Annotated in this window: 59 protein-coding genes and 3 tRNA genes (1 of these 62 running past the window's edge); 11 read left to right on the forward strand and 51 right to left on the reverse strand. The window is 43.2% G+C overall.

The genetic code is table 11. The features are described from left to right. The first annotated feature begins 441 nt into the window (after positions 1–441). Complete coding sequence (locus HA044_RS02285; protein WP_187538900.1) at positions 442–789, forward strand: PedC/BrcD family bacteriocin maturation disulfide isomerase; 348 nt, start codon at positions 442–444, stop codon at positions 787–789. 186 nt (positions 790–975) lie between these two features. Here HA044_RS02285 and mutY read toward each other — a convergent pair whose 3' ends face one another. From mutY to HA044_RS02310, 5 genes are read right to left on the reverse strand one after another with little or no spacing between them, the layout of a single operon-like run. Continuing rightward, positions 976–2,124, reverse strand: coding sequence for an A/G-specific adenine glycosylase (gene mutY, locus HA044_RS02290; protein ID WP_187538902.1), 1,149 nt, complete (start codon positions 2,122–2,124; stop codon positions 976–978). Positions 2,125–2,180: 56 nt separating this feature from the next. Further along, positions 2,181–3,158, reverse strand: coding sequence for a phosphate acetyltransferase (pta, locus tag HA044_RS02295; RefSeq protein WP_187538904.1), 978 nt, complete (start codon positions 3,156–3,158; stop codon positions 2,181–2,183). Positions 3,159–3,177: 19 nt separating this feature from the next. Next, entirely contained in the window at positions 3,178–4,071 is an 894-nt protein-coding gene (locus tag HA044_RS02300; RefSeq protein WP_187538906.1) for an RluA family pseudouridine synthase, read from the reverse strand. After that, on the reverse strand, positions 4,068–4,886 hold the full coding sequence (locus tag HA044_RS02305) for an NAD kinase (protein ID WP_316250195.1): 819 nt from the start codon (positions 4,884–4,886) through the stop codon (positions 4,068–4,070). Before HA044_RS02305 ends, HA044_RS02300 begins: the two co-directional genes overlap by 4 nt. Further along, positions 4,870–5,541 (reverse strand): GTP pyrophosphokinase family protein, encoded by a 672-nt coding sequence (locus tag HA044_RS02310; protein WP_187538910.1) that lies wholly within the window; start codon positions 5,539–5,541, stop codon positions 4,870–4,872. Before HA044_RS02310 ends, HA044_RS02305 begins: the two co-directional genes overlap by 17 nt. A 95-nt stretch (positions 5,542–5,636) precedes the next feature. On the opposite strand from HA044_RS02310, the gene HA044_RS02315 reads away from it, so the two are divergent. From HA044_RS02315 to HA044_RS02340, 6 genes are all read left to right on the forward strand, one after another. After that, positions 5,637–6,203, forward strand: a complete 567-nt coding sequence (locus HA044_RS02315) for a CYTH domain-containing protein (RefSeq protein WP_187538912.1) — start codon at positions 5,637–5,639, stop codon at positions 6,201–6,203. 62 nt (positions 6,204–6,265) lie between these two features. Further along, a complete protein-coding gene (locus HA044_RS02320; RefSeq protein ID WP_187538914.1) occupies positions 6,266–7,222 on the forward strand; it encodes a ribose-phosphate diphosphokinase in 957 nt (318 codons plus the stop codon). A gap of 9 nt (positions 7,223–7,231) precedes the next feature. Continuing rightward, positions 7,232–8,344, forward strand: coding sequence for a cysteine desulfurase family protein (locus tag HA044_RS02325; RefSeq protein ID WP_187538916.1), 1,113 nt, complete (start codon positions 7,232–7,234; stop codon positions 8,342–8,344). A gap of 9 nt (positions 8,345–8,353) precedes the next feature. After that, positions 8,354–8,701 (forward strand): DUF1831 domain-containing protein, encoded by a 348-nt coding sequence (locus HA044_RS02330; protein ID WP_187538918.1) that lies wholly within the window; start codon positions 8,354–8,356, stop codon positions 8,699–8,701. Between the two features lie 2 nt (positions 8,702–8,703). Further along, positions 8,704–8,922, forward strand: coding sequence for a DUF4649 family protein (locus HA044_RS02335; RefSeq protein ID WP_187538920.1), 219 nt, complete (start codon positions 8,704–8,706; stop codon positions 8,920–8,922). A gap of 134 nt (positions 8,923–9,056) precedes the next feature. After that, a complete protein-coding gene (locus tag HA044_RS02340; RefSeq protein WP_187538922.1) occupies positions 9,057–9,704 on the forward strand; it encodes a redox-sensing transcriptional repressor Rex in 648 nt (215 codons plus the stop codon). A 204-nt stretch (positions 9,705–9,908) separates the two neighbouring features. On the opposite strand, the gene radC is transcribed toward HA044_RS02340, so the two are convergent. From radC to gyrA, 4 genes are all read right to left on the reverse strand, one after another. Continuing rightward, positions 9,909–10,592: a DNA repair protein RadC gene (radC, locus tag HA044_RS02345; protein WP_187538924.1), complete on the reverse strand. Its 684-nt coding sequence runs from the start codon at positions 10,590–10,592 to the stop codon at positions 9,909–9,911. A 53-nt stretch (positions 10,593–10,645) separates the two neighbouring features. After that, a complete protein-coding gene (locus HA044_RS02350) occupies positions 10,646–10,924 on the reverse strand; it encodes a porphobilinogen deaminase (protein WP_187538926.1) in 279 nt (92 codons plus the stop codon). A gap of 159 nt (positions 10,925–11,083) precedes the next feature. Beyond that, on the reverse strand, positions 11,084–11,827 hold the full coding sequence (locus tag HA044_RS02355) for a class A sortase (RefSeq protein ID WP_187538928.1): 744 nt from the start codon (positions 11,825–11,827) through the stop codon (positions 11,084–11,086). 13 nt (positions 11,828–11,840) lie between these two features. Continuing rightward, on the reverse strand, positions 11,841–14,297 hold the full coding sequence (gyrA, locus tag HA044_RS02360; protein ID WP_187538930.1) for a DNA gyrase subunit A: 2,457 nt from the start codon (positions 14,295–14,297) through the stop codon (positions 11,841–11,843). Positions 14,298–14,496: 199 nt separating this feature from the next. Here gyrA and HA044_RS02365 point away from each other — a divergent pair, with 199 nt between their 5' ends. After that, positions 14,497–15,483, forward strand: coding sequence for an L-lactate dehydrogenase (locus HA044_RS02365; RefSeq protein WP_187538932.1), 987 nt, complete (start codon positions 14,497–14,499; stop codon positions 15,481–15,483). Positions 15,484–15,735: 252 nt separating this feature from the next. Here the strand turns inward: HA044_RS02365 and HA044_RS02370 are convergent. From HA044_RS02370 to parE, 12 genes are all read right to left on the reverse strand, one after another. Continuing rightward, positions 15,736–15,807 (reverse strand) — tRNA-Arg (locus tag HA044_RS02370). A gap of 230 nt (positions 15,808–16,037) precedes the next feature. After that, positions 16,038–17,237: a 30S ribosomal protein S1 gene (gene rpsA, locus HA044_RS02375; protein WP_187538934.1), complete on the reverse strand. Its 1,200-nt coding sequence runs from the start codon at positions 17,235–17,237 to the stop codon at positions 16,038–16,040. 168 nt (positions 17,238–17,405) lie between these two features. Beyond that, a tRNA-Gln gene (locus HA044_RS02380) sits at positions 17,406–17,477 on the reverse strand. A gap of 9 nt (positions 17,478–17,486) precedes the next feature. Next, a tRNA-Tyr gene (locus HA044_RS02385) sits at positions 17,487–17,567 on the reverse strand. Between the two features lie 52 nt (positions 17,568–17,619). Beyond that, positions 17,620–17,850, reverse strand: a complete 231-nt coding sequence (locus tag HA044_RS02390) for a DUF2969 domain-containing protein (RefSeq protein WP_187538936.1) — start codon at positions 17,848–17,850, stop codon at positions 17,620–17,622. Between the two features lie 91 nt (positions 17,851–17,941). Further along, the gene (locus HA044_RS02395) at positions 17,942–18,964 is read right to left on the reverse strand and encodes a branched-chain amino acid aminotransferase (protein ID WP_187538938.1); all 1,023 of its coding nucleotides are present in this window, start codon (positions 18,962–18,964) and stop codon (positions 17,942–17,944) included. Positions 18,965–19,133: 169 nt separating this feature from the next. Continuing rightward, entirely contained in the window at positions 19,134–21,587 is a 2,454-nt protein-coding gene (parC, locus tag HA044_RS02400; RefSeq protein ID WP_187538940.1) for a DNA topoisomerase IV subunit A, read from the reverse strand. Positions 21,588–21,840: 253 nt separating this feature from the next. After that, positions 21,841–22,326, reverse strand: coding sequence for a hypothetical protein (locus HA044_RS02405; protein ID WP_187538942.1), 486 nt, complete (start codon positions 22,324–22,326; stop codon positions 21,841–21,843). A gap of 1 nt (position 22,327) precedes the next feature. Further along, positions 22,328–23,140, reverse strand: a complete 813-nt coding sequence (locus tag HA044_RS02410; protein ID WP_187538944.1) for an aminoglycoside 6-adenylyltransferase — start codon at positions 23,138–23,140, stop codon at positions 22,328–22,330. Further along, positions 23,130–23,642 (reverse strand): hypothetical protein, encoded by a 513-nt coding sequence (locus tag HA044_RS02415; protein WP_187538946.1) that lies wholly within the window; start codon positions 23,640–23,642, stop codon positions 23,130–23,132. Before HA044_RS02415 ends, HA044_RS02410 begins: the two co-directional genes overlap by 11 nt. A 1-nt stretch (position 23,643) precedes the next feature. Then, a complete protein-coding gene (locus HA044_RS02420; protein ID WP_187538948.1) occupies positions 23,644–24,144 on the reverse strand; it encodes a hypothetical protein in 501 nt (166 codons plus the stop codon). A 489-nt stretch (positions 24,145–24,633) separates the two neighbouring features. Next, positions 24,634–26,583 carry a DNA topoisomerase IV subunit B gene (gene parE, locus HA044_RS02425; RefSeq protein ID WP_187538950.1) on the reverse strand — a complete coding sequence of 650 codons (1,950 nt, stop codon included), beginning with the start codon at positions 26,581–26,583 and terminating at the stop codon, positions 24,634–24,636. Positions 26,584–26,770: 187 nt separating this feature from the next. On the opposite strand from parE, the gene plsY reads away from it, so the two are divergent. Next, positions 26,771–27,415, forward strand: coding sequence for a glycerol-3-phosphate 1-O-acyltransferase PlsY (plsY, locus tag HA044_RS02430; RefSeq protein ID WP_187538952.1), 645 nt, complete (start codon positions 26,771–26,773; stop codon positions 27,413–27,415). 401 nt (positions 27,416–27,816) lie between these two features. Here the strand turns inward: plsY and HA044_RS02435 are convergent, their stop codons facing one another. The 20 genes from HA044_RS02435 to HA044_RS02530 all read right to left on the reverse strand — a co-directional run bounded on the left by HA044_RS02435 (position 27,817) and on the right by HA044_RS02530 (position 46,788). Continuing rightward, entirely contained in the window at positions 27,817–28,602 is a 786-nt protein-coding gene (locus HA044_RS02435; RefSeq protein ID WP_187538954.1) for an L-threonylcarbamoyladenylate synthase, read from the reverse strand. A gap of 98 nt (positions 28,603–28,700) precedes the next feature. After that, entirely contained in the window at positions 28,701–29,291 is a 591-nt protein-coding gene (leuD, locus tag HA044_RS02440) for a 3-isopropylmalate dehydratase small subunit (protein WP_187538956.1), read from the reverse strand. An 11-nt stretch (positions 29,292–29,302) separates the two neighbouring features. Continuing rightward, positions 29,303–30,685, reverse strand: a complete 1,383-nt coding sequence (leuC, locus tag HA044_RS02445; protein ID WP_187538958.1) for a 3-isopropylmalate dehydratase large subunit — start codon at positions 30,683–30,685, stop codon at positions 29,303–29,305. Positions 30,686–30,709: 24 nt separating this feature from the next. Continuing rightward, positions 30,710–30,988, reverse strand: coding sequence for a DUF1294 domain-containing protein (locus tag HA044_RS02450; RefSeq protein ID WP_187538960.1), 279 nt, complete (start codon positions 30,986–30,988; stop codon positions 30,710–30,712). A 1-nt stretch (position 30,989) separates the two neighbouring features. Then, complete coding sequence (gene leuB, locus HA044_RS02455; protein ID WP_187538962.1) at positions 30,990–32,027, reverse strand: 3-isopropylmalate dehydrogenase; 1,038 nt, start codon at positions 32,025–32,027, stop codon at positions 30,990–30,992. A 12-nt stretch (positions 32,028–32,039) separates the two neighbouring features. Beyond that, on the reverse strand, positions 32,040–33,602 hold the full coding sequence (locus HA044_RS02460) for a 2-isopropylmalate synthase (protein ID WP_187538964.1): 1,563 nt from the start codon (positions 33,600–33,602) through the stop codon (positions 32,040–32,042). Positions 33,603–33,887: 285 nt separating this feature from the next. Beyond that, positions 33,888–34,520 carry a YpmS family protein gene (locus HA044_RS02465; RefSeq protein ID WP_187538966.1) on the reverse strand — a complete coding sequence of 211 codons (633 nt, stop codon included), beginning with the start codon at positions 34,518–34,520 and terminating at the stop codon, positions 33,888–33,890. Next, a complete protein-coding gene (locus HA044_RS02470) occupies positions 34,495–35,331 on the reverse strand; it encodes an SGNH/GDSL hydrolase family protein (RefSeq protein ID WP_187538968.1) in 837 nt (278 codons plus the stop codon). The genes HA044_RS02465 and HA044_RS02470 overlap by 26 nt, the downstream gene beginning before the upstream one ends. 14 nt (positions 35,332–35,345) lie before the next feature. Beyond that, positions 35,346–36,614, reverse strand: a complete 1,269-nt coding sequence (locus HA044_RS02475) for a dihydroorotase (protein WP_187538970.1) — start codon at positions 36,612–36,614, stop codon at positions 35,346–35,348. 11 nt (positions 36,615–36,625) lie between these two features. Continuing rightward, positions 36,626–37,090, reverse strand: a complete 465-nt coding sequence (locus tag HA044_RS02480) for an 8-oxo-dGTP diphosphatase (RefSeq protein ID WP_187538972.1) — start codon at positions 37,088–37,090, stop codon at positions 36,626–36,628. A 9-nt stretch (positions 37,091–37,099) separates the two neighbouring features. Then, entirely contained in the window at positions 37,100–37,753 is a 654-nt protein-coding gene (locus HA044_RS02485; RefSeq protein ID WP_187538974.1) for a uracil-DNA glycosylase, read from the reverse strand. Positions 37,754–37,881: 128 nt separating this feature from the next. Further along, positions 37,882–39,387: a glycosyltransferase family 39 protein gene (locus tag HA044_RS02490; protein WP_187538976.1), complete on the reverse strand. Its 1,506-nt coding sequence runs from the start codon at positions 39,385–39,387 to the stop codon at positions 37,882–37,884. Between the two features lie 274 nt (positions 39,388–39,661). After that, the gene (locus HA044_RS02495) at positions 39,662–40,159 is read right to left on the reverse strand and encodes a hypothetical protein (protein ID WP_187538978.1); all 498 of its coding nucleotides are present in this window, start codon (positions 40,157–40,159) and stop codon (positions 39,662–39,664) included. A gap of 73 nt (positions 40,160–40,232) precedes the next feature. Further along, positions 40,233–40,718 (reverse strand): DUF3592 domain-containing protein, encoded by a 486-nt coding sequence (locus HA044_RS02500; protein ID WP_187538980.1) that lies wholly within the window; start codon positions 40,716–40,718, stop codon positions 40,233–40,235. 142 nt (positions 40,719–40,860) lie between these two features. Next, complete coding sequence (locus HA044_RS02505; RefSeq protein ID WP_187538982.1) at positions 40,861–41,460, reverse strand: hypothetical protein; 600 nt, start codon at positions 41,458–41,460, stop codon at positions 40,861–40,863. Between the two features lie 142 nt (positions 41,461–41,602). Beyond that, a complete protein-coding gene (gene pyrE / locus HA044_RS02510) occupies positions 41,603–42,235 on the reverse strand; it encodes an orotate phosphoribosyltransferase (protein ID WP_003014772.1) in 633 nt (210 codons plus the stop codon). A gap of 265 nt (positions 42,236–42,500) precedes the next feature. Further along, positions 42,501–43,193, reverse strand: a complete 693-nt coding sequence (gene pyrF, locus HA044_RS02515) for an orotidine-5'-phosphate decarboxylase (RefSeq protein ID WP_187538984.1) — start codon at positions 43,191–43,193, stop codon at positions 42,501–42,503. A gap of 179 nt (positions 43,194–43,372) precedes the next feature. Continuing rightward, a complete protein-coding gene (locus tag HA044_RS02520; protein ID WP_187538986.1) occupies positions 43,373–44,311 on the reverse strand; it encodes a dihydroorotate dehydrogenase in 939 nt (312 codons plus the stop codon). A 9-nt stretch (positions 44,312–44,320) separates the two neighbouring features. Continuing rightward, on the reverse strand, positions 44,321–45,127 hold the full coding sequence (locus tag HA044_RS02525) for a dihydroorotate dehydrogenase electron transfer subunit (protein WP_187538988.1): 807 nt from the start codon (positions 45,125–45,127) through the stop codon (positions 44,321–44,323). Positions 45,128–45,312: 185 nt separating this feature from the next. Then, positions 45,313–46,788 (reverse strand): DUF6688 family protein, encoded by a 1,476-nt coding sequence (locus tag HA044_RS02530; RefSeq protein WP_187538990.1) that lies wholly within the window; start codon positions 46,786–46,788, stop codon positions 45,313–45,315. Positions 46,789–47,033: 245 nt separating this feature from the next. Between HA044_RS02530 and HA044_RS02535 the strand changes: the two genes are divergently transcribed. Then, a complete protein-coding gene (locus HA044_RS02535) occupies positions 47,034–47,942 on the forward strand; it encodes a LysR family transcriptional regulator (RefSeq protein WP_187538992.1) in 909 nt (302 codons plus the stop codon). 36 nt (positions 47,943–47,978) lie between these two features. On the opposite strand, the gene HA044_RS02540 is transcribed toward HA044_RS02535, so the two are convergent. The 9 genes from HA044_RS02540 to rpiA form a co-directional block, all read right to left on the reverse strand. Then, positions 47,979–48,710: an NAD-dependent protein deacylase gene (locus HA044_RS02540; RefSeq protein ID WP_187538994.1), complete on the reverse strand. Its 732-nt coding sequence runs from the start codon at positions 48,708–48,710 to the stop codon at positions 47,979–47,981. Continuing rightward, positions 48,711–49,478: a hypothetical protein gene (locus tag HA044_RS02545; protein WP_187538996.1), complete on the reverse strand. Its 768-nt coding sequence runs from the start codon at positions 49,476–49,478 to the stop codon at positions 48,711–48,713. It abuts the gene before it with no gap. Continuing rightward, complete coding sequence (gene deoD, locus HA044_RS02550) at positions 49,478–50,188, reverse strand: purine-nucleoside phosphorylase (RefSeq protein ID WP_187538998.1); 711 nt, start codon at positions 50,186–50,188, stop codon at positions 49,478–49,480. The genes HA044_RS02545 and deoD overlap by 1 nt, the downstream gene beginning before the upstream one ends. 532 nt (positions 50,189–50,720) lie before the next feature. Beyond that, positions 50,721–51,431, reverse strand: a complete 711-nt coding sequence (locus HA044_RS02555) for a glutamine amidotransferase-related protein (RefSeq protein ID WP_187539000.1) — start codon at positions 51,429–51,431, stop codon at positions 50,721–50,723. After that, positions 51,428–52,663 (reverse strand): chloride channel protein, encoded by a 1,236-nt coding sequence (locus HA044_RS02560; RefSeq protein ID WP_187539002.1) that lies wholly within the window; start codon positions 52,661–52,663, stop codon positions 51,428–51,430. The genes HA044_RS02555 and HA044_RS02560 overlap by 4 nt, the downstream gene beginning before the upstream one ends. Positions 52,664–52,667: 4 nt before the next feature. After that, positions 52,668–53,477 carry a purine-nucleoside phosphorylase gene (locus HA044_RS02565; RefSeq protein ID WP_187539004.1) on the reverse strand — a complete coding sequence of 270 codons (810 nt, stop codon included), beginning with the start codon at positions 53,475–53,477 and terminating at the stop codon, positions 52,668–52,670. 12 nt (positions 53,478–53,489) lie between these two features. Further along, entirely contained in the window at positions 53,490–54,035 is a 546-nt protein-coding gene (locus HA044_RS02570; protein ID WP_187539006.1) for a DUF1697 domain-containing protein, read from the reverse strand. Position 54,036: 1 nt separating this feature from the next. Further along, a complete protein-coding gene (locus HA044_RS02575) occupies positions 54,037–55,248 on the reverse strand; it encodes a phosphopentomutase (protein ID WP_187539008.1) in 1,212 nt (403 codons plus the stop codon). An 88-nt stretch (positions 55,249–55,336) separates the two neighbouring features. Then, a complete protein-coding gene (rpiA, locus tag HA044_RS02580) occupies positions 55,337–56,008 on the reverse strand; it encodes a ribose-5-phosphate isomerase RpiA (RefSeq protein ID WP_187539010.1) in 672 nt (223 codons plus the stop codon). A gap of 160 nt (positions 56,009–56,168) precedes the next feature. On the opposite strand from rpiA, the gene mnmE reads away from it, so the two are divergent. Further along, positions 56,169–57,542 carry a tRNA uridine-5-carboxymethylaminomethyl(34) synthesis GTPase MnmE gene (gene mnmE / locus HA044_RS02585; RefSeq protein ID WP_187539012.1) on the forward strand — a complete coding sequence of 458 codons (1,374 nt, stop codon included), beginning with the start codon at positions 56,169–56,171 and terminating at the stop codon, positions 57,540–57,542. A 41-nt stretch (positions 57,543–57,583) separates the two neighbouring features. Here the strand turns inward: mnmE and HA044_RS02590 are convergent, their stop codons facing one another. Continuing rightward, positions 57,584–57,671 carry the final stretch of a PrsW family glutamic-type intramembrane protease gene (locus tag HA044_RS02590; protein WP_187539014.1) on the reverse strand. Its footprint extends 725 nt past the window's final position, so 88 of the gene's 813 nt are visible here — the last part of the coding sequence; its start codon lies off the right edge, out of view — the gene reads right to left on this strand; the stop codon is at positions 57,584–57,586.

The raw sequence follows: 57,671 nt of genomic DNA on the forward strand, positions 1-57,671 counted from the left end.
CAGTTGGAACATCTGAAGCAGATGCCAAAGAAAAAATCGCCCATATCGAAGCAGAAATCAATGCTTTTGTAGGGTAAGCAGCAGAAAGAGGCTGGGACAAAAGTCCTAGCCTCTCATTTGTTTTTGGATTATCGAGCAAGACACAGTGGTTGAGTGCTCAAAGCACTGCTTTGAGGTGGCGGATAGAACTTGCGAAGCAAGTATCCTAAGTCTTTGTTCGCTTTTTAAGCTTCAAAGATGCCCTATGTTGACGGAAACTATGTTTCCTTTATCTGCAACCTTCAACAGTCTCCCAGACTGTTGAAGCTGTGCGGAGGTGGGACGACGAAATCGAATTCTAACGAATGACCGATTTCTGTCCCACTCTCTTTTTCGTATCAAAATTCAGCATTTTTTTCGTCTTTATGGCATACTAGACTTAGAAGAAAGCGAGGTAATCTCATGGAACAATTTTTAGAAGATATTAAAGATCTTGAAGTCACAACAGTCGCGCGTGCGCAAGAAGCGATCGACAAAAAAGAAACAGCAACCTTCTTTATTGGACGTAAGACTTGTCCTTACTGTCGAAAGTTCGCTGCTAAGCTAGCAACGGTCGTAGCTGAAACAAAAGCTCATATCTACTTTATCAATAGTGAAGAGCCAAGCCAACTAGAGGCTTTACAAGCCTTTCGTGCTCGATATGAAATTCCTACTGTCCCAGGCTTCCTTCATACAGAAGACGGTCAAGTCAGCGTACGTTGTGACTCTTCTATGAGTCCAGAAGAAATCAAAGCATTTGCTCATCTATAAAAAAATTGAGGCTGGGACAAAAGTCCTAGCCTCTCATTTGTTTTTGGATTGTCGAGCAAGACGCAGTAGTTGATCAGGCTCTACTACGCCGATTTCATCAGCTTTTACAGCTCTACTCAACTGTGCGGAGGTGGGACGACGAAATCGAATTCTAACGAATTACCGATTTCTGTCCCACTCTCAATTTTAATTTTTAATAAACGCTTCCCAGATCTTTTGCTGGGGTTTAGCAAAAGGATAATCTGAAAATTCTTCTGGTGTTAACCAAACAGTCGATTCACTTGTTGGCTGCTCCCCTTCTTTTACCAAGCCGTAACGAAGTTGAACCTGCCACTTACGATGCGAAAAGACATGCTGGACGATGGGATATGATACGTCATGCCAATCAATAACCATGTCATAGTCTTGTTCAAAGGAAAGAATTTCCGGAATGTCTTCTACTTTCTCCTCCCCATCCAGTAGAGACAATTGACCCAGGTTCTCGGATAGGCTATCCACTTCAATCAACGGAAAATGCCAGAAGCCTGACAAAAGCCCTTCTCGCTCATTTTTCTCCAGCAAGTAGCGTCCTTGATGATCCTTTATAATAAAGGCTGTTAAATAAACTGGTACTGGTTTTTTCTTGGGTGCCTTGATCGGGTATCGATCCATGGTTCCATGCAAATAAGCCGCACTGTAGGCCTTTACAGGACTCTCTTCTGGTCGTGGATTGACTGGGGATTCAATATCTGAACCCAAATCCATTAAAGCTTGGTTAAAGTCCCCTGGACGATCTGGATCAATCAAAATCTCCATCATAGCTTGAAAAATCTTACGATTGGACGGGATCCCGATATCATAATCCACCTCAAACAAGCGAGCCAGTACCCTCATGACATTACCATCCACTGCTGGCTCTGCTAATCCAAAAGCAATACTAGCAATGGCACCGGCTGTATATGGCCCAATTCCCTTCAATTTAGATATTTCCTCATAGCTTGATGGAAACACACCTTCATGTTTTTTCATGATCTGTTGGGCGGCCGTTTGCATATTGCGCACGCGAGAGTAATACCCCAAACCTTCCCAGGCTTTTAAGAGCTTTTCTTCCGGCGCATTGGCCAGATTCTTAATCGTCGGAAACCAGTTCAGAAAACGTTCGTAATAAGGAATCACAGTATCGACACGTGTCTGCTGAAGCATAATTTCAGAAATCCACACCCGATAAGCATCCTGATTTTGTCGCCAAGGGAGATCCCTTTTATTTTCATCGTACCACGCTAGAAGATCTCTACGAAAGTCTTTTATTTTTTGAGGCTCCCACATTTCAATGTTGTAGTCTTTTAGATCGACCATATTCTTCCTTATATCTATAATAGAAAACTCTGGGACAAGACCAGAGCTTTCACATTCTATGCTTCTTGTTTCGCTTGGGATGCAGTAATTAACGTCAACTTGAAGACATCATCCGCATTACATCCACGAGACAAGTCATTGACCGGTTTGTTCAATCCTTGAAGGACTGGACCAACAGCCGCAAATCCACCGAACCGTTCCGCCATCTTGTAGCTAATATTTCCAGCTTCAATGCTTGGGAACACAAAGACAGTGGCCTTACCAGCTACCTTACTTCCAGGAGCTTTTAAGGCTGCAATTTCTGGCACAAAAGCGGCATCAAATTGCAATTCCCCATCGATATCAAGGTCTGGGCGAAGTTCTTGGGCAATTTTAGTTGCTTCAACAACTTTATCCACCCCTTCACCAAAGCCAGATCCCTTAGTTGAATAGCTTAACATTGCGATATGTGGGTCGATGCCAAACATTTTAGCTGTACTTGCTGAATTAATGGCAATCTCAGCCAAACCTTCAGCATCTGGATTGATATTAATAGCACAGTCAGCAAAGAGATAACGTTCATCCCCACGCACCATTAAGAAGGCACCGGAAGTGCGTTTCACACCTGGTTGTGTTTTGATGATTTGAAGTGCAGGACGAACCGTTGATGCAGTTGAATGAATGGCACCTGAAACCATTCCATCCACTAAGCCAAGATAGACCAACATTACACCAAAGTAGTTGACATCTTCCAGCAAGGCTTGACGCGCTTCTTCTTCTGTCATTTTTCCCTTACGGCGCTCCACTAGTGCAGCAACCATTTCCTCAAAGCCATCATAATGATGGGGATCAATGACTTCAAAACCTTCTGTAACCCCTTCAATTTCAAGGTAAATACGGATTTTTTCAGTATTCCCTAGAAGGACGGGTGTAACATCCGATTCTTTAACAATCCGCTTAGCCGCTTGTAAAATCCGTGGCTCTTCGCCTTCAGGGAGAACAATGCGCGCATTGCGACCAACTAAGCTTGATTTGAGTTTTTCAAAAACTTCCATGAGTTTACTCCTTTAATAATTAATGACTCTTTTGGAGCTGTGCTAGGACAGCTTGAAAATCGGGAGGTAACGGACTCTCAAGGACCAACTCCTCCTCTAGAAATGGGTGATAATAGGAGAGACGATGGCAATGAAGGGCCTGGCGCTCAATACCATCTTCTAAACTTCCACCGTAGAGATCGTCTCCCAAGAGCGGAAAACCGATATAAGAAAAATGGACGCGGATCTGATGGGTTCGACCTGTGTGTAACTGAATATCCACTAGGTGAATATCACCAAAAGATTGAACGACCTGGTAGCTCGTATGGGCATACTTGCCACCTTTTGCTACCTTTCGAGTAATGATCGAATCTTCATCACGCGCAATCGGAGCAATAATCTCTCCGACAGGATCAAGCTTTCCTGACCCCTTAACCAAGGCATAATAGCGTTTCTGGATCGTTTTGGCCTGCAATTGCTTATCTAAACGGGCATGAGCATAGCCATGTTTGGCAAAGAGCATAACGCCACTTGTATCCTTGTCCAAGCGCGTGACAATGTGAACCTGCTGGTTCTCATAGCACTGTTTCACATAATAGCCTTTCACAAAATTTGCTAAGGTATTAGAATGAATCGCACTTGGAATCGAGGCAATGCCAAAGGGTTTGTTTAAGACCAAAAAATGATCATCTTCAAACAAAATATCCAAGGGCCGATCCATGGGTTTTAGGGTTTCGAACCCTTCTTCTGCCGGAATATCAATGACCAAGCGATCCCCAATATCCAACAGATAAATCGCATTTTCTGGCCGATCATTCACTAAAATCCGACCACCACGAAACTTGATCTTGGCTAAGAGACCTTTTGAAACCTCGTGCTTTTTCAGGAAAGTTTTGACCTTGACATGCTCATCGGCTATGAATTCAAATCTCATTCCCTTTCATCTCCGATAAAGGCATCCTTGACCCGATTCCAAAAACTAGTATGACTAGAGCTTGCCACAAAATTAATCTTATGATTATCGATCTGGTATTCTACCTTGGCAATATTGCGATAAGAATAAGTCGAATTATCAACAGAGATAATATGGAAGCCAGGTCGTGTCGGTGTAATCTCGATCTTATCCTTTTTAGGGACAATGACAGAAGAACCCAAGGTACGATAAACACGGTTGTTGAGACTAGCGATCTCAGCAATCTGCAACGCCTCAATAGTTGGGTGAAGGACTGCTCCTCCCAAGGATTTGTTGTAAGCCGTACTTCCTGTAGGAGTCGAAACGGTAATCCCATCTCCTCTGAAGCGCTCAAAATCCACACCATTGATCATAAGATCCGCCACCATCGTCCTGTCACTGCGCTTGATCGTAGCTTCGTTCAGCGCTCTCATCGTGCGGGTTTCACCATTGTCAAAGGTAATCTTAACATTTAAAATAGGGTAGGAAACCTTGGCTCCCGTGTCATATTTTAAATTTTCAACTAGCTTGTCGATCTCGCTGTCTAGGTAATCGGTATAAAAGCCTAAGTGCCCAGTATGGACACCGATAAAGCGAACCCGATCTAACTGGTGTTCATACTTATGAAAAGCCGACAGCAACATCCCATCCCCACCAATGGAAATGACAATATCGGGATGTTTCTCCGTTAAAATAAAATTATTTTGACGGAGCTTGTAACTCAATTGTTGAAAAACCTCTTCACTCTGACGCTTTCGATTGCGAATGATGGATACTTTTTTACCTGTAGTCTTCATCTGTGTCATCACTATTTCCAACGCCATCATTTAACTTACGATGAAGTGGATCAAACAGGGCTTGAGCTTCCTGAATCGCATCCCGAATGGCACCCATCTCTTCATCCAAGAGATAAGCAAGGTTTGCGGTCGTCTCTAAGCGTTTTTTGATCTCGTCTGGAAAGTCTCCTTTATATTTATAATTTAGCGAATGTTCGATTGTTGCCCAAAAATTCATGGACAAGGTCCGAATTTGAATCTCTGCTAAGATGGTTTCATTTCCATCGATGGTATCAACGGGGTACTCTACTACCACATGGTAGCTTCTATAACCACTGGATTTTTTGTGGCGAATATAGTCCCGCTCTTGGATCACACGCATATCCTGCCGATGTCGCAAGACCTCCAAAACCTCATCCACATCGTCCACAAACTGGACCATGATCCGAAGCCCCGCTATATCTTGCATATCCTGGGCCAGATTTTCTTCTGAAATACTTCTTCGAACCATCTTTTCGCGGATACTCTCGATGGGTTTTACACGGCCTGTGACAAACTCGATGGGTGAATGCTTTTGTTGCTTCCGGTATTGTTTGCGAATTCCCCGAAGTTTAATTTTTAATTCCCCAACAGCTTGGATATAGGGGTCTAAGAAATTTTCCCAATCAATTGCCATCCTACCACCTTGTATTCTGAAACGTTTTTGTATACAATAAACACATCTCTTATTATATCATGAATCGCTACCAAAAAAAAGCAAAGGATGACAAAATGAACCATTTAGAAATTGAATACAAAACCATGTTAGACAAGGATGAATACCAATCCCTTCTTCCACTCTTTACTGACACTCAAGAGGTCGTCCAAACCAATCACTATATCGACACTCCAAATCAGCTCATCCGCAAAAAAAAGATGGCACTCCGAGTTCGGACCTTTGCAAGCACAGCTGAACTCACCCTAAAGGTACCTGAGACAGTCGGGCACTTCGAATACAATCAAGATCTGAGTCCAGAAGAAACCCAGTCTATCCTACAGCATCAAGCCTTACCAGATGGTGAAATTAAGGAATTGTTATCTTCCAAAAAGATCCCACTTGAGAAACTGGCCGTCTGGGGAAGTCTCACGACCAAACGCTTGGAAAAAGAGACAGAAGCAGGCCTAGTCGCACTAGACTACAGTACTTATCTGGACACAGCAGACTATGAATTGGAAATCGAGGTAGAGACAGCTGAAGAGGAAGCAAATTTTCAACAATTCATAAAGGACCACGGTATCAGCTACAAACCCGCTAAAAGTAAAATCGCAAGATTGGCACAAAGGTTGTTAAATAGCTGAAATTATCACAATTTTTTGCTAAAATAGTGCTAAGATTAAATTCTAAAAGAGGTTGGAATCACATGTCAGATAAAAAAAATATGAAACTCTTCTCTCTCAATTCAAATCCAGGCATTGCGCAGAAAATAGCGAAACACGCTGGCGTTCCACTTGGAAAAATTTCTTCACGCCAATTTTCTGATGGAGAAATCCAAGTCAATATTGAAGAAAGTGTTCGTGGATACGATATCTATATCATTCAATCAACGAGCTATCCCGTTAACAATCACTTAATGGAACTCTTGATCATGGTTGATGCTTGTCAACGGGCTAGTGCCAATACGGTCAATGTGGTCATGCCTTATTTTGGCTACGCCCGTCAAGACCGTACTGCTGCTCCTCGTGAACCAATCACAGCTAAATTGGTTGCGAATATGTTGGTCAAAGCCGGTGTGGATCGTGTCGTAACACTGGACCTTCACGCTGTTCAGGTCCAAGGGTTCTTTGATATCGCAGTAGACAACCTCTATACCATCCCACTCTTTGCGGAACACTATATTAACAAAGGATTAACTGGCTCCGATGTCGTCGTTGTTAGTCCAAAGAATTCCGGTGTTAAACGCGCTCGTAGTTTAGCCGAATACTTGGACTCTCCAATCGCTATTATCGATTACGAACAAGATGATGCCAACCGTGATTATGGCTATATCATTGGAGATGTCAAGGGTAAGAAGGCCATCTTGATTGATGATATTTTAAACACTGGTAAAACCTTCTCAGAATCATCTAAAATCGTTCAACGAGAGGGAGCAACTGAGATTTATGCCGTCTCTAGCCATGGTTTATTTGTCAAGGGAGCTGCAGAGTTATTAGACCAATCTCCAATCAAAGAAATCTTGGTAACAGATTCGGTTGCTACCAAAGAAAAGACTCCTAAAAATGTGAACTATCTGACAGCCAGCGAATTAATTGCTGAAGCAATTGTTCGTATCCAAGAAAGAAAACCGGTTAGTCCACTTTTTGCCTACCATAAGAAATAAGGTCCTCATTTGATATACTTTGATAATGCAGCAACGACGCCTCTCTTGCCTGAAGTCATCACCAAAATGACTGAAACCATGCAATCGACATATGGAAACCCTTCTAGCCTCCATGCCCATGGTCGAATGGCTAAAAAACTCCTCAGAGAAGCGCGTGAGCAAATTGCTCAAGCTCTCCAAACCCTTCCCAATCGCATTCTCTTCACTTCAGGTGGATCAGAAAGTAATAATACAGTTCTAAAAGGCTACTGTCTCAAACACCAAGATCAAGGCAAGCATATCATTACGACTGCTCTTGAGCACCATGCTGTCTTAGAGCCTCTTGAATACCTTGTCGAACGTTTTGGATTCGAGGTAACGATCATTCAACCAAGAGATGGTCGCATACAGGTCGATGATCTCAAGGCAGCCCTGAGACCTGATACCATCCTTGTCTCGACCATGTATGCCAATAATGAGACAGGTGATCTCTTACCCATCAAAGAAATCGGCCAACTTTTAAAAAACCATCCTGCAGCCTTTCACGTCGATGCCGTTCAAGCAATTGGCAAGGTCCCTGTCTATCCTGAAGAGCTGGGAATCGATTTCCTCAGTGCTTCAGCTCATAAGTTTCATGGACCAAAGGGGGTCGGTTTTCTTTATGCAGCGACTCCAGATTTTGATCAACTGTTACACGGTGGCGATCAAGAGAATAAAATGAGAGCCAGCACCGAAAATCTTATTTCCATCGTCGGAATGGCTGAGGCACTTCATCAGGCTAGTCTTCATCAAGAAGAAAACTTCCGCCAGGTTCAAAAACTCGGACAAGAACTAGTCAATGGTTTAGCAACCTACGACTACTACGTAAACGCTTGTGATGACCACCTTCCCTTTGTATGGAACCTTGGCTTTCCAGGTGTGCAAAATGACATCTTACTCATGCGACTGGATCTAGCGGGTATCTCTGTATCCACTGGTTCTGCTTGCACTGCTGGGACCGTACAACCCAGCCATGTTTTAGAAGCCCTCTATGGCGCTGATAGTCCTCGTCTAAAAGAATCCCTGAGGATTAGTTTTTCAGAACTCAATACCACTGAGGAAGTTCAAACCTTCCTCGCAAGTCTTAAAGAAATTTTATCATAGGAGAACAATATGGCATTTGGAACTACTGTTTCATTAAAAGACTGTAAATATACCTATCGTCTTCATCCCAATGTAAAGAAATACACCCTTCGCGACAACACTTTTGCTGTCACAAAAGTCGGTAATTTCGAATTAAATCGTTTACTTGAGGCTGTCCCCAACAGCGGTGATGGATTTTTACTCAAAATCATTTTTAATAAAGACCTCTCAGGCTTCAAAATTAACATCACTGATAAGTCTGGGCTTCGCCTAGTCAACATCTTTAAAGATTCAAAAAATGACATCATCCAACAAAAATTTTATTTCTTAATGGATAGTCTCGTTGAAAGAGAAATTTTCGATAAAATCGAGGTTTAAAAATGGTTACTTTAACTTATATAGATGCTTATCAAGTGGAACGTACCACTACTTACACCGATCTTGCAGCCTGTATTCTTGATTTTTCAGGCTGTGTGACCCTTCCGGACACCTACAACGTTACGTCCATTCACTACAAGGGAAAAAGACTTCCTTATACTGGAAAAATAGACGGCCTCTACAACTTTCTAAAGAAGATTGAACAAGACGAAAGAGCCTAAACAGTTGCTACAAACAGAAAATTCTTTGTTTGTAGTAACTGTTTTCTTTTGGTAAAAAAATAGAGAAAAATCGGTTTAGATAGTTGATTTTTTCACAATCTTCCTATACAATAAAGGGGAAAGGTTGTGATATTGTGAAACATGATAAAAATACACCAATTCCACGCGCAACAGCAAAACGCTTATCCCTTTATTACCGCATTTTCAAGCGCTTCAACTCCGAAAAAATAGAGAAAGCTAATTCCAAGCAAATCGCAGATGCTATCGGAATTGACTCAGCGACAGTTCGTCGAGACTTCTCTTATTTTGGCGAATTGGGAAGACGGGGCTTCGGATATGATGTTAAAAAGCTAATGAACTTTTTTGCAGATCTTTTAAATGATAATGCGATTACCAACGTAGCCATTGTTGGGATCGGCAATATGGGAAGTGCGCTTCTTAACTACCGCTTCCACGAGCGAAACAAAATGAAAATTGTCATGGCTTTTGATGTAGATGACCACGAACTGGTTGATACCAAAAGTAAGGATGGAATTCCCATTTACGGAATTTCTTCAATCAAAGAAAAATTAAAACAAGAAGGAATCCAGACAGCTATTTTGACCGTTCCTAGTGTCAAGGCGCAAGAAGTGGCAAGCCTCCTTGTCGATGCTGGTATCAAGGGTATTTTAAGCTTTTCACCGGTTCATTTATCCCTCCCAAAAAGTGTTGTCGTTCAATATGTGGACCTAACCAGTGAGTTGCAAACCCTTCTTTATTTCATGAGAAAAAACGAAGAATAACAAGAACAGCTTTAGTAAAAAAAGAGTGTGGGACAGAAATCGGTAATTCGTTAGAATTCGATTTCGTCATCCCACCTCCGCACAGTTGAGTAGGGCTGTAAAAGCTGATGAAATCCGCGTAGTAGAGCAGCCCACTCAACCACTGCGTCTTGCTCTACAATCCAAAGAAAATTAAGAGGCTAGGACTTTTGTCCCAGCCTTTTTTTATACTAAGAGATCAGTCTCTTCACGGTAACTGTAATAGTTATCTTCCGAAACAATCAAATGATCCAACAAGGTTAAACCCATCACATCACAGGCTTCTATGACACGATTGGTGACCTCATCATCATTTTTACTCGGAAATACTGCACCAGATGGATGATTGTGAGCTAGAATGATAGAGGTAGCCATATGCTTTAAGGCATAGTGGAGAATTTCGCGCGGTTCTGCGATACTACGATTGACCGTTCCGATAAAGATAGTCTGTTGGTGAATAATCTCATTTTGTGTATTCAAATAGAGTGCTACTAGATGCTCCTGCTTCTTATGGCCAATTTCCTGTTGAATTTTATGGGCCAATTTTTGACTGCTCATGATCTGTTCTGAACTCATCAACTGATCTTTGTGAATCCGTCTTCCTAACTCGATAACCGCTTGCAGTTCAATTGCCTTGACACGACCAATTCCTGAGATTTCCTGCAACTCTTCTAAGGTCAAATTCCCCAGCTCTTTTAAACTATTCACAGACGTCAAGAGGTTTTGGGCAATCTCATAGACACTTTTTTGTTTATTTCCAGTCCTCAGTAGAATAGATACCAGCTCCTGGTGACTTAACTTCTCAACTCCCTCTGAGACCAAACGTTCTCTAGGAAGCAAAGATGGTTCAATAAATGAAATTTCGTACATAATTTCCTCCTCACTTATTAATTCGTAATCAAAAGAGAAAATCATGTATTTCTTTACTGACAAGATATTTCTTGCTTCAAATCATCCAATACTAGCACTTGGTCTTTCTTAAACCAAATTTGGTATCCGCTCTGTACTTGCTCCAGTTCTTTTAAAAATGTTTGAATCTCAGAACGCATCAAATACTCTTGGTGCTGAGGAATCGCCTCTAGTGCCTGATAAAGCTGCTCGACTTCATAAATGCCTTTTGTAATTAAACCATTTCGTGGAAAATCATTGACTAAAAGTTTGTAAAAATGATGTAAGAGATGATAAATCCGATCCTTGGTCACAATTTTTCCTCCTTATCCTGCCTTACCACCTAGTATTATACCTTGAATTTCACACAGAAGTATGACAAGTCTCTTACATTATGTTACCAGTCTCTTACATTTTTACAGTTTTCATTCATAAAAATAGAAGCCTAGGCCTTGCCTTAAGCTTCTATTTCCTTAAAGTTGCATTTGATTGTAGGATTTCCCAAAGGAATCCAAGATATCTTTTGGAGCCTTGTCATAGTCAACGGAGGTTTCCAAACTCCCTTTGACAATCGTACGATAAGTTGCTGCAGCATCCTCACAAGTTACTAGCGTAATTTCATTGACACCTTCACGGTCTTGGATTACATCCACACGATCAGGGGTCACCGTCTCAACAGACGAGATGACATAGGTATAAATCTTTTCCTTATCCGTGATGTAGATCTTCATGCCAGCCTTGGCTTTTTCCAAAGGTGAGAATAACATAGCATTAGCACCAGTCAAACCAAAGACATGGTGACTGGCAAGTGAATAATTGCCTTTCCCCATGACTTGGGTTTCCTTCATGGTCCCTGCGCCATAATATAGGGCAACGTTTTCGAGTCCCTTAAAGATGGGAAGATTCATGTTTAATTCAGGAATCGAAATTCCACCAATAACAGGAAGCTTCTGAGCCTGCCATTGAGCATTGATCACTGCTTCAGTCGACAAAGACTGCACATGCTGAAAATCAAAACTCGTCTTTACTTTCTTATTTTTATCTAGGGTCTTTTTATCAACCTTGCTCACCTGGTATTGATTGGTGTGCCAAACCATGATCATATTTCGGATCGGTGCATTAAAGATCAATAATAGTGAGAGGATAATCAAGAGCGTTGCAACAACATTGATAAGAGTATTGCGTAAACTCTTTTTCTTTTTTCTTTTGCGTGACATTCTGTCCCCTTATCTATTCGTTTTCTTCTACTATTTCTTCGTCTTTTTCATCTGCCTGAACTGTTGTAAAGGTCACAATCTTAGCATCCTGATCCAGTCGCATCACTTTCACACCCTGAGTAGAACGACCAGTTTGAGAAATATTAGCCACACCCGTCCGAATCATCACACCAGTATTGGTTATAATCATAAGGTCTTCATTGCCTTCAACAGTCATGAGACCTGCGAGAGCACCATTTTTCTCTGTAATGTTGGCTGTCTTAATTCCCTTACCACCACGACCTTTGGTTGGGTATTCACTTGCCATTGTCCGCTTACCATACCCTTTTTCAGTGATGATCAACACTTCATCTTGGTCCGTAATCACGCTAGCACCGACAACCTGGTCTCCATCACGAAGATTCACTCCACGAACCCCAGTGGCTGTCCGGCCCATATTCCGAACGACCGATTCATTAAAGCGAACAGAATAGCCATACTTGGTACCGATGATAACGTCTGTATCTCCATCAGTAAGGAAGACATTGATCAATTCATCATCATCTCTTAGATTTAAGGCTTTCAGTCCATTTTGACGGATATTTGAAAACTCTGCTACATTGGTCCGTTTCACCAAACCTTGTCGCGTCGTAAAGAAGAGATAAGCCTCATCACTTCGATCTTGCTCAACATTGATAATGGTTTGAATGGACTCTCCTTCGTCCAGTTTCAAAAGATTGACAATCGGTAAGCCTTTGGCTGTACGTCCATATTCTGGGATTTCATAGCCTTTCAGACGATAGACACGTCCCTTATTGGTAAAGAAGAGCAGATGGTCGTGGGTGCTAGTTGATACCAGTTCACGGACAAAATCATCATCTTTTACACCCGTTCCTTGAACACCACGTCCCCCACGTTTTTGAGCTGTAAATTCAGCTTGGTCCAAACGTTTGATATATCCTTTGTTAGAAAGAGTAATCAAGACATCGGTTTCTTCAATCAAGTCCTCATCTTCAAGAGACAGAACTTCACCGACCATCAACTCCGTGCGACGAGCATCGCCAAACTTGCGTTTGACTTCTTCCAATTCTTCTTTGATAATTGCAACGACCCGTTCTGGTTTAGCCAAAATATCTGCTAAATCAGCAATCAAAGCTACCAAGTCATCGTATTCATTTTGAATTTTATCTCGTTCCAAACCAGTCAAACGACGAAGACGCATATCCAATATAGCTTGACTTTGGCGTTCTGACAGCTTGAATTTGCTCATCAATTCCGCTTGAGCCTCTGCATCCGTTTGGCTGTTGCGAATGATTTTGATTACTTCATCAATATGATCTAGGGCAATGAGCAAACCTTCTAAAATATGAGCTCGGGCTTCTGCCTTTTCCTTATCAAAGATGGTCCGGCGAGTCACTACTTCTTTTTGATGCTCAATATAAGCGCCCAAAATTTGACGAAGAGAGAGAATTTTAGGAACTCCATTTTCAATGGCCAACATATTGAAACCAAAGCTAGTTTGCATTTGAGTCAGCTTAAAGAGGTTATTTAAGATCACGTTTGCAGATGCATCCCGGCGTACTTCAATGATAAAGCGAACCCCTTCACGGTTGGATTCATCCCGTACAGCTGTAATCCCTTCGATCCGTTTTTCTTGCACTAAACGGACAATATGTTCATGGACCTTGGTCTTATTGACCATATATGGAAACTCAGTCACGACAATGCGTTCTCGGCCGCTCTTAGTTACTTCAATCTCAGTGCGAGAGCGAAGGACGATAGAACCTTTCCCTGTCTCATAAGCCTTGAAGATCCCTGATTTCCCCATGACAAGAGCTCCTGTCGGGAAATCCGGGCCAGGCAAGACTTCCATCAAGTCGCGTGTCGTCACTTCAGGATTGTCCATCATCAACTTCACAGCATCAATGGTTTCTCCAAGGTTGTGAGGTGGAATATTAGTGGCCATCCCAACAGCGATCCCCGTTGCCCCATTTACAAGAAGGTTCGGAAAACGCGCTGGAAGAACTAATGGTTCGCGCTCACTGGCGTCATAGTTATCCACAAAATCAACGGTATTTTTGTTGATATCGCGCAACATTTCAAGAGCGATCTTACTCATACGAGCTTCGGTATACCGTTGTGCAGCGGCACCATCACCGTCCATAGAACCAAAGTTTCCATGACCATCCACTAACATGTAGCGATAACTCCACCATTGCGCCATCCGAACCATGGCTTCATAAATAGAGGAATCCCCGTGTGGGTGATATTTACCCATAACATCCCCTGTGATACGAGCTGATTTCTTATGTGGTTTGTCAGGTGAAACCCCCAACTCGTTCATACCGTATAAGATACGGCGATGAACAGGTTTTAAACCATCTCGAACGTCAGGAAGAGCACGAGACACGATTACACTCATGGCATAATCGATAAAGCTCGTCTTCATTTCTGATGTTAAATTCACATTAATAAGATTATTATCCTGCATTCAAAAAATGCCTCTCTTTACTTAATTCACCCCTCTATTATATCACATTTTACGCTATTTTACTCTCTGTGAGCACAAATGTAAAAACGTTTACATCTTAGGTTCTATACTATTTTGAGTGACAAAGACATTTAAAAGTGGTAAAATGAAAACGAATGAGAGATGATCTCAAAAAAAAATGAAGGAGATGTTTAGACTCATGACTGCAACTAAACAACACAAAAAAGTCATCCTTGTTGGTGACGGTGCCGTAGGTTCATCTTACGCTTTCGCACTTGTAAACCAAGGTATTGCTCAAGAACTTGGAATCATTGAAATTCCTCAATTGTTCGAAAAGGCTGTCGGTGATGCTCTTGACCTTAGCCACGCCCTTGCCTTCACTTCACCTAAGAAGATCTACGCAGCTAAGTACGAAGACTGTGCAGATGCCGATCTAGTTGTCATCACTGCTGGTGCACCTCAAAAACCAGGTGAAACTCGTCTTGACCTTGTAGGTAAGAACCTTGCCATCAACAAATCAATCGTAACTCAAGTTGTTGAATCAGGTTTCAAAGGTATCTTCCTTGTTGCTGCGAACCCAGTTGACGTCTTGACATACTCTACTTGGAAATTCTCTGGATTCCCTAAAGAACGTGTTATCGGTTCAGGTACTTCACTGGACTCAGCTCGTTTCCGTCAAGCCCTTGCTGAAAAATTGGACGTAGATGCTCGTTCTGTTCACGCCTACATCATGGGTGAACACGGTGACTCAGAATTCGCTGTTTGGTCACATGCTAACATTGCAGGTGTCAACCTTGAAGAATTCTTGAAAGACACTCAAAACGTTCAAGAAACTGAACTCATCGAATTGTTCGAAGGTGTTCGTGACGCAGCTTACACTATCATCAATAAAAAAGGTGCTACTTACTACGGTATCGCAGTCGCCCTTGCTCGTATTACAAAAGCTATCCTTGATGATGAACATGCTGTCCTTCCTCTTTCAGTATTCCAAGAAGGTCAATATGGCGTGAAGAACGTCTATATCGGTCAACCAGCCGTTGTTGGTGCGCATGGTATTGTACGTCCTGTAAACATCCCATTGAACGATGCTGAAACTCAAAAGATGCAAGCTTCTGCTTCTGAGTTGCAAGCCATCATTGATGAAGCATGGAAAAACCCTGAATTCCAAGCAGCATCTAAAAACTAATCCATCAATTGAAAAGGCTCTCTGATTTCCAGAGAGTCTTTTTTCTAGCTCTAAATAAATAAAAAAGAGAGATTGGGACAGAAATCGGTAATTCGTAGAATTCGATTTCGTCGTCCCACCTCCGCACAGTTGAGTAGGGCTGTAAAAGCTGATGAAATCAGCGTAGTAGAGCCCACTCAACCACTGCGTCTTGCTCGACAATCCAAAGAAAATTGAGAGGTTAGGACCTTTGACCCAACCTCTCTTAACTACTCCACCCTGAGGGAATCGAACCCCCATCTCAAGAACCGGAATCTTACGTGATATCCATTACACTAAGGGTGGCAACTGTTATAGTATATCAAATTTTCAAGTAGATGACAAGTAAAAAAGAGAGGGGGACAGAAATTGGTCATTCGTTAGAATGCAATTTCGTCGTCCCACCTCCTCACAGTTGAGTATGGCTGTAAAAGTTGATAAAATCAGCGTAGTAGAGCCCATTCAACCACTGCGTCTTGCTCGATAACCCAACATCAAATAGAGGCTAGGACTTTTGTCCCAACCTCTTAAAAATATTACAATTCGATATCGCCAAACAAGTCAGCCATTGAGAATCCAGTTTGAGTTTCTGGAAGATCAAAGTCACGTTTTTCTTGTTTTGGACGACGTGGGCGAGATTGACGTTTTTCTTGTTTTTCGCCTTCTTCTTGAGCTGGACGTTCTTCAAGAGCTTTGATTGAAAGGGATACACGTTCATCAGCAGCATTTACTTCAAGAACTTTAACAGTTACTTCTTGTCCAACTTTAAGAACATCTTTTGGATTTTCAACACGTTTGTGTGAAATTTGTGAGATGTGTACAAGTCCGTCGATACCTGGCAACACTTCAACGAATGCACCGAAGTCGGTCAAACGTTTAACAGTTCCTTCGATGACATCACCAGCAGCCAATTTTTGTTCAACGCCATCCCATGGTCCAGGTGTTGTAGCTTTCAATGAAAGGGATACACGACCTTCTTCTTCGTTTAAGTCAAGAACTTTCACTTGGATTTCTTCACCAACCGTTACAACTGATTTAGGTGATACGTTACGTTCGTGTGACAATTCTGTCAAGTGAACCAATCCATCAACACCACCAAGGTCGATAAAAGCACCAAAGCTTGTGATACGTGCAACTTTACCAGTTACGATATCGCCAACGTTCAATTTACCAAATACTTCAGCGCGTGCTGCTGCAGCTGATGCTTCAACAACTTCACGACGTGAAAGAATGAAACGATTTTCTTTTGGATCTACTTCTTTGATTTTCGCATCAAATTCTTGACCTACGAAACGCTCAGTGTTACGTACAAAACGAGTATCAAGCATTGAAGCTGGAATAAATCCACGAAGTCCTTCAAATTCTACTGAAAGTCCGCCTTTAACAGCGCGTGTTCCTTTAACAGTAACAACTTCTTCTTCACGACCAACCAATTTGTCCCATGCTTTGCGAGCTTCTAAACGTTTTTTAGATACAAGGTAAGTTACTGTATCAGTATCTTTACCAACTACTTGACGAAGAACAAGCAATTCAAGTGTTTCACCTGGTTTAACCAAATCGTTGATGTCCGCATCACGATCGTTTGTCAATTCGCGAAGAGTCAAGACACCTTCTACACCAGTTCCAGAGATTGCAACATTAGCTTGGTTCGCATCAACTGTCAATACTTCAGCAGTAACGACGTCACCTGGTTCAACTTGGCTAACACTGTTTAGCAAATCTTCAAATTCATTCATCTAAAAAATCCTCCAACAATCAAGTTTTCCTAACTTGACATACTAATAATTATTTTTCCTAAGCAAGCACCCGCAACGAGATTCAATATCACCTTTAACGACTTCACCCTATAAAGAAATAAAATACCTAGTTAGATATTTTATCACTTATCTGATATTACCTAAGAACTGGGGTAGCTGGATTCGAACCAACGCATGAGGGAGTCAAAGTCCCTTGCCTTACCGCTTGGCTATACCCCATTAATGAGATGGAGAGAGAGGGATTCGAACCCCCGAACCCGAAGGAGCGGATTTACAGTCCGCCGCGTTTAGCCTCTTCGCTATCTCTCCTTATAAATCAACAGCATCCATTATACCATTGATTTACTAAAAATGCAAGTCCTTATTTATTCAAATTATAAGTTTCTATTAAAATTTCAACTGCTTTTTCTAGATTTTTGTATAGGGAATCAACTGTCCCATTTTTGACAATGGCAAACTGACCTGCCATATCTGCAATTTCACCTATCGTTTTCTTACCAATTGAAAGTGTGAATCCGTCAAAAGTATCCTTTCCAACGGTTACTTTACTATCTACGATTTGAATTTCAATTTTCTTGTCTTTTTTACTCATTTCAGTCCTCTTTTCACTTTTTCTATTTTACAAAAATTTAGTTTATGGCGCAAGAAAAAAGCTATTCTCAACCGAGAAATAGCTATTTCTATTAATCGACTTTAACGATCCATCCTTCAGGTGCTTCGACATCACCAAATTGGATACCCGTCAATTCATCATAGAGTTTGTGGGTCACTGGACCGACTTCTGTTTCGGAATAGAAGACATGGAAGTCATCTCCGTGTTGAACACCACCGATTGGTGAGATAACTGCTGCGGTACCACAAGCTCCTGCTTCTACAAAACGATCCAAATCATTGATAAAGACATCCCCTTCGATTGGTTTCAATCCTAAGCGATGCTCAGCAAGGTAAAGCAAGGAATACTTGGTAATTGATGGTAGGATGGATGGACTCAGTGGCGTCACAAACTCGTTATTAGCAGTGATTCCAAAGAAGTTTGCAGAACCGACTTCTTCAATCTTGGTGTGGGTTGCTGGATCAAGATAAATGACGTCAGAGAAATTACGATCGTGAGCAATTTTACCAGGAAGCATGCTGGCTGCGTAGTTTCCTCCAACTTTAGCAGCCCCTGTTCCATGTGGAGCCGCACGGTCATACTCGTCTTGGATCAAGAAGTTAGTTGGCACCAAACCACCTTTGAAGTAGTTGCCGACAGGCATGGCAAAGATGGTAAAGATATACTCTTCTGCTGGATGTACTCCAATAATATCCCCAACACCAATCAAAAGAGGGCGAAGGTAGAGGGTTCCTCCTGTACCATATGGAGGCACATATTCTTCATTAGCTTTGACGACTGCCTTACATGCATTGACAAACATATCCACTGGTACTTGTGGCATGAGCAAGCGATCAGCTGTCCGTTGCAGACGTTTAGCATTTTGATCTGGGCGGAACAATTGGACACTTCCGTCTTTTGTACGGTAGGCTTTTAATCCCTCAAAAGCTTGTTGACCGTAATGCAAACTTGGAGATGATTCTGAGATATGCAAGGTCGCATCCTCTGTCAATTCACCTTTATCCCAGGCTCCGTTGCGGTAATGCGCCAAAAAGCGATAGGGTAATTTCATATAGTTAAAGCCAAGGTTTTCCCAATCAAGTGATACTGTCATGATAGTTCTCCTTTATTCTTTTTTTCTAGTCGATTTGAAATTGACCGATTCAGTTTCTCAATCTATGTACACTATTGTACACCAATTCATGAGAATTTCAAGCGATATTTTCAATTTTCAGAAAATTTATTTGAAAAAAGTCAGTCTAAGAATAGACCGACTTGCTTTTTTATTTGATTCGTGCTGAAAAAACTTCTTGATCTGAGATTGTGTCGTTGATAAAGGAGCCATTGCTGGTTCTTTCCGAGACACTAAGTTGAGCCAGATCAACTTCGGTCACTTGACCTGTAGTTGAAGTGATAGCTAAAATTTGATCTTGTTCCGTTACTTCTTCCTGGCTGGTAAAGAGGTCGAAATCTCCCTGGTCTGTATTGACTGGACCCGCCATGAAGACACGGTGTGGTTTATTTTTCAGTTCACGCAAGACCTGTAGTCCCCGTTTGGCCCGGCTGGTCACAGGAATGTCATCTTGCAACATTCGTTTGAGACTGCCTCTTTGGGTTAGAAGATACATGCTTGGAGTCGTCGACTTGAAGACAGCCACCACTTGGTCCCCATCTTTGAGGTTGATGGCTTTAACACCTGCCGCCTTCGCTCCTACGACAGGCACTTCTTCGATGTTGAAGCGCAGACCATAACCATTTTTGGTAATGATCATGATGTTCTCGAGGACAACTGGTGCAATTGCAACAATACGGTCATCGTCATCTTTCAACTTAGCATACTTAGTCGATTTAGAACGATAAGTCCGCCATGGGCTCAATTCCTTGCGTTCAAAGCGCTTAATTTGACCTTGTTGGGTTGCCGCAAAGTAGGTCACGCCGTCAAAGTGATCCACAATCTCTGCAAAGAGAATTTCCTCATCCTGCTCGAAATTGATCAAGGTTTGGCTGAGGTGTTCGCCGATGTCCTTCCACTTGGTATCTGTCAATTCATGGATAGGGCGATAAATGGCATTTCCCAAATTGGTAAAGAGCAAGAGATGCTGTGTGGTCTTGGCAGGTTCTATGAAAATCAAGTCATCATCGTCACGTTTCCCGACTTCTTCCACTGTCGAAGCATTGAAAGAACGAGGAGAGGTCCGTTTAATGTAACCAGCACGGGTCACGCTAACAAAGGTTTCCTCTTCAACGATCAGACTGGCTGTATCAATCTCGATCGTCTTAGCAGTGTCTTGCAACTCACTGCGACGAGCATTGCCAAAGAGCTTCTTCACTTCACGCAATTCCTTCTTCATGAGATTGAACATGGTCCGTTCATCCCCAATGATAGCGGCCAAAGTCGCGATTTGCTCCTTGAGGTTAGCATGCTCTTCTTCCAAGGTAACGATATCGGTATTGGTTAAGCGGTACAATTGCAAGGTGACAATGGCTTCTGCTTGTTCTTCTGTGAAATCGTAGCTGACCTTGAGATTTTCCTTCGCATCTGCCTTGTTATCAGAAGCACGGATCAGAGCGATGACTTCATCAAGGATGGAAATGACGCGGATCAAGCCCTCTACGATGTGGAGGCGGCGTTCCGCCTTTTCCTTATCAAAGCGAGAGCGAGCGACAATGATATCCCGACGGTGAGCAATGTAGCTAGACAAAATCGGCACAATCCCCACTTGACGTGGGGTATAGTTGTCGATGGCCACCATATTGAAGTTGTAATTAACCTGCAAATCTGTGTACTTGAACAAGTAGTTCAAGATCAAGTCTGCATTGGCATCTTTCTTCAACTCAATGGCAATGCGAAGTCCATCCCGGTCAGACTCATCCCGTACTTCGGCAATACCGGCCACCTTGTTGTTGACACGGACATCGTCAATCTTCTTGACCAAAACAGCCTTGTTGATCTCATAAGGAATCTCGGTGACGACGATTTGTTGCTTGCCTCCTTTGAGTTGCTCAATCTCTGTCTTAGAGCGAACAACTACTCGTCCCTTACCTGTTTCATAGGCTTTCTTGATCTCATCACGCCCTTGGATAATGGCACCTGTTGGGAAATCAGGCCCTGGTAAAAACTCCATGAGCTTATCTACCTTAGCAGATGGATGGTCGATCATGTAGACCACCACATCGATGACTTCAGCAAGGTTATGGGGCGGAATATCTGTCGCATAACCAGCTGAAATCCCTGTAGCCCCATTGACCAAAAGGTTTGGAAAGGCTGCAGGCAAAACAGTTGGCTCTTTTTCTGTATCGTCAAAGTTCCAGGCAAATGGAACTGTATTCTTTTCGATATCTTGAAGGAGATAGCCAGCAATTTCAGAAAGACGAGCTTCGGTATAACGCATGGCGGCCGGTGGATCACCGTCCATGGAACCGTTGTTTCCGTGCATCTCGACAAGGATCTCGCGATTCTTCCAGTCTTGAGACATGCGGACCATGGCATCATAGATGGAACTATCCCCGTGAGGGTGAAAATTCCCCATGATATTTCCGACAGACTTGGCAGACTTACGGTAGCCCTTATCATGGGTATTCCCGTCCTTATTCATAGAATAAAGAATCCGTCGTTGAACAGGTTTCAAGCCATCCCGAATATCAGGAAGGGCCCGTTCTTGAATAATGTATTTGGAGTAGCGACCAAAGCGCTCTCCCATGATGTCCTCTAAGGACATATTTTGAATATTACTCATATAGGATACAAAGCCCGTAAAATACAAAGTGAAAATAGGAAATCCTTGCAGTGAGCGATGCTCACAAGAAAAATTACTTTTTCACACAATATTTAGGGCGTGTTCAACTCCTTTCAAAGAATGTAGAGTAGATTTTATAGAAAAGGATTTCAGTTACTTTATAGAACTAAACTATCCTTTCTGTAGTTTAAAGTTTTGAAAATTTTTATCAGGTAAAAACACTTTAGGTTGCTGAAATTTAGCTAGTCGTTACTTATTTGATTTTTCTTTGGACAAAAAATAAATATATGGAAGGAAAAAATGAAATAACAGCGGTCCCAATAAGCAAAGCATTAAATACATTTTGATGTCCATGAAAAACTTCATTCCAATACATAGTATTAACAACATGGAAGACTAAACCAATTAAATAACAAATGCTAATCACTACAATCTTCCACCTAAATAACGAATAGATAGAATACAATCGAATAGCCTGATAAACTACTGCTGTGATGAGCATTGGAAAACAAAAAGAAATTAGAAAGAATTGGAATCTTAAAGCATCATCAAACAGCTCTGTTCGATCAATTGAAATAAGCCAACTATTACACATGACCATAATGATCGGGAAAAATAATCCATACACCCTTTTATGTAATTTATTTTTATGAAGAGCTAAAAAGATTGAAGACACCAATAGCAAAATTTGTAGTCCTGGAAATCCCATAAAAAATATAGCAAATACATATTCTAACATATTAGTTTAACCTTTCCTTCGCGTACTCAATCATCTTCTCAGCCACTTCTTTTTCATACTTAAAGCCCATCTTTTGAGCAAGATATTGAGCTTCTTGGTGGAAAAGTTGTATGGTTGTTAATAAAGACTGAGTGATTTTCTCTATACTTGAAAAATCAAGGAGAGCAGAGAATTCCTTCTCTTTCTCTGTAGGTAAATACTGGAAAAGATACTTGTAGTTCTTACCGATGTCGACTACTCCTCTATCTCTTGCGACCTGCCAGGCCAATACTTTTAACAATTCTTGCTGACAAATCACATAGAGATGGTCGGTCGCATAGATGACTTGCTTACGACAAATCCCTTTAACCACGTAGGCTGACACCCACCAAAATTCATTACAAGTTTTTTCAAAATCCGTCTCACTAGCTGGGCTTATCCAGAAACGCTGAGGACTTGGAGAATAAGACTCGAACAAGCTATTCTCATCTACTAAAACTGTGAATCCTGCCTCGCTGTCCACCCACTCTTGGATGTGTTCCTTGGGACAGAGGGTCAAATCGATGCGATTGCCATCTTCAAAGAGCATGAGGTAAAGATGACGGTGTCCTACTATATTGTGCTGTTCAATCAGACGATTACCAAACTGGTCTAGCCAAGATAAATCTAAAATAAGCTCTTCCAAATTCTCTACAATATAGACCACATCATAATCTTGAAACTCATCTTTTACGGACTGAGGATTCGTTCGGGATCCGGATAAAGCAATTGCTTCTACTTTCAGAGTATCAGCTATCTGCAAGATCAGAGTCATTATTTCTGTTTCAGTTCTCATCTTCTACTCCTTCATCACTTACAGATCCTTGGAATTGTTGGTCTTTGTCTAAATAAAGATAAAGAGATGGGAGAAAGATTCCAATCAACATAGCTATTTCTAGCAGTCGCATGCGACTCAAATTAGTCATAAAGTGCTCATTAGGAGTACAAAAAACAAACCAACTTGCAACTAGATAATAGGATACAATGCAAATTACTTTCCACACCCTATCCTTATAGACAAAATAGAGACGAATTCCACTATAAAGAAGCGCTATAAGCAACAAGGGATAACAGAAGAATAAGAGAACAGCTCCAACTTTTAAACTTATTTCATAAGCCTGAAATTTCAATAACCCGTGTTCGTATATTGTCAGACATAGCATAATAGGAAAAAAGAGACCAAAAAATGGTTGTTTTCTTTTCTCTAATCGCCTTTCAATCAACATAGAAATAGCCAAAGCAATAACTGGGAGCATGAAACCAAGGGGCATACTAATCATAAATAATAAATCATTCATTTCATAACTTCCTGCGATTCTGGCTAATGATTAAAAATATGGCTGGCAAATAAGATAGAACAAGTGATAGGAACATGAACCCGATCATCTTGCTTCGGTGTTGCAAAAACTCTTCTGTCATACTAGCCATAACCAGGTAAAAAAGCACAGCACTTGCTAGATAAGAGAGGATGATCAGGATGATTTTCCATCCATATTTAGGAAAAACGGAAAATAATCGAATGACGTGATAAAGCAAGGCAATCACGACCAAAGGGACACCTAGGGCTATTACCATTAGTTGAACGCCAACAGCAATTAGCATGAATGGAAGGAATCTCTCTGGAACGTTAAACGAATCAAATTGTACGACACAATAAGTCATGACTGTTAAACAGATTGGGTAATACAAGCCATAAAATTTTTTCTTTTTCCAATTCAACCAAAAGGCGATGAAGATGGACAGAAATAAGACAATGTATAATTGGTAAAAATGATTGAATGTCGTAATTATAAAATCCATAATTTTTCACTTTCTAGCTGAGTCCCACTGATCTCGGTCGAAATAATAGAGATAGATAGGAGGTAGATAAGAAACCAGAATCATCAAAATAATGACAACAAATATAAACTGATGGAGCTGAAATAGCATCACCACATACAAACCCAAAACACCTACAAGTAGAGGACCCAAAATATAGGATAGAAAAATCAACATCCCCTTCCAAAGTTTCTCCGAATAGACGAAATGCAATCGAATCAGTGTAAAGATTAAAGATCCAATTATCAAGGGGAATCCATAAAAAAACATGAGTAAGCTTGCCTCTAAAGAACCAGATTCTGTGAGTCTAATATTGGATTCCATTACCTTAAGCATACAGAGAGTAAACACGACCGGTGCATACAACCCTAATAGTCTAATTTTTCGACGATTCAAGTTGATTGCAAGAAGAATTGAGGGCAAAGTGACTAATAACAGAAAAACTAAGTAGAGAGCCATCACTCACACCCCTTAAAACGCTGTCGTTTCTTCCAAGGTGAACTTAACATTGTCTTCGATCCATTGGCGGCGTGGTGCTGCCTTATCGCCCATGAGGACGGAGACACGGCGTTCCGCACGAGCCAAGTCATCAATGGTGACGCGAATCAAGGTACGGGTTTCTGGGTTCATAGTTGTTTCCCAAAGCTGGTCTGCATTCATTTCCCCTAACCCTTTGTAACGTTGGAGGGTTGCTCCACGGCCAAAGGTTCGACGCAACTCCTCTAATTCGCTATCTGTCCAAGCATAGGCCACTTCTTCTTTCTTGCCTTTGCCTTTCGACATTTTATAAAGAGGAGGAAGCGCGATGTAGACATGCCCAGCTTCTACCAAAGGTCGCATATAGCGATAGAAGAAGGTTAAGAGAAGGGTTTGGATGTGGGCACCATCCGTATCCGCATCGGTCATAATGATGATCTTATCATAGTTGGCATCTGCAACTGTAAAGTCTGCACCAACTCCTGCACCAATGGTGTAGATCATGGTGTTGATTTCCTCGTTCTTGAGGATATCGCTCATATTGGCCTTCTCAGTATTGAGAACCTTCCCACGAAGGGGGAGAATGGCCTGGAACTTGCGGTCCCGACCTTGCTTGGCCGATCCACCGGCTGAGTCTCCTTCGACTAGGTAGAGTTCGTTTTTAGCAGGATTTTTAGACTGGGCTGGGGTCAATTTACCAGATAGGAGCCCTTTGTCTTTCTTATTCTTCTTGCCATTTCGGCTTTCATCCCGCGCTTTTCGAGCTGCTTCACGCGCATCCCGAGCCTTGATAGCTTTACGGATCAGACTAGAAGCCAACTCCCCATTTTCCATGAGGAAGAAGGTTAATTTATCCGAAACAATGCTATCGACGACTGGACGAGCCAGGGGACTCCCTAATTTGTCTTTGGTTTGTCCTTCAAACTGCAAATGAGCTTCTGGGACCAAGATTGAAAGAACAGCAGACAAACCTTCACGGTAGTCCGATCCTTCCAGATTCTTGTCTTTTTCTTTGAGAAGTCCGGTCTTTCTTGCATAGTCGTTCATGGCCTTGGTAATGGCTGTCTTCAGACCAGTCTCATGGGTTCCGCCATCTTTGGTACGGACATTATTGACAAAAGATAAGATGTTATCAGAGTAACCATCATTGTATTGCATGGCTACTTCTACCTGAAAACCATCTGACTCCCCATTAAAATAGAGAACAGGTGTCAGGGTTTCCTTGTCTTCGTTCAAGTACTCAACGAAATCCTGAACCCCATTTTCATAGTGAAAGGCCACATGGTTATCTTCTTCCTTACGGAGATCGGTCAGCGTCAGTGTCACGTCCTTAAGTAAGAAGGCCGATTCTTTGATCCGCTCAGAAATGGTATTAAATTTGAAATCTGTCGTTGAAAAGATGGTTGGATCCGGCATAAAGGTAACCTTGGTCCCGGTCTTAGACTTGGGAGCCGTTCCTATCTTCTCAAGAGTAGTGACAGGCTTTCCGCCATCTTCAAAGCGTTGTCTGTAGACAGCACCATCACGAGTGATCTCTACCTCAAGCCAACTTGAGAGAGCGTTCACGACGGAAGACCCCACACCGTGGAGACCGCCAGAAGTCTTATAACCGCCTTGGCCAAACTTTCCTCCAGCGTGGAGAACCGTAAAGATCACCTCGACAGTTGGTTTGCCCATGGCATGCATTCCTGTCGGCATCCCCCGTCCTTGGTCTACCACGGATAGCGAACCGTCTTTATTGATGGTCACATCGATTTGTGATCCAAAGCCAGACAAGGCTTCATCGACCGCATTGTCCACGATCTCCCAGACCATGTGATGCAAGCCGTTTCCATCGGTCGATCCAATATACATCCCTGGACGTTTACGGACCGCATCTAACCCTTCTAGTACCTGAATGGCATCGTCATTATAATTATTAATATTGATTTCCTTTTTTGCCACAAGGAACCTCCTGTTTGTTCATCTTTTCTATATTACAGTTTTTTAGGAAATTTTGCAAAATTTTTTCTCTTTATATGGAGATTTCTATATCTCAGTATAAAATGCTGGCTGAGCACTTTCTTCAGATGTCACACTTGAACTCAAAAAATTGCTTTTTCTATTGATGGCTTTTTGTTATAATGAAAGTATGATAAAAGAAATAAGTGTTTTAATTTTAGCCTATCTATTAGGTTCCATTCCTTCGGGATTATGGATTGGGAAAATCTTTTTCAATATTAATTTACGGGAACATGGCTCGGGCAATACAGGAACGACCAATACCTTTCGGATTTTAGGGAAGAAAGCTGGGATCATCGTCTTTGCGATTGATTTCTTGAAAGGAACTTTGGCCGTTCTCCTTCCGGCTTTCTTTGGAATTCAAGGGATCTCGCCAATGGTCTTTGGCCTCTTAGCTGTTTTAGGCCACACTTTCCCAGTTTTTGCTGGATTTAAAGGCGGAAAAGCAGTGGCAACTAGTGCTGGTGTCTTACTTGGCTTCTCGCCTGTTCTACTACTCATTTTGGCTGTGTATTTTGTAGCCAGCCTGTATTTAACCAGTATGATCTCGTTTTCGAGTGTAACTGTTGCTCTACTCGCCATTTTATCAGTCCTTCTTCTCCCTTTGACTGGATGGATCTTGCACGGTTATGATCCGCTTTTTACAGTCATTGTCTTGGCCTTAGCGACCTTGATCATTCTTCGTCACAAAGACAATATCCAACGGATCAAAGAGAAAAAAGAAAATCTCATCCCTTGGGGAAAGAACATCACCCACCAACTACCAAAAAACTAGAGCCTGCGCTCTAGTTTTTTTGATCGGGCTAAAAATAACGGCTTCTTCCTTGTTCGGAACATCTTTTGTCCCTATTATACCATCTTTTATCCTTTCACAAAAAGAGCATTCAAAACGAAATTACAATATTACCTTTAAAACTTTCCTTAGGTGAGTACGGACGTCAGCGAACTTCAAAGAAGTTCCATGACTTAGTTTTGAACCTAAGGTTTCAAAACTCCCGAGTTCTAGAAACAATAGTGTTTCTAGAACTTTTCTCACGGAGGAAAGTTTCGGTAAATTATTGATAATTTTTAAAATTAGAACTCATTTATATTCTTTGAACAATTACTAACATTAGTATACCAGAACCTAATTTGAGCACAAAAAAGCATCCCAAATGGAATGCTTTTTTCTGTTTCTTAATAGTATTCCCCTTGGCGGAAGTTCCAAGAGTTGAAATGATCGGATAAGTGCATCATGATCTTATCGATATCCAATCCTTTACGGATCACGACTGGACAAGTATTGACAGAACGGCTGCCTGCTCCTTGTTCTGGGATGAGGTTTCCTTCTGCATCCACCATAGAAACCATCACACCTTGTTCATAGCGCGTTTCAATTGTTTTGTCTGGTTGGATAGAAGCTACATAGTCATCAGCTTCGATAACCAAGTCCACGGCACCTTCGATCCGCTCACCGATTCCTTCGACCTTCCCGCGATTTCCTTTTCCGGAAGGATTAGCTGAAGAGGCGTAAACCATCTTGCCTTCTTTTTCCCACATTTCTTTGGCGATTTGCTCACCAGCTTTCCCAAATTTAATGACAAAACAGCTGGTTCCACGAACGTCTGTCATGAGTTCTTCACGTCCATCTCCGAAAGCTTGCAATTTTGCATAGGCATCTTCGCGCCATGGAAGGATACAACCAAGCAAGATATCTTCATCCCAATGTTTTTGGTAGAAGGCTTCGATTTCAGGATTCAATTGCGCAAGGGCACGAAGTTCATCCATACTTCCGCAAAGAACTACACCAGGTTTGTTACGGTTGCGTTCTTTGGCTTCAAACTTTCGTTCCAAGCCGGCCCTGTCACTGGTCATGATGATGTAGCCAACTTTTGTAGGGCAGACGATACAACCACCCTCTCCCTTCAAAATATCAAATCCTTCTTGTGAAAGTTGTCCGTCCCATTGAATGTGTTTTGTCATAAGTCTCTTTCCTTTTCTAGTCTTTTTTGTAGTTTATCAAAAAATCATGAAAAATTCAATATATTTTCAGAAAATTCGTAATTCGATATACAATTTTATCATTGCCAGTAAGCTGGCCGATTCTTTTCATAAGCTGCGATTAAGTCTTCGTACTGAAGCGTGATCCCGATATCATCCAACCCATTGAGCAATTTATGCTTCCAATCTTGATCGATCTCAAAGCGAAACTCTCCAACAGGCGAAATGATCTTCTGCTTTTCCAAATCCACCGTCACTGGATCTGTCGGCTTCAAGCTTGCCAATTTTTGACGAACTTCTAGCGGTTGGACAATCGGAAGCATGCCATTATTGAGCTCATTATTGTAATGAATATCTCCGAAGGATCCGGCGATAACGACCTTAAAACCGTAGTCCGCTAAAGCCCAGGCAGCGTGCTCCCGAGAGGAGCCAGCCCCAAAATTATCACCAGTGATCAAGATGGTCGCCTTGCGGTATTCTGGCTTGTTAAAGATAAAATCTGGATCCTCGGTATACTGGTCATCCAAGTAGCGCCAAGCATACATAAGGTATTTACCAAAACCTTTTTTATCAATCAACTTCAAGAATTGCTTGGGGAGGATTTGGTCGGTGTCGATATTATCGTTCATCAAGGGAACCGTTGTCCCCGTATAAATGGTAAATTTCTCCATGATTCCTCCTTTTACTCGACTTCTGGCAATTGGCGCACATCGACAAAGCGACCAGCAATTGCTGCTGCAGCGGCCATAGCGGGGCTACAGAGATGGGTCTTGGCCCCAAACCCTTGACGATCTTCAAAGTTTCGATTGCTAGTAGAGGCACAGTGGACGCCATCCGGCACCTTGTCTGGGTTCATTCCGAGACACATCGAGCAACCTGGATCACGCCATTCAAAACCTGCATCCATAAAGATTTGATCCAAGCCCAATTTTTCAGCAGCTTGCTTGACCGGACGAGAGCCAGGTACGACAATGGCTGTTAAGTTGGGCGCGATTTTTTTGCCTTTCACAAACTTGGCTGCCAGCTCTAAATCACTGAGACGCGCATTGGTACAGGAACCGATAAAGATATAGCCCAATTCAATGTCTGCTGGTTTTTGACCAGGTTCTAAATCCATATAATGATAAGCCCGTTCATCATTCATGTCCCGAATCTCTGGGAAGGGTGTCTCAAAGTCCACTCCCATAGAAGGATTAGTCCCCCAAGTCACCATCGGAGCTAGTTCAGATACATCCAAGCGGATGACCTTGTCGTATACCGCATCGTCATCACTGACCAGAGTCTTCCAGTCAGCTACTGCGGCCTCAAAATCACTTGGCACACATTCGCGTCCCCGAAGGTAGTCAAAGGTCGTCTCATCTGGATTCATGATCCCCATTTTTGATCCAAACTCGATCGACATGTTGCAGATGGTCATCCGTTCTTCCATGGTCAAGCGATCAATCGCTTCCCCCCGATACTCTACGACATAGCCAACTCCACACGCAACACCGTAGCGCGCTATCAAAGATAGGATGTAATCCTTTGAATAGATCCCTTTTTGTGGGGTTCCGGTGAATTCGACCAACATCTTCTTTGGTTTGACTTGCCAGAGGGTTTGGGTGGCAAAGACATGCTCCACTTCACTGGTTCCAATTCCAAAGGCAATAGCACCGAAGGCTCCGTGGGTTGCGGTATGGCTGTCTCCACAGACAATAAATTTTCCTGGCTGGGTCCGACCGGTTTCAGGGCCTATCATATGAACAATCCCTTGTTTTTCTGAACCGTGAGCTGCATGATTGATCCCGAATTCTACTACATTCTCAGCTAATTTGTCAATCTGGGCCTTTGAAATGACATCTCGGATATCATAAATATTAACCGTTGGAACATTGTGATCAAAGGTTCCAAAGGTTAAATCGGGTCGTCGAACCTTGCGTCCTGCATCCCGTAATCCTTGAAAGGCTTGGGGACTCGTCACTTCGTGGATATAGTGTTGGTCCACATACATGAGTTGGGGTTGCCCTTCCACTCCTGTAATCACGTGGCGGTCCCAAAGTTTATCAAAGATAGATTTTCCACTCATCGTCTTTCTCCATTTATCTTGTTGCTAGGGAATCCATCGAAGGATTAGAAAGAGGATACCTGCTAAGAGAAGGCTACTCATCCACCAGGTGGCTTGGAAATACCATTTCCGTACCTTGTGGTGAAAGAGATGCCCACCTAGAAGAGCTCCAAAGCCACCAAGTAGCCAGCTCTCGAGTAAGAGGACCTTTTCAGGAATCCGCCACCTGTTTTGGATGGCTTTTCGCTTATCTAATCCATAGGTCAGAAAGACCATACCATTCCAAAAAGCTATCACTAGTAAACAGCGATCTCTCCAAGTCATCTTAGAGATTCCTTATGATAGCTGCTGTCATCTCTGCAGTCGAAGCCTGACCACCTAGATCTCGGGTTAAAATCCCCTGATTCAAGGTTTGATTGACCGCTTCTTCAATCATTTCTGCTCCCCTTGTTTCTCCAAAACTGTCTCGCAGCATCATAGCAACAGACAGGATCATAGAAATCGGATTGGCAATGCCCTGACCAGCAATATCAGGAGCTGAGCCATGAATCGGCTCATACATGCTTGGCCCTTGGTCAGAATGACTGGCAGACGGCATCACACCTAGTGTTCCAGGAAGGACACTCGATTCGTCCGATAAGATATCTCCAAATAGATTCTCTGTCACGACGACATCAAAGCGGGCCGGATTGGTGATCATGATCATGGCCGCACTGTCTACAAGCTGGTGCTCTAAAGTCACATCTGGAAATTCTTTGGCAACTTCTTCTGCTACTTGGCGCCACAATTTAGACGTTGCAAGGACATTTTGCTTATCGATACTGGTCACTTTCTTGCCACGTCCTTGTGCAATCTTGAAGGCTTGGTGCATAATCCGACGGATTTCTTCTGCGCTGTAATCATTGATATCGCGCGCTGTATTTTCTTTCAAGATATGCTCTCCAAAGTAAATCCCACCTGTCAATTCACGCACAACTACGAAGTCGACACCCTCGATACGCTCTGGTTTCAAAGGAGACAGGTGTTTCAAGGCGTCAAAAATCCGTACAGGGCGAATATTTGCAAAAAGATTTAATTCCTTGCGAATAGCGAGCAGGCCTTGTTCTGGACGAACAGGAGCATGGTCATACTCCGGACTTCCGATGGCTGCAAGAAGAATAGCATCCGCTCCTTTCGCTGCTTCTAGAGTATCTTGGGGAAGTGGATGACCAGCGGCATCAATCCCCGCACCCCCAAAAGGTTTGTCTTCTAGGCTATAATCAAAGCCAATTTTGGGAGCAACGGCTGCAAGGACCTCTAGCCCAGCTGCCATGATCTCAGGGCCAATCCCATCTCCTGCAAGTGTTACAATTTTCTTTGTCATGTTCATTTCCTCTTAGGCTTGTGGAAGATCACGGTAAGAAACAGCTCGTCCCATCTCACCCGCATTCTCTTTTTGCACTAGGGTATTGGCATTGATATAGGCAATTGCTGACGCCTTCAATACGTCAAAGTCCAAACCAGAGGCATTGAAAATCGTATCTGTATCGACATTTTCCACGGATACCAAGACACGAGCTTGGGCGTCAATCCCATCGGTCACCGCATCGATATTGTAAGATGTCAACCGAACGGTTTGGTTGAAGAATTTATCAATCGCATTAAAGATGGCTTCAACCGATCCTTGACCATCAGCCAAGAATTCAAGCACTTCTCCCTCTTCATTTCTAAGGCTAACTGCTGCAGAAATACTTTCATCGGCATTGGTCGACAAGCGGAGATCATTGAATTGGAAGCCATCTGGATTTTCCACTGCTGTACCGGCAACAAGGGCGCGGATATCGGCATCTGTGATCTCGTGTTTCTTGTCTGCCAAAGATTTGAATTTAGCAAACAATGGTTGGATATCTTCCTCTGAGAAATCAAGTCCTAACTCATGGAGTTTCTCAATAAAGGCATGGCGACCAGACAATTTTCCAAGAGGAAGACTGTTGCTCTTGACGCCCACCAACTCAGGGGTGATGATTTCATAAGTAAGAGGGTTTTTAAGGACCCCATCTTGGTGAATTCCAGATTCATGTGAGAAGGCATTGCCACCAACAACCGCTTTGTTTTTAGGAATTGGAATCCCAGAGTAACGAGAAACCAACTCAGAAGTATTGATGGTTTCATTGAGCACAATCGGGCTCTCCACCTGGTAATAGTCTTCGCGAATATTAAGAGCGACCGCCACTTCTTCAAGTGCCGCATTTCCAGCCCGTTCACCGATCCCATTGATGGTCCCTTCCACTCGGCGGGCACCATTTTTAACAGCAGCGAGGCTATTCGCCACTGCCATTCCTAGATCATCATGGCAATGAGGTGAATAGATAATCTCGCGGTCCGTCTTGACATGGTCAATCAAGTATTTGAAAATCGCGCCATACTCTGCTGGTGTCGTGAAACCGACTGTATCAGGAATATTGATGTAGCTTGCCCCTGCATCGACTGCAGTCTGGACAACTTGCAAGAGGAAATCCAATTCCGTCCGTGTCGCATCTTCTGGTGAGAACTCCACAATCTCAAACTTTGAACGCGCATATGAAACGTGCTCTTTAATGGCTTCAAGTATTTCTTCCTTGCTCTTGTTGAGTTTAAACTCCCGGTGAATGGGACTGGTTGCGATAAAGACGTGAACTTGCGGATACTTGGCATCCTTTAAGGCTTCATAACAAGCATCAATGTCAGATTTGACAGAACGAGCTAGGCCAGTTACGGCTGTCTTGGTTAAGACCTTTGCAATTTCCTGTACAGCTGTGAAGGAATCCGGACTAGCCGCTGGAAAACCTGCTTCAATAGCAGAAATACCCCATTTTTCCAATTGTTTGGCAATGGAAATTTTTTCCTTGATCGAAAAATTTACACCCGGTGTTTGTTCACCATCTCGAAGACTGGTATCTAAAAATTCAACTTTACGCATAGGGTCTCCTCATTTCTATATAGTGGATATAAAGAAAAACATCTCACTCGGTCAACCAAGCGAGATGTTTTTGCCCGCTTGGTAAGCCAAACAGGACTAATGCTTCTGCACTAGCCCTTATACCTCAACAACAAAGCAAATTGAATAAACTTAGCTGTATTCATGTTTGACTTTCTCCTTTGTTCAATGTCTTGTTTAGTATTGTAGCATAGGGAAAAAACAATGTCAAGAATTTTCCGTAATATTCTGAATTTTTTGAATAGAAACAAAATATCCCCTTTTCCCCTACTTCTTCTGATACAAATCAAAAACGATCTTGTCATTATAGAGATCAATGGTATTGGCCTTGGCATAGATTCCAAAGTCGTTGTCCATCTCCGACAAGAGAATGGTGATGGTGGACTGCTTGGGTGAGATCTGAATGAATTTTGGGATGTTTTTATTTTTACTCAAGAGCTGCAAGACCATCCTTTGGGGGATTTGGAAGCTTCCCACTGAAAAGTCCTTCACCGTCAAGAGAATATTACCGTTTTCCAACTTGGATGGTTGAAAGTAAATGTACAAGGGGTAGGATTTGCCCAGAAGACTCAACTGCCCTTCTAGTAAAATCTGTTGGTTGTCCGCATAGACCTTGTAATCGGATAAATGGTATTTTTTTAGCAGATATTTAATGGTGTCATTGAGCTGATCTCTGGTTGTCGTCATGGTCCCAACTTGGACGTCACTAGTCTTTGCAGTCTGTTGGAGCTGACGGACATCTTCTCTAGGTGTTGCCAATCGGCTTTGTACCACAAGGCCCAGAGCTACAAGGAGACTCACCAAGACTAAAAAGAGCCATTTCCAAATATTTATCTTTTTAATCTGAGCTAGTTGGTCTTTCTTGGGGATGCTGTTAATTCCAAGTTTTCTTAGTCGCATTGATTTTCTCCAATATTGCTTGTTTCATCTTTTCATAACCTGTGTTGTTGGGGTGAAAACGATCTTCTTCATACAAGGCATCGTTAGCAATCGTCGCCTTGCCATCACTGATTTCTGATACGCCCATTTTCCCGTCGATTCCTTTATACAGGGCATCATTGATCGGAACGAAATAGACCTGATCAAATTGTGCGATGGTTTCTTCCGTCGTCTCATTCCAACGATCTACAGCCGTCTGAATACTGGTTAATTCAGGAAAATTCAGGTAAAGAGGATTGTAGATCCCCACTACATAAATAGGAAGATGGGGATTGTCCTTTCTGGCTTTTGTGATAATTTCTTTGAGGTTAGCTGTATAATTCTTGAGCGGTTTTCGGATATCTGATAGAGAAAAATCACTCAGATGATCGACAACAACTTTGCGTAGATCATTTCCTCCAACCGTTAAGGTCATAACACGCGCCTTTTTGAGATCTTTTTGGAGGTCTGCTTGTTTCTTGAGTCGATCTAAAATCTGAGCACTTGTATTTCCAGGAACACCATAGTTAACAGGCTGGTACCGGCCGTCATTTTCATTGGATAGGCTTTGAGCGAGTAAGGGCACAAAGCCTCCTTGCTTGGTGCTATCACCTACACCTTTTGTCAAGGAATCTCCTAGCGCTACATAGGTATAGGTGACCTCTTTGGTAGACGGTTTGGCCTTGGTCATGCAAGGAGATGCAGTCGGGAGCAAAGCACGAAATAGAAAGACAAAGACAAGAAGGCTGGTTACAAAGAAAACCAAGCCTTGCATCATTTTTTTAAGATTCATATGAATACGATCGCTTATCCTTGAAAAATCACTTTTCCATCACAAATGGTGTAAGCCACTTTTCCTTTTAGTGTTTCGCCCACAAATGGGGAATTTCCAGCTTTTGAAGCAAAATGATCCGATACCAAACGGTCTGCTTCTGGATCAAAGAGGGTCAAATCTGCTGGTCCATCCACAGCAATATATCCAGCATCAAAATCATAGAGACGTGCTGGATTATAGGACATCTTTTCTAGCAACTGCATGAGGCTCAAATGTCCTGCATGGACCAAGTAGGTCAAACCAAGAGAAAGTGATGTTTCAAGACCGGTCATTCCAGATGGTGCCTTGGTAATATCAGGAACATTCTTCTCATCAGCATGGTGAGGCGCGTGGTCTGTCGCAATCACGGAGATGACGCCTGACTTCAAGCCTTCAATCACTGCTAAACGGTCTGATTCCAAGCGTAGAGGGGGGTTCATCTTGGCATTGCTTCCCTTGGTCAAGAGTAGACTTTCTGTTTTCGAAAAGTGTTGAGGCGCCACTTCTGCCGTCACATGAGCTCCTAATCCTTGGGCAAATGCCACAACCTTGACACTTTCTTCCTTGGAAAGGTGTTGGATATGAAGGTGAGCACCTGTCGCAAGCGCAATCATGGCATCACGCGCAGCCATCGAGTATTCGGCCACCCCCGTCGCCCCACAGACATGGAAGTGTTCCTTGGCAATGTTCTCATTCAACCCAAGAATGCCATTCAACTCAGGGTCTTCTTCATGTAGACTAATAAAGGTTCCTAGACGCTTGGCTTCTTCCAAGGCTTGGCGGACAACCTTGGTGCTTTGAAGGGGAATCCCATCATCTGAAAAACCAGCCGCACCCGCCTTGAGCAGGCCTTCAAAATCTGTCAGGTGTTGACCGTCAAAATTCTTGGTCACCGTCGCAACCGTATGAATGTGGAGATTTTCCTTGGCTGCAGAAGCTAAGACTTCCTCTAAGGTCGGAATATCTGAAATAGTCGGATTGGTATTGGCCATCATGACTACTCGGGTAAAACCACCCGCAGCTGCTGCTAAAGCACCCGTATGGATATCTTCTTTATGGGTTTGGCCGGGTTCACGAAAATGCACGTGCACATCGATCAAACCAGGAGCTACCACTAGACCTGAAGCATCAAGCACCTCTTGTCCATCCGTTGGGAGATTTTCAGCGATCTCTATAATTTTCTTTCCCTCAATGCGAAGGTCACAGATTTGATCCAAACCGGTCTTTGGATCCATGACACGACCATTTTTAATGACAACCATTGCATTCTCCTTTATTCATAAAAATCAACATGCGACTCTAATAAACGGTCGCCGTCATAGCGAAACATTGCTGAAAAGAAGGGTTTATCCTCTAACAACCACTCGACAAAGGTGTGGTCCCCCTCCCAGGTTGGTTTTAAGAGGACTTGATCATAAGGTACCCACTCCAAGGTCCCTTCGTTACATTCGATTAGTTCGCCCTCAAAGTCCGTCACCTTAAAGACATAAGTGTACCAGTCCAAATCAGGTGTAAACTCAGGAAAGGTAATGATCCCTTTCAAGACAGGCTTAGCTTTCAGGCCTGTCTCCTCAAAAATTTCACGGACAGCACACTCCTGTGGGGTTTCCCCGCGTTCTAATTTCCCACCAACCCCGATCCATTTACCTTCATGGACATCATTGGGCTTCTTATTGCGATGCAACATGAGAAATTCTTTCCCATTGTCGATATAACAAATCGTTGCTAATTGTGGCATTTCTTTCTCCTATCTTAACCAATCAATCGGCTCACGTCCCGCCTCTGTCAAAAATTGATTGGTTTTTGAAAAGGGTTGAGACCCAAAGAATCCTCGGTAAGCCGATAAGGGACTTGGGTGAGCTGATTCGAGGACCAAATGTCGATCATGGGTAATCAGAGGCTTTTTCTTACGGGCATAAGATCCCCAGAGGATAAAGACAACTGGCTCCTCCAACTCATTGACCACCTTGATCACAGCATCTGTGAACGGCTCCCAAATTTGACCCGCATGACCATTAGCCTGACCAGCAGGAACCGTCAAGCAGGCATTGAGCAAGAGCACTCCTTGCTCTGCCCAAGAGGTCAGATCATGCGACCGCTTCTCTCCAATATCTGAGCGCAATTCTTTGAGAATATTTTGCAAAGAAGGCGGAGCTGGTACATGATCCGGAACAGAAAAACTTAAGCCTTGCGCTTGATCCGGTCCGTGGTAGGGATCTTGACCTAAGATCAAGACCTTGACCTGGTCCATCTCCGTTGTCTGCAAGGCCTTAAAGACCTTATCACGCGGTGGATAGACCACTCCTTTGTTATAGACCTCATTCATAAAGTCATTGATCTGATGAAAATACCCTTCAGGAAGGTGGGATTTGATGGCTTCATGCCATGGTGAATGCTCCATGAAAACTCTCCCCTGTCCAATAAATTCTTACCTTCCATTATACCACATTTGGCGCAGATCCACTGGATAAAAAAAGGCTGGACATATTATCCAACCTCTTTTTCTGCCTGTCAAACAAGCGAGAGTTTTTATGTATTTTCTTTCTTACTGAATCCTGCTAGACCGATCGAAGCGACTAGTATAATTTGCGGCAAGAATTGAATGAGGTAGCGGGTCTTCCCACCTTCAAAAATGGTCAAGAAGAGCAAGCCACCAAAGACCGCTAAGGAAAGGAAATTGAAGGCATCTGTATCTCGACGTTTGAGAAAGGCCCCAACCAAGCCAGCTGACAGGACAATCCAGATCAACTGCTTTACAAATTCATAATACTTGTATTGCGGACGGTCAATGCTGAGGAAGTAAGTCCGTACCCATTTCGCCAGACCATTGTTTTTCGTCAGTGGCGCATAGAGAGGATTGATAAATGGGGTCTTTTCGTACTCCACGTCACGATAAAGCCAACCAAGTGTCCCTTCTGCCACTGTCAAGGACTGCTTGTAATAAATATGCCCCAGCAAGCCCCAAGGACCATACTCTTTGAGACGGCGCTTGATTTCTTTGATGACATTTTCTTTCTTAAAAAGCCCATTGTTATAATCCGACCGCTTGTCCTCATCGATATAAGCCAGCAAACCCTCTTTCATATCCTCTTGGTTATGGCCCATATCCGTCAAGCCTAAATTGATAAACAAGAGTGGGCCCTTTGCGAGACCTTCCTTTTTCAAAATCGGAACAACCGTCTGGTGTTCCACCGCGATATTCAAGCCAGCAAAGACAAAGCCCGTCGTAAGGCCTGTCACCATAGCGATCTTGCCAAAGGACTTCCAATTACCACGGAAGAAAAGCACAGCCCAAAAGGCGATCATGACAATAATCGTCGTTGGACGGATCAACATGGCAACGCCTGATAAAACACCCAGTCCTAGCAGCTCTTTCCAAGAGATGACTGCATCATCAGCCTTCAGAAGGTCAAGTACCCACCATAGCTGTAGGGTGATCAATGGGATGGGTAGAATATCCGTGTACATGGAATAAAAATAAGGCGAATAGCAAATCAAGCTCACATAAAAGACAAAAGCCAAATCAGCTGTTTTTTGACTGAAATGCTTCTGGGACAGCTTGTACAAGAGGACGGCACCCAAATTGACATAGAGGATGTTGAGAAGCTGCATGACCCACAAACCGCTAGAACCAAAGATCACGTAGAAAAACTTTTCGTAAAGGAAAAGCGGAATGTTATTGGGATTGCGACTGAGGTAGTTGGTGATGGAAGATTGCTTAAGAAGATCAAAAGCTCCCTTAAAAACAACTGCAGCATCCCGACGGATCAAAAGCTCCGCACAAACCATCATCACAAACTGACAAATAATGGCTCCAATCAGGAAACCTTTTTTATGCTGGGTCAGCCAAACATAGGCTATCTTTAGCCGATCACGTAGCAACCAAGCTAGAAGAAACAAGAAGACAGCAATGAAAATGGCAATCTTTGAAATTTCTTGTAGATACATCACACTAGTATACAACCAGTGGACCATGAGGAGCAACATGACAAGATACAGTAACCCAAATAAGGTACGTTTACTTTTCGATAACATAGGTCCATTATACCAAAAAAACAGCATTTCTGCTGTTTTGGACTGATACGAAATCATTTAGATTGAGGAATTATCTTTGTTATTTACGATCTTCCTTGAAATCAAACTCAATTTCCCTAGGCTCTGTAAATTCAAGGCCTCTGTAAAATAGGATTACAATTAAACATAAAATCAAGGCCAAAAACAAGCGCATTTGTACAAAATACGCAAAAAACAGGAGTAGAGCACTTAAACAAACAAGCGCAAACAACTGTCGTTTTCTCATTTTTCGCATTCACCACACCTCGGTTCCATTTGCTGTTTTTTGAAGATACTCTACTGGTTTTATCTGACCAACTAATACTAGTTCTACTCCATTTTTCTTAACATATCTTTTCAACCGCACATATCTGGCAATAGTAACCAACCATAAAGTGACGATGACAGCAAGAAGAAATATCAGAACGTTCACCACTCCTTCTCTAACATCCAAATCAAGATTCGGTTTTCCAAAGAAAAGGTCCATGGGAAGGATCTTTCTAAATGTTCTTGCTAATAACAAACTTAGTGGAACACCAATGACAGCCGAAAGATTGTTTGGAGCTTTCTTTGTAAAGACTTTCTCTTTAAATGAATAGGTAGTCTGATACACTTTACGGTATCTGTCAAAAGGGATCTTACTATTGCGTTTGATGATGAATTCTTCCCCTTGATCTGTTACCAACAAAAAGAATCCCCATAGAGGCCTTTTCCCATTCAAACTGATAGTAAAACATGTTCCTTTTTTGAGCATTGAAAAACCTCTTGTTAAATTAATATTTTAAAAGTGCGTTCAGTTTTTCGTAATTCAGGTAACTGGTAGTAATTCAAAATACCAAAACTAGAATACCTGATAGCACGAGATAGATAATAGCTGTTAAAACCATTCCAATTTTATAGAAACCAACTAAGCCGGCATAGCGTTCGACAAAACCTATCTGGGGGTCGTCTGGATGATAAAAGACTGTCATGGGAGAGCCAATTGGAAAAATCAACTGTAAATCCAGATTTTTGCCTGATCCAAGAATGTACCTTCTATCAAAAACATCTGTCTGTTTTGACTTAGAAGAGGTCTCTATAAAATAAGCATAGCTAAAGGTCTTTTGGTAGCTTTCGCCACCGACTTGATATTCCACCACAGGCAAGGATACAAGAAGTTGATTTTTGGAATCAAAAGCAACGACTTCTCCCATAACTTGTGCGGTTGATGCTGTTTTTACCTTCATTTCACGAAGATACAAGGTGTAAAAGATCAGCAGTATGATCAGGAAAACAAGGGTCAAGATTCCCAAAATAAACCAAAACAAAACCATTAAATCCTTTCTAGAAAACCAATTTATTTTTTTCGAGTTATCTTTCTTAATAATAAAAATTGTTTCAATAATCGATAATGAATTTCTCTTTATCAATTAAAATCTACTATAAATCTGTCAAGTAAGTAAAGAACAGGAATCCTTACTCTCCTCTTTTCAACCAATTTTGCTGTTGTGCCTTTTCTGCAAGATCTTTTGCTTTGTTGATATCCAGTGATGGTGAATCTGATGGGGTGTTTGATTCGATATCCTCTTTCAATTCTTGTAAAGTTTGAATATCTTTCGGAGTCAAATTGGAGATCGAGCTAGATTCTTTTTCTGTTGAACTTTCCGGAACAGACTGAATCTCACGATAGGTTTTGATCACTTCAGTTCCTGCATCTGTTGTCGGAAGAGGACGATAGAACATGAAAAAACCAATAATGACAATCAGAAGAGCTAGAGCTGATACGAGAATACCTTTCTGTAGATCTTCCACAGGTATTTTAGAATCTTTAGTAGACAAGACCTTCCAGTCTAGATGTTCTTCCTCGGCTTCTTTTTTAGCGTTGAAAGCAGGGCTAACCAAGACTTGGTTCATCAAGATCAATGCCCCCAAGGACATCAGTAAAAATGGAATATGACGTGATTTACTAATGACCACTAAAATACCTCCCGCAATAGCGATCAAACTGATAATAATATTGACAGTAAACCAGACCCGAGCTTGCTTCTTCATTTGCAAATAATGTATTTTTGTCATCTTATTCTCCCTTAAAAATAGTTTTTTCTTCATCCATAAAAACAATTACTACTATCATACCGGATTTTACTTTGGGTTTCAAGTTAACCACCAACTAGTGAAAAGAGTATAAAAAAGAAGCGTTAGAAACGCTTCAGTTATATTATTTGTCTTGCCAAGTTTCTTGGTTTTCTTTGAAACGACGCAACAGTTCCAAACCTTCAGAGGTAATGTAGCCCTGTTCTTCTGCCAAGTGGATCAATTCTGTGTAGTTTGACAAGGTTTCAAGTTGAACGCCAGCTTCCGCAAATTTCTTATCAGCTTTCTCCAATTGGTAAGTAAAGATCGCTACCACACCAAGGACGTCTGCTCCTTCACGTTTCGCAGCTGCAACAGCATCCAAGACAGATCCACCAGTAGAAATCAAATCTTCAACCACAACCATCTTTTGACCTTGCGGTACACGGCCTTCGATTTGGTTTCCAGCACCATGATCTTTTGGTTTGCTACGGATGTAAGCAAAAGGAAGGTTCATCTTGTCGGCAATAATGGCTCCATGAGGAATCCCCGCAGTTGCTGTCCCCGCAATCACTTCGACTTCAGGGAAAGCTTCCTTAATTTTATCCACGAATCCATTCTCAATCAAGGTACGAGTTTCTGGATAAGCAAGGGTCACGCGGTTATCCGTATAAATAGGGGACTTGATTCCAGAAGCCCAAGTAAAAGGTTCTTCTGGTTTCAAATAAACGGCTTCAATTTTTAAAAGATGGCTGGCAATATCTTTAGCTAATGACATGATAACTCCTTTTTACGATTTTAATCATATACGAATTAAATCCAAAACAGACTTAAACAACAACTTTACAGGTTAGTGAGTAAGTTAGGGAAGGTCCTATAGGACTTCCCGTAAAACTACAAAAGTAAGACTTTTAGTAGACCATACTATTCCGACGATTTAGAGGATAAAACGATTATTTTTATCCTCTAAATCTAGTGAATGCGTTAGGGAAGGTCCCATAGGACTTCCCGTAGAGCTACAAAAGTTCCACTTTTAGTAGCTCTTACGCATTCCACTGTCTCTTAATTTCATGGTAAGCGTCCCATGGATTTTCTGCTTGGATGATGGGACGTCCAACAACAATATAGTCAGATCCAATTTTATGGGCTTCTTGTGGCGTCATAACCCGTTTTTGGTCGCCGATTTCAGCTCCTGCAGGACGAATCCCTGGGGTGACACAAACAAAATCTGCTGAAGTAGCATCCTTAATCAAAGCGACTTCATGCGCTGAGCAGACAACGCCGTCCAAGCCTGCTTCCTGTGCCTTTCGGGCATAATTTACTACTGATTCTTGGACCGTTGTTTGGATGTTTTGGCAATCGCGCATGTCTTCTTCACTAGTAGAAGTCAACTGAGTCACGGCTACCAACTTAGCTCCTTCACCAAGAGCTGCTTTGGCTTCGCGCATCATCTCTACACCACCAGCTGCGTGAACCGTCACCATATCCACTCCGAAGGTCCCCAGTACGGACATGGCTGATTTGACTGTATTAGGGATATCATGCAATTTTAAATCAAGGAAAATACTGTGTCCAAGCCCTTTGAGGTAATGTACAATTTCAGGACCAACTGCATAGAAAAATTCCATTCCGATTTTTACAAATAATTTTTCGTCTTCTGGAAAATGCTCTAAAAAGTTTTTGACATCCTCGAAAGCTGGGAAGTCAAGGGCAATAATAGGACGTTCTTCACGCATGGATTACTCCTTTTTTGATTGATCATTTTATCTACAAAAAAACCTTGCCCGAGGCAAGGTTACACGAAAATTAGGTAGGAAAAACTACCATGATTCACCGTCTAGACCTTAGAAGCCTCTCTGGACTGCTTTAAAGGTTTTTATTTATTGTAGTACGATATTTGGGAAAAGTCAAGGATTTACAGTAGATTTTCCCGCACATGTTTTCGAAAATTCTCAAGCGTGTCAATGCCATATCGATCCATGACCTGTGGCAGATCTTCGATAATGGTTGGACAAGCATAAGGATCGGTGAAATTAGCGGTTCCAACTCCAATTGCAGAGGCCCCTGCTATCATCATCTCAATCGCTGCTTCGGCTGAATCCACACCTCCCATTCCGATAATCGGCAGTTTGGTAGATTGGGCAACCTGGCGGATGAGTTTCAAAGCAACTGGGAAGACAGCTGGTCCTGACATCCCTCCTGTACCATTGGCAATGATGGGCTTACCAGACTTGAGGTCAAAGCGCATCCCGACCAAAGTATTGATCATGGTCAAGCCAGTCGCTCCCGCATCCTCTGCTGCTTTTGCGACCTGAGTGATGTCTGCCACACTTGGCGTTAATTTGACATAGACAGGAACGGAGGATGCTTCTACCGCAGCTTTTACCGCATTATAGGCCAATTCTGGAACCTGCCCGATTAAGAGACCATTGTTGCCATGATCCACATTGGGACAGGAGATATTGAGCTCAATCGCTTTGACATTTGGTGCTTGCGAGATCTTCCGAGATACCGTCGCATACTCTTCGTTGGAGAAGCCAGCTACGTTGGCGATAATCGGTAGCTCTGGATAATGCTGGGCCAACCAAGGGAGTTTCTCTGACAGGACCACGTCTACGCCTGGATTTTGGAGTCCAATGGCATTGAGCATGCCTGAAGGCGTCTCGGCGACACGGGGCGTCCGATTACCAAAACGAGCCTGAGCGGTTGTTGCCTTGATCATAATGGATCCAAGGAGATCCAAATCATAATATTTGGCGTATTCCTGACCAAAGCCAAAACAGCCAGATGCCGGAATAATCGGGTTTTTCAAGTCTAAACCGGGTAAGGATACGGCTAGTCGATTTGCTGTCATACGGTCCTCCTACATCACAATCGTACCGGTTTCAAAGACCGGTCCGTCTTCACACACGCGCTTATTGGCTGCTTGGCTTGCATTTTCCAGATGCACCACGCAGGCATAGCAAGCCCCCATCCCACAAGCCATGCGGGACTCCATAGAAATGTAGGCGCGGGGATGGTCATGGAATTTTGCATTGACATATTTGAGCATGCCAGGAGCTCCACAAGAATAGATAGCATCAAACTCCTGGTCCATCTGGTCAACGATGGTGGAGACATATCCCTTTGTGCCATAAGATCCATCGTCAGTTGTAATAGTGACTTGCCCATACTGCTTCAATTCTTCCTCAAGGATAACTGCTTCTTTATTGGCAAATCCCAGGACAGAATGGACTTCTACTCCTTGCTCATGTAGTTGTTTAGCCACTTGGACCAAGGGAGGCACTCCAATCCCGCCACCGATGATCAAAGCACGCGCCCCTTGACCAAGATCTTTTAGATCAAAGCCATTTCCTTGAGGCCCCATGACGCTGAGTTTGCTGCCGACTGGCAAGTGAGAAAAGATAGCTGTCCCCCCACCTTCGATACGGTAGATCAAGCGACAAGTCTGTGTCTTACGGTCGATCTCACAAATTGAAATCGGGCGACGGAGGAGCTTGGAGTCATCCGGTACACGAATATGGAGAAACTGCCCCGGCAACATCTGCTCCACCATTTCCCCTTTTAAGATCATGGAATAGATGCGAGGAGCAATCTCTTCTTGAGCAACCAGCTCCATCTCCTCCATCATGATGTTGCCAAAGCGTTTTTTACAACTTTCACTGACCATTGATTTCCTCTTCTTTCTTTCAGCAAAAAAGACCTCGCAAAGGCAAGGTCCTACAATTAACCAGCTAGACTCGGTCCGCTGATCTTTTTTCTGTCTTTCCTTGCAGGCCTCTCTGGACCTCTTAAAGGTTAAATTTTTCTCATTATATCGTGCTCCTTCTCGCTTGTCAAGTAGAAATCGGTGATTTAAGAAGCTTTCTTGGGATCAAAATCGTCTGGGATCGGTTGGATGTATTGCATGGCAATTCGATTCTCAGGCTTACGGTCGACGAGATAAAGAACCAGTAAAAAAATCCATTCCAAGGGTTTCATTAGGTAGTAGATCAAATCCATGGCCCATTTCTTCTTGATATGTTTGGCAAAAGGATAGCCGTAGCGGTCATAATTGCGTCGCAAGAAGCGATGGAAACGTGGCGTCTTTTCTTCCAGTACTTGCTCAAAAGCATTGGCGATACAGAGCTGGCGATTGACCACAACAGGATGACCATGACGGATCCCCATCCGCTGGGGCTTGACCACTTTTTCATGACCACCAGCCGCAACCGTACAGAGATAGTGCTCATCAATGATGAGATTCTGAGGTGGAATCTTACCGGAAAAAGTCCAATCAGCTGTATTGGTCCAGGCCTTGATCACGGAATCTGGCTGTTGGCCAAAGAGCATGAGAATGAGGACGACGAGAGCAAGCGTCGGAAGGGCAAGTAAAGCCGCTATCCATGGCCAATTACGCGACTTGTTTAACAGCTTCTGGCATCGTTGAACTAGACGATTTTCGTACCTTATCTTCGATCGATTCTCTTGCCACTCTCTGATTCGAATGTCTAAAAGATTCAAGGAATAAAAGACCAAAAACAGGGTATGGAGACTGACCAGTTGCAATTGAAAGTCAAAAGCGGCTAGGAGAACCAGCCCTCCTAGAATCCCACTGATACAAAAGACATTGAGAAGAGGGGATAGGGAATTGGCATCCCGGTAGGAATAGATGATCAAGGCTAGCAAGGCGAGGGCAGCAAAGGTGAAGAAGGTTGGATAGGCGCCAGACCAGATCAAGGCGTGCTTCTGCGAATTAATCAGGCGCTCACTCCAGTCATGGAAGGTCATGTCTTTGACGATGAAAATGATCACTGCTTCAAAGAAAGAGCCAAAGAGTCCCAACCAAAGAAGTGCTGTATAGTTTTGATTTTTCTTTTTAGCGGGGGCTAACGATTCCTCATTTGGATCCTCTTTCCTTACGTCTACCTTAGTATCTAAGAGGTCATTGCCACTATCCTGATCCTCTGTCTGCCCTCCATCTAGAGCTTCTACTGACTCTTCTCTATTTTCAAACAGCTCCAGGTCTTTTTTTGCTTCTTCCTCAGCCTCCTTTAGTCGGAGATGAGACCAACGACGAATCGCGTACATTAAGACGAAAATATTAGGAACAAGAATCGCCGTGATAAAAGCATACGGAAGCAATTGGACACTATAGGCAAATAAGGCCAGAATCGATTGGAAAAAGCCCATTTCAGGAAAGAGAAACAGAATATTTGGCAGTACAAAAAAGAGGTAAAGGCCACATAAGATCAAAACATTGGTCATAAAATTCAGTACCAACAAGGCAAATGTAAATTGTGTTTCCAATTCTTTATCCCATTTTCGATACCAGGATGCTAATTTCTTCATAACTGATTCTCCATTGTTTTTTTCCATTTTAGCAGGCTTCTTTCACCTTAGGCAACTCTTAGCCCTATCTTCTAGCCAAAATCGGTCTCTAGATGGAGATCTTTGGACTAACCCTCATTTTTCTAAACCTATGATTCAGCTGATCTGATATTTCCTTCCTGATCCCTTGAGCAATTCTCTCTAACAATCCTTGGAGTGACCACATTATTCGGGAAAAACGTGTCTTTTTATGTTAAAATAAAAGCATGAGAATACAACAATTACAATACATTATCAAAATCGTCGAAACTGGCTCTATGAATGAAGCCGCAAAACAACTCTTTATCACGCAACCCAGTCTTTCAAATGCCGTCAAGGACTTGGAAAGTGAGATGGGAATTGAAATCTTTATCCGAAATCCTAAAGGGATCACTCTGACCCGTGATGGGATGGAGTTTCTCTCTTATGCCCGCCAGGTTGTCGAGCAGATCGACCTCTTGTCCGAACGCTATAAAAATCCTGTAGGCTCCCGCGAACTCTTCAGTGTCTCTTCCCAGCACTACGCCTTCGTCGTCGAGGCCTTCGTTTCTCTCCTCAAGAAAAGCGATATGGAAAAATACGAGCTCTTCCTACGGGAGACGCGGACTTGGGAGATCATTGATGACGTCAAGAATTTCCGAAGCGAGGTTGGTGTCCTCTTTTTGAATAGCTACAACCGGGATGTGCTCTCTAAAATGCTGGATGATAATCACTTGATTGCTACCCACCTCTTTACAGCGCAGCCACATATCTTTGTCAGCAAGACCAATCCCCTTGCCAAGAAGGACATCGTCCACCTGTCTGATCTGGAAGATTTTCCTTATCTCAGCTATGACCAAGGGACCCACAACTCCTTCTACTTCTCAGAAGAAATCCTCTCCCAAGAACACCATAAAAAATCCATCGTCGTGAGCGACCGGGCTACCCTCTTTAATCTCTTGATTGGACTGGATGGCTACACCATTGCGACTGGGATTCTCAATAGCAATCTCAATGGAGATAACATCGTCTCTATTCCTCTTGATATCGAAGACCCGATCGAGCTGGTCTACATCAAACATGAGAAAACAGCTCTCTCAAAAATGGGAGAAAAATTCATCGAGTACTTGCTTGAGGAAGTGAAGTTTGATAAGTAAAAAAATATCTGAGTGCTCAGGTTCACTCAGATATTTTTATTGTCTTAAATTAGAAAATACTTCCCCAATTTTCCCTTCAATAACCAAATCAGCTTGTTTGTCCTGAGGGATACTGGTCTTATTGATGACAACCAGCTTCTTCCCTTGGAAATACTGGATCAAGCTGGCTGCTGGGTAGACCACAAGGGAGGTCCCACCGATAATGAGAAGATCGGTTGCCTGTATGGCTTGGGCCGCTTGGCTAAAGACCTCCATATCGAGAGGCTCCTCGTAAAGAGTCACATCTGGTTTGACCACCTTACCACAGTCCAAACAGTGTGGAACCGGGCCTTCCAAAGCTAGAAATGCCTCTAAATCATAGAAACGATGGCAACCCGTACAGTAATTACGATCGGCACTACCATGGAGCTTCAAGACCTTTTTAGAGCCGGCCATTTCATGGAGACTATCGATATTTTGTGTCACAACTGCCTTGAGCTTACCAGCTTCTTCAAGATGAGCCAGATACCGATGGGCTGCATTGGGCTTGGCATCGGGATAGAGCAGGTATTTCTTATAGAAGTCGAAAAAGTCCTCTGGGTAGCGCTCGAACATGGTATGAGAAACCAATTGCTCGGCTGTCAAATGACGCCCTACCTGAACGCTATAGACTCCGTCTGAGCTCCGAAAGTCCGGAATATTCGACTCCGTAGAGACGCCGGCACCCCCGAAAAAGACGATGCTTTGACTCTGATCAATCATCTCTTGTAGTTGAGCAATCTTATCCATCTACTTCTCCTTTAGTAGCTCTTCCATCACAGCATTGGCCTGATCAAAATAAAAGTGAGCTTGATCATAATGGATGCCTGTGTAGCTTGCAAGGTCAATCAAATTCTTCAAAAAATCCTGAGAAGAGAAACCGGTTGAACGATGAAGCTCTTCCTCATCAAAGGGTTTGATCAAGTGGGCCAAGGGATTGCGAACGGATCTTTCTAGCTCCCGTAATTGCTGAGACACAACTTTGACGCGATCTGGCAAGTCCAACTGGACGATCAATTCTGTCAAACTGGATGAATTGACCACACTTTCACTATGAAATTCTTGTAAGATAGGATTGTCAGACGCATGCAAGTCCTCAAACTTCCAACGGTCATAACTGGATTCTTTGGAGTTATGGATATAGTTGGTAATATCAGGGATTTTCAACTGAATCAACCGCATAAAAATCCGATAGATGGCTGGGCTAACAGCACGAACAAAGTCGATAATCTGTTCATTTCTCAACTTCGCCTCTAAGTCATAAAGGTAATTGGCCAACTGTTCATCTTCTGGATTTTCATGCCAAAAAAGCGGAAAACCAGTCGCTTCTAAGACTTCTGTTTTCAACTGTTGATTCATGACAGGTTGGATATTGAGCTCACGACGTTCTACCATCACCTGCAATAAACTCACCAGCAAATCCGGCACATTCCCTTTTTGCTGAAGGGAGCGAAGGGCACGGCTATAGTGATAATGATGAAGATCGTAGAGCCATTCATCATGAAGGAATTCTGCCATTAGTCTGCAATCAAGGTTTCTAGACCAACCTTCATCATATCTGTAAAGGTTGTTTGGCGTTCTTCAGCTGTAGTGTCCTCTTCAGGGTTGACCAAGCTGTCTGAAATCGTCATGATAGCAAGGGCATCCACATGGTGTTGGGCAGCAAGATAGTAAAGAGCCGCTGCTTCCATTTCTACAGCTTTCACACCCCATTTACCAAGCTCGATGTTCTTTTCACCATAGTTTGAATAGAAAACGTCTGATGACAAGACATTTCCGACGTGAGTAGTCATACCAAGGTCTTTGGCAATGTGGTAAGCCTTGTCTAAAAGATCAAAGCTAGCGATTTGTGGAAAATCGTATTGAGGCCAGTCGTTACGGATGATGTTTGAGTTGGTTGCAGCAGCTTGTGCCAAGACCAATTCACGGACGTGAACATCCTCATTCAAAGAACCAGCTGTTCCGACACGGATCAATTTCTTCACGCCATAGTCGACAATCAACTCACGCGCATAAATAGAGATCGATGGCATCCCCATTCCAGTACCCATAACAGAAACACGATGACCCTTGTAGGTACCAGTGTAACCAAACATATTCCGAACTTCGTTGAAGCATACAGCATCTTCAAGGAAATTCTCAGCGATAAATTTCGCACGAAGAGGGTCCCCAGGAAGAAGAATTTTATCAGCAATTTCACCCTGCTTAGCAGCAATATGGATAGACATAATATAAGATACCAAGGGCGTAAAAGAGGCAAAGTAAAAATAGGAAATCCGACAAAGATGCCTCGCATCTAGGAGGGTTTATCTTTTTTACACAGCCTCTAGCCCGGGTTCAGTTTCAAACCCGAACTACCCTTCCTTTCATTTTTTATAAACAAGACAGGCGACAGAGAACAAAGTAAAAATAGGAAACTGACGACGCATCGCAGATACTAGACAGTTTATCTTTTTTACACAGTTCTCCGCCCGTATTCAGTTCAGCGAATACGGTAAACCCATCCTTTCTTGTTTTATTGAGTAATTAGAAAAGCTTTCCGCTCGTGTTCAAATTAGAACACAGGCTCTACCTTTCTATAAGATACCAAGCCCGTAAAAAGCAAAGTGAAAATAGGGGATTGTCGCAGCAAGTACTGGACTTGCAAGACAATCGATCTTTTTCACACAGCTTTTAGGGCGGGTTCAATTAAATATCGTTTTGAAAGTCATGGATAGCCCGGGTTCAATTCAAACCCGAACTGCCCTCCCTTTCTTGTTTTTAGTTTGTTAATGAATCCAAAAATGCATAGAGTTTGGCATTCATTTCTTGGTAATCGTAAGCACGAATAGCTTCAGGTTTTTCGACAAATGGCAATTGTTGACTTTGTCCTTCCAAGACATCTTCACCGTCTGCAGCAATCAAGAGATTGACTGCATTTGGATCAAATTCCAAGTGGGCTTGGAAAGCATAGTGTTTAGGACTGAAACGCACAATCTGACGTGGACAACCTTGACTGGTCGCAAGGACGACAGCATCATTCGTCAATCCCGGCATATCACCATGCCAGTGTCCTGAATCAAAGCTGGAACCAAACAAGCCGACATGCGGATCTGCCAATCCTTCAGGAGTTAAATCCACCGGATAAACCCCAATCTCCCGCTCTGGGCTATGCTCATACTCTGCGCCATAAGCAACAGACATGAGCTGAGCACCCAGACAGACCCCAACGATGTAGCGATCCGCCTTCATGGCTTTTTGAATCAGTTCAATCTCAGCATGTGGATCATAGTAAGGGAAGGCTTCCCGATCCTCATCTGGCGATTGCGGTCCTCCCATGACAATCAAAAAATCAATCTCATCCACTGTCTCAGGTAGCGCTTCTCGCTCATAGACCTTAGTCATGGTCACCTGATGACCACGCTCCTGTGCCCACTTGAGATAAGCACCAGGAACTTCAAAAGTTTCGTGCAAGACAAAATGTACTCTCATCGTTTATTCTCCCATCTATTTTGAATCATATAAGACACACCAGCAGCTAGTGCCAGCGGTAGAAGCAAGGCCCAGCTCTGGCCTGTAAAACCAAGGCTTAGGGCAATGCCTGTCAATGGAGCCTGTAAGGTCGTTCCTAAAAAGACGGTCGCTCCAAGCAACATTCCTAAAGCAGGATCCATTTGAATGCCAACGACTGTCAAGAGCAAAGTCGCTAAGTAGCCAGATCCAATCCCTAAGGCAAATGACGGTGTCAAGGTCCCTCCGTAAGCCCCATTTCGCAAGAGAAGGTAGACTAGGAACCCCTTCACGGCCAAGGTCAAGACAAGATTAGAAAATGGCTGGCCTGATAAGAGGGCTTGGGCTAGAACCTGTCCATTTCCCATAAAAATCGGATAAAAGGCCACAATGGCTGCTAGCAACATAAAGGCTACAGGCAGAGACCAAAGAATGGTCCCATCCTTCCGCCGTTTGCGACTAGCCCGATTGGCTAGAGCACGAAAGGCAATTGCCAAGGGAGTAACCAATAGGGTCACTATGACAGCCTGGAAGAAACTACTGGCTGACCAATGAACTAGCGACATATGATAAATAGCACCATGTCCAACGATTGGCTGGGCCACCCAAGTCGCCAAATAAGTACTGGACAAGACCAGTACAAAATTTTTCCAGTGATAGGCCAAACCTAAGGTCTCAAAAACAAACAAGCTACTAGCAAAGGGAACTTGATAGACTGCCGCCAACCCAGCTCCTGCCCCACAGGCAATCAAAACTCGTCGTTCTTTGATTGCTAAGGAGAAGGCTTTGCCCAACCAACCAGCTAGAAGAGCCCCAACCTCACGTGGGGCTCCTTCTTTTCCGACCGAAGCGCCGGCCCCGACAATCGCAACCTGCATACTTGCGTGAAGGAGGTGGGCTAATGGTGCCGGATCTCTCTCTCCAACCAGGTCGATTTGCCTACGAATGGAGAGAATGTTATAGCGCCGTTGCAGAATATACCAGAAACCTGCTGCCAAGACCCCTGTCACACCTAGGACAAGAAACCGACGAAGCGCTCCCGCTTCTTGAAATTGCTGGAGCAAATCAGACCGTTCTTGGCCAAAGGCCAGTCCTTGCACACCTTCTAGTAGATAATGACAAGCCATTCCGACCAGACCCGTCCCTATTCCCAAAGCGAAAGTCGCTAACAGCAGGCGCCATCCGTAAGGCAGGCTTTGGAGTCGTGTTCTCATGGTCTTACAATTCAGCAAGAATTGCTTTTAGCAAGCCTTTGAAGTCGCCTTTGACGCGTTCTGTCACTTCTACCACTTCTTCGTGGTTGAGCTCTTCTTGGAAACCAGCCGCAAAGTTGGTAATACATGAAATACCCAGAACTTTCAAGCCTGAATGCGCTGCGACAATAACTTCAGGAACAGTTGACATACCAACCGCATCTGCACCCAATGTCTTAAAGGCACGAATTTCAGCAGGTGTTTCATAGGTAGGACCAGTCGCTCCAAGGTAAACACCGTCTTCCAACTTGATACCAAGTTTATCTGCTACTTTGTGAGCAATCGCACGGTATTCAGGTGTGTAGGCTTTCGACATATCAGGGAAACGTGGACCAAAATCATCCAAGTTTTCACCGATCAATGGATTTTGACCAGTCATGTTGATGTGGTCAGTAATAGCCATCAAAGTACCAGGACCGAAGCCGATACCACCTGCAGCATTGGTTACGAGAACCCCTTCACATCCCAAAACTTTCATGACGCGTACTGGGAAAGTCACTACTTCTAGTGGATTTCCTTCGTAGAAGTGGAAACGGCCTTGAAGGGCCAATACTTTACGTCCAGCAAGATCTCCATAAACCAATTTACCAGCATGGCCGACAACTGTTGAACGACCCCAGTTTGGGATTTCAGCATAGTCTACTACGACTGCATTTTCGATTTCTTCAGCTAATTCACCAAGACCTGATCCAAGGATCAAACCAAATTCAGGTGCTTCGATTCCTTTACCCTTCAAAAATGCTGCTGTTTCATTGATTTTTGCTAATAACGTCATTGCGTATCTCCTTTATGATTTCCTTAAAAATTGGCCAATTTTGTCAAATGTATTGGCATTGCGAATGGTCAAAAGACGGTAAACCGGCATCTTGAAGACTTGTCTGTGGTAAGCGGTCTTTGTATAGGTCTCTTCTGAGTACTTGCCCCAGTAGATCCCTAGATTGCCACGATGGATGATTTCATCACCGAGCGAAAAAGAGGAGACCAGCTCCCAGACAGCTTCCTGATCGAGTCCTTCTGTGTAAAAGAGAACATCCTTGCGTGCCAGATCCTCCTGCCACCATACTGGTAGAGCAGCGATATCTTGCTCATAGTCCTCAGCTGAAAAGAGAGAAAAAGACTGGATAAAGGGATAGCGATCACGAAAGAAATGTCCCAGCAAATCTACCAATTCTTCTTTAGAAGCAGCAGATTCAAAGAAGATATTGCCACTATTAATGTAGGTCTCTACCTCATCCAGTCCGATCGTTTTAAGCTCCTCTCGAAGCTCTGCCATCACGACCTTGTTTTTCCCGCCAACATTGATTCCTCTTACGAGGAGAGCAAAGCGCATCATCTTAGACCAATTTATCTAAGAAACTTTCACCAATCATGGCAGTTTCAACGCCAAAGTTTTCTGCAATGGTTGCTGAAATATCAGAGAAATGGCCAACCGGAATCACGCCACTGCCTTTGAAGGATGGGCTATAAGCCAAGAATGGGATGTATTCACGCGTATGGTCTGTACCAGCGTAGGTTGGGTCGTTACCATGGTCAGCCGTAATCATCAAGAGGTCATCTTCACGCATGGCAGCGATAATTTCTGGCAAACGCTCATCAAACTCATGCAAGCAATCGCGGTAGCCGTGCGCATTGCGACGGTGTCCGTAAAGAGCGTCGAAGTCTACCAAGTTGGTGAATGAGAATCCCTTTTCAAACTCAGGAAGTCCCATCGTCTTAATTAAGGTATCCATACCGTGGCTATTTGATTTGTTGTGGCCCATATCGTGGTTGATACCAGCACCGTTAAAGATATCGTTGATCTTACCAACTGCATAGGTATCGATACCCGCTTCGTTCAACTTGTCCAAAACAGTTGGCGCAAATGGTGATACAGCCAAGTCCCGACGGTTGGCTGTACGTGTGAAGTTACCAGGCTCTCCAACATATGGACGCGCAATGATTCGACCGAGAAGAGCTGGACGTTCCAAAGTGATAGAACGAGCGTATTCACAGATACGGTACAACTCATCCAAAGGAATGATGTCTTCGTGAGCTGCGATTTGAAGCACAGGGTCTGCTGATGTATAGATAATCAACTCACCTGTTTCCATTTGGCGTGGTCCAAAGTCATCAATAACAGCTGTACCAGAATAAGGTTTGTTAGCTTCACGGATAACCTTACGGCCTGAAAAGTCTTCAATCTTCGTAATAATTTCTTCAGGGAAACCATTCCAGAAGGTATCAAATGGTTCGGTGATGTTAAGTCCCATGATTTCCCAGTGACCAGTCATAGTATCTTTCCCGAGGGAAACTTCTTGCAATTTTGTTGCATAACCAGTTGGATTGCTTTCAGCTGGCACGGTCTTCAAAGGCACTTCACGAGGAATGTTTCCAAGCCCAATCTTCGCCATATTTGGTACATTCAAACCAACTGTTTTTGAAATGTGTCCAAGAGTATCAGATGCTCCATCCGGAACTCCTGCATTGACAAAGTTATTGGCATCTGGTGCAGCACCGATCCCAACTGAATCCAGCACAACTAAGTGCATACGTTTAAATTTTGACATAAACTGCCTCTTTCCTTTATAAAATTTAGACTAATATCGAATCCCTATCCGTAAAAACCTCTAGGAGACTCGGCCTTCCTTTCAAAAATTATTTTTCAATAATGACAGGACCATCCGGTGTCCCTACAATCACTTTTGAAATCATGTTCAAGAATAAACCATGCTCGACAACTCCAACCGTTTGATCCAGTTCATTTGCCAGAGCTTCTGTATCCTTGATCACTTTAAGATCCAAGTCAATGATAAAATTGCCTTGGTCAGTGACAAAGCGTTGATCTTCCGCAAGACGGAAAGCAGGGTGGTAACCCTTTTGTTCAAAGTGACGGAAAAGATTTTCAGCCCCGTACTGCACAACCTCCACTGGAAGTTTGAAGGCCCCAAGAGTTTCGACTTGCTTGGATTCATCCACGATCCAAATGCAATCTTTTGAATTGGTAGCGACGATTTTTTCCATGAGGAGAGCCCCGCCACCACCTTTGATCCCGTTTAATTGAGGATCCACTTCATCGGCGCCATCCACTGTCACATCGACCACTTCGACATCGTCGATGGCCTCGAGCGGAATACCTAAACTCTCAGCCTGATCATAGGTCACACTTGACGTCGTGACAGCTGTGATCTTCAAGCCCTCTTCTTTGATGCGACGACCTAGTTCAGCTACAAAATAATAAGCAGTTGACCCTGTACCGAGACCGACAATCATGCCGTCTTTGACAAACTCAGCCGCCTTGATTCCTACCTGTTCTTTTAGGTTTACCATCATTGACCTCCTTTTTATTCTCCTCTAGTATAGCATATTTTGGAAGAGATTTCACTAGTTAAATGAAAACCTTTCCAGCTTATTGTTCAAAATGAAAACCTTGCCCGACAGCTGACTTTACGATAGAATAGAGATGAATCTACAGGAAAAGAGAAATGACATGATTACCAAAGAATTTGATACCATCGCTGCCATCTCGACACCACTCGGTGAGGGAGCGATCGGGATCGTCCGCTTAAGCGGAACCGACAGCTTTGCCATTGCACAAAAGATCTTTAAAGGCAAGAACCTCCAAGAGGTGGCTAGCCACACGCTCAACTACGGCCACATCGTGGATCCAGATAAGGATGAGATTCTCGATGAAGTCATGGTTGGCGCTATGCGCTCACCAAAAACCTTCACACGTGAAGACATCATCGAGATCAATACCCACGGCGGGATTGCGGTGACCAATGAAATTCTGCAGCTGGTCATCCGTGAAGGAGCCCGTCTTGCGGAGCCTGGTGAATTTACCAAGCGGGCCTTCCTCAACGGTCGGGTCGATTTGACCCAGGCTGAGGCTGTCATGGACATTATCCGCGCCAAGACCGATAAGGCCATGAATATTGCCGTTAAGCAACTAGATGGTTCCCTATCTGACCTCATCAATAACACGCGCCAAGAAATCCTCAATACTCTGGCTCAAGTCGAAGTCAACATCGACTATCCTGAGTACGATGATGTCGAGGAAGCGACCACTGAGATCATTCGTGAAAAGACCACTGAGTTCGAAGCCCTCTTGACCAATCTCCTCAAAACAGCCCGCCGCGGAAAGATCTTACGTGAAGGAATCTCTACTGCTATCATCGGTCGACCAAACGTCGGTAAGTCTAGTCTCCTCAACAACCTTCTTCGAGAAGAAAAAGCCATCGTAACGGATATCGAAGGAACGACTCGTGACGTCATTGAAGAATATGTCAACATCAACGGTGTCCCCCTCAAACTGGTCGATACGGCTGGGATCCGTGAGACTGAAGACATCGTCGAGCAAATCGGTGTCGAACGTTCGAAAAAAGCCCTCAAAGAAGCTGATCTGGTCCTCCTCGTCTTAAATGCTAGTGAACCCCTGACCGATCAAGATCGCCAGCTTCTTGAGATCTCAAAAGACAGCAACCGCATCATCCTCCTTAATAAGGTCGATCTCCCAGAGAAGATCGAAATCGATCAACTGCCAGAAGATCACATCAAGATCTCTGTCCTTAAAAATCAAAACATTGACCAAATCGAAGACCGCATCAACGCCCTCTTCTTCGAGAATGCCGGCCTGGTTGAGCAAGATGCGACCTATCTCTCAAATGCCCGTCACATCTCTCTTATCGAGAAAGCTGTTGAAAGCCTGCAAGCTGTCAACGAGGGCTTGGCCCTAGGTATGCCGGTTGACCTGCTTCAAGTCGACCTCACTCGCACTTGGGAAATCCTCGGAGAAATCACAGGGGATGCCGCTCCAGATGAGCTCATTACCCAACTCTTCAGCCAGTTCTGTCTCGGTAAGTAATAAAAATGCGTATGTGTTCGAACCATACGCATTTTTTTGGTTTATTTGCCCTGCTCTAGCTTCTCCAACGTTTGATAGGCTTGGTAGATCAAGAAGAGACCGACAGCATTTAGAAGCGGAATCGCAATC

The organism is Streptococcus sp. IMAU 99161 (assembly GCF_014435245.1).
GTDB classification, from domain to species: Bacteria; Bacillota; Bacilli; order Lactobacillales; family Streptococcaceae; genus Streptococcus; species Streptococcus lactarius.

What these genes read in the sequence shown, in the direction of transcription:
- HA044_RS02285 (WP_187538900.1), top strand. Translation starts at nt 442, where the DNA reads ATGGAACAATTTTTAGAAGATATTAAAGATCTTGAAGTCACAACAGTC.
- mutY (WP_187538902.1), bottom strand. Translation starts at nt 2,124, where the DNA reads ATGGTCGATCTAAAAGACTACAACATTGAAATGTGGGAGCCTCAAAAA.
- pta (WP_187538904.1), bottom strand. Translation starts at nt 3,158, where the DNA reads ATGGAAGTTTTTGAAAAACTCAAATCAAGCTTAGTTGGTCGCAATGCG.
- HA044_RS02300 (WP_187538906.1), bottom strand. Translation starts at nt 4,071, where the DNA reads ATGAGATTTGAATTCATAGCCGATGAGCATGTCAAGGTCAAAACTTTC.
- HA044_RS02305 (WP_316250195.1), bottom strand. Translation starts at nt 4,886, where the DNA reads ATGAAGACTACAGGTAAAAAAGTATCCATCATTCGCAATCGAAAGCGT.
- HA044_RS02310 (WP_187538910.1), bottom strand. Translation starts at nt 5,541, where the DNA reads ATGGCAATTGATTGGGAAAATTTCTTAGACCCCTATATCCAAGCTGTT.
- HA044_RS02315 (WP_187538912.1), top strand. Translation starts at nt 5,637, where the DNA reads ATGAACCATTTAGAAATTGAATACAAAACCATGTTAGACAAGGATGAA.
- HA044_RS02320 (WP_187538914.1), top strand. Translation starts at nt 6,266, where the DNA reads ATGTCAGATAAAAAAAATATGAAACTCTTCTCTCTCAATTCAAATCCA.
- HA044_RS02330 (WP_187538918.1), top strand. Translation starts at nt 8,354, where the DNA reads ATGGCATTTGGAACTACTGTTTCATTAAAAGACTGTAAATATACCTAT.
- HA044_RS02335 (WP_187538920.1), top strand. Translation starts at nt 8,704, where the DNA reads ATGGTTACTTTAACTTATATAGATGCTTATCAAGTGGAACGTACCACT.
- radC (WP_187538924.1), bottom strand. Translation starts at nt 10,592, where the DNA reads ATGTACGAAATTTCATTTATTGAACCATCTTTGCTTCCTAGAGAACGT.
- HA044_RS02355 (WP_187538928.1), bottom strand. Translation starts at nt 11,827, where the DNA reads ATGTCACGCAAAAGAAAAAAGAAAAAGAGTTTACGCAATACTCTTATC.
- gyrA (WP_187538930.1), bottom strand. Translation starts at nt 14,297, where the DNA reads ATGCAGGATAATAATCTTATTAATGTGAATTTAACATCAGAAATGAAG.
- HA044_RS02365 (WP_187538932.1), top strand. Translation starts at nt 14,497, where the DNA reads ATGACTGCAACTAAACAACACAAAAAAGTCATCCTTGTTGGTGACGGT.
- rpsA (WP_187538934.1), bottom strand. Translation starts at nt 17,237, where the DNA reads ATGAATGAATTTGAAGATTTGCTAAACAGTGTTAGCCAAGTTGAACCA.
- HA044_RS02390 (WP_187538936.1), bottom strand. Translation starts at nt 17,850, where the DNA reads ATGAGTAAAAAAGACAAGAAAATTGAAATTCAAATCGTAGATAGTAAA.
- HA044_RS02395 (WP_187538938.1), bottom strand. Translation starts at nt 18,964, where the DNA reads ATGACAGTATCACTTGATTGGGAAAACCTTGGCTTTAACTATATGAAA.
- parC (WP_187538940.1), bottom strand. Translation starts at nt 21,587, where the DNA reads ATGAGTAATATTCAAAATATGTCCTTAGAGGACATCATGGGAGAGCGC.
- HA044_RS02405 (WP_187538942.1), bottom strand. Translation starts at nt 22,326, where the DNA reads ATGTTAGAATATGTATTTGCTATATTTTTTATGGGATTTCCAGGACTA.
- HA044_RS02410 (WP_187538944.1), bottom strand. Translation starts at nt 23,140, where the DNA reads ATGAGAACTGAAACAGAAATAATGACTCTGATCTTGCAGATAGCTGAT.
- HA044_RS02415 (WP_187538946.1), bottom strand. Translation starts at nt 23,642, where the DNA reads ATGAATGATTTATTATTTATGATTAGTATGCCCCTTGGTTTCATGCTC.
- HA044_RS02420 (WP_187538948.1), bottom strand. Translation starts at nt 24,144, where the DNA reads ATGGATTTTATAATTACGACATTCAATCATTTTTACCAATTATACATT.
- plsY (WP_187538952.1), top strand. Translation starts at nt 26,771, where the DNA reads ATGATAAAAGAAATAAGTGTTTTAATTTTAGCCTATCTATTAGGTTCC.
- HA044_RS02435 (WP_187538954.1), bottom strand. Translation starts at nt 28,602, where the DNA reads ATGACAAAACACATTCAATGGGACGGACAACTTTCACAAGAAGGATTT.
- leuD (WP_187538956.1), bottom strand. Translation starts at nt 29,291, where the DNA reads ATGGAGAAATTTACCATTTATACGGGGACAACGGTTCCCTTGATGAAC.
- leuC (WP_187538958.1), bottom strand. Translation starts at nt 30,685, where the DNA reads ATGAGTGGAAAATCTATCTTTGATAAACTTTGGGACCGCCACGTGATT.
- HA044_RS02450 (WP_187538960.1), bottom strand. Translation starts at nt 30,988, where the DNA reads ATGACTTGGAGAGATCGCTGTTTACTAGTGATAGCTTTTTGGAATGGT.
- leuB (WP_187538962.1), bottom strand. Translation starts at nt 32,027, where the DNA reads ATGACAAAGAAAATTGTAACACTTGCAGGAGATGGGATTGGCCCTGAG.
- HA044_RS02460 (WP_187538964.1), bottom strand. Translation starts at nt 33,602, where the DNA reads ATGCGTAAAGTTGAATTTTTAGATACCAGTCTTCGAGATGGTGAACAA.
- HA044_RS02465 (WP_187538966.1), bottom strand. Translation starts at nt 34,520, where the DNA reads ATGCGACTAAGAAAACTTGGAATTAACAGCATCCCCAAGAAAGACCAA.
- HA044_RS02470 (WP_187538968.1), bottom strand. Translation starts at nt 35,331, where the DNA reads ATGAATCTTAAAAAAATGATGCAAGGCTTGGTTTTCTTTGTAACCAGC.
- HA044_RS02475 (WP_187538970.1), bottom strand. Translation starts at nt 36,614, where the DNA reads ATGGTTGTCATTAAAAATGGTCGTGTCATGGATCCAAAGACCGGTTTG.
- HA044_RS02480 (WP_187538972.1), bottom strand. Translation starts at nt 37,090, where the DNA reads ATGCCACAATTAGCAACGATTTGTTATATCGACAATGGGAAAGAATTT.
- HA044_RS02485 (WP_187538974.1), bottom strand. Translation starts at nt 37,753, where the DNA reads ATGGAGCATTCACCATGGCATGAAGCCATCAAATCCCACCTTCCTGAA.
- HA044_RS02490 (WP_187538976.1), bottom strand. Translation starts at nt 39,387, where the DNA reads ATGTTATCGAAAAGTAAACGTACCTTATTTGGGTTACTGTATCTTGTC.
- HA044_RS02495 (WP_187538978.1), bottom strand. Translation starts at nt 40,159, where the DNA reads ATGCTCAAAAAAGGAACATGTTTTACTATCAGTTTGAATGGGAAAAGG.
- HA044_RS02500 (WP_187538980.1), bottom strand. Translation starts at nt 40,718, where the DNA reads ATGGTTTTGTTTTGGTTTATTTTGGGAATCTTGACCCTTGTTTTCCTG.
- HA044_RS02505 (WP_187538982.1), bottom strand. Translation starts at nt 41,460, where the DNA reads ATGACAAAAATACATTATTTGCAAATGAAGAAGCAAGCTCGGGTCTGG.
- pyrE (WP_003014772.1), bottom strand. Translation starts at nt 42,235, where the DNA reads ATGTCATTAGCTAAAGATATTGCCAGCCATCTTTTAAAAATTGAAGCC.
- pyrF (WP_187538984.1), bottom strand. Translation starts at nt 43,193, where the DNA reads ATGCGTGAAGAACGTCCTATTATTGCCCTTGACTTCCCAGCTTTCGAG.
- HA044_RS02520 (WP_187538986.1), bottom strand. Translation starts at nt 44,311, where the DNA reads ATGACAGCAAATCGACTAGCCGTATCCTTACCCGGTTTAGACTTGAAA.
- HA044_RS02525 (WP_187538988.1), bottom strand. Translation starts at nt 45,127, where the DNA reads ATGGTCAGTGAAAGTTGTAAAAAACGCTTTGGCAACATCATGATGGAG.
- HA044_RS02530 (WP_187538990.1), bottom strand. Translation starts at nt 46,788, where the DNA reads ATGAAGAAATTAGCATCCTGGTATCGAAAATGGGATAAAGAATTGGAA.
- HA044_RS02535 (WP_187538992.1), top strand. Translation starts at nt 47,034, where the DNA reads ATGAGAATACAACAATTACAATACATTATCAAAATCGTCGAAACTGGC.
- HA044_RS02540 (WP_187538994.1), bottom strand. Translation starts at nt 48,710, where the DNA reads ATGGATAAGATTGCTCAACTACAAGAGATGATTGATCAGAGTCAAAGC.
- HA044_RS02545 (WP_187538996.1), bottom strand. Translation starts at nt 49,478, where the DNA reads ATGGCAGAATTCCTTCATGATGAATGGCTCTACGATCTTCATCATTAT.
- deoD (WP_187538998.1), bottom strand. Translation starts at nt 50,188, where the DNA reads ATGTCTATCCATATTGCTGCTAAGCAGGGTGAAATTGCTGATAAAATT.
- HA044_RS02555 (WP_187539000.1), bottom strand. Translation starts at nt 51,431, where the DNA reads ATGAGAGTACATTTTGTCTTGCACGAAACTTTTGAAGTTCCTGGTGCT.
- HA044_RS02560 (WP_187539002.1), bottom strand. Translation starts at nt 52,663, where the DNA reads ATGAGAACACGACTCCAAAGCCTGCCTTACGGATGGCGCCTGCTGTTA.
- HA044_RS02565 (WP_187539004.1), bottom strand. Translation starts at nt 53,477, where the DNA reads ATGACGTTATTAGCAAAAATCAATGAAACAGCAGCATTTTTGAAGGGT.
- HA044_RS02570 (WP_187539006.1), bottom strand. Translation starts at nt 54,035, where the DNA reads ATGATGCGCTTTGCTCTCCTCGTAAGAGGAATCAATGTTGGCGGGAAA.
- HA044_RS02575 (WP_187539008.1), bottom strand. Translation starts at nt 55,248, where the DNA reads ATGTCAAAATTTAAACGTATGCACTTAGTTGTGCTGGATTCAGTTGGG.
- rpiA (WP_187539010.1), bottom strand. Translation starts at nt 56,008, where the DNA reads ATGGTAAACCTAAAAGAACAGGTAGGAATCAAGGCGGCTGAGTTTGTC.
- mnmE (WP_187539012.1), top strand. Translation starts at nt 56,169, where the DNA reads ATGATTACCAAAGAATTTGATACCATCGCTGCCATCTCGACACCACTC.